The following is a 56,974-nucleotide window of genomic DNA, read 5'->3' on the forward strand; positions in this document are numbered from 1 at the left end:
GCGGCCTGCCGCCCGAACTGCCGCCGGTCTTCTCGGTGAAGCGACCGGGGCGCCGGGCGGCCTGCCCGGAGTGCGGGCAGGAGACCAGCCGCCGGGCCTGCCCGGAGTGCCACAGCAGGCTGGCCGCCGAGTACTGCGCCAACCCCGGCAAGATCGTGGCGCTGGTGGGCGCGAAGGGCTCCGGCAAGAGCACCTACATCGCGGTCCTGCTGCACGAGCTGATGAACCGGGTGGGCGCCGAGCTGGACGCCTCGCTGGCCCCCTGCGACGACCGCACCATCGAGCGCTACCGGCGGGAGTTCGCCCGCCCCCTGTACGGTGAGCGCCGCCTCCTGGGGGTCACCCAGTCCGCCGTGCACGACGTCAACCGCGACCCGCTGGTGTACCTGCTCACCCGGACCGTACGGGGCCGCCTGCGCACCCGGACCGAGTCGCTCACCCTGGTCCTGTTCGACACCGCCGGGGAGGACCTGCGCAGCCGCGACGTCACCGAGCTCCACCTGCGCTACCTGCGCGCCGCCGACGCGATCATCTTCCTGGTGGACCCGCTGGAGCTGCCGGGCGCCCGCGCGGCGCTGAACGGCGCGGACGGCGGCCACCTGGCCGACGACCCCGACAGCGACCCACTCAACGTGATAACCAGGGTGACCGAGCTGCTGCGCACGGGCACGGGCCCGCTGAAAGTGCCGGTCGCGGTGGCGCTGAGCAAGATCGACGCGCTCCGGCTGCCCGGCCAGTCCGCGCTGCACCGGGCGCGCACCCCGCGCGGCGCGCTCGACCTGGACGACCGGGAGGCCGTGCACGAGCAGGTGCTGGCCCTGCTGGAGGGGTGGCAGGCCGGGATGGTCAGCCGCTACCTGCGGCAGAACTTCGCCGACCACGCGCTCTTCGGCCTGTCCGCGCTGGGCGCGCCGCCCGGCGTGGACGCGGTCGGCGCGGGCGGCATCCGCCCCTACCGGGTGGAGGACCCGCTGCTCTGGTTGCTCTACCGGTTCAAGATGCTCGACGGGGTCCGGGGGTAGTCACATGGCCTGGCAGCTCCACTACACCTCGGCGGAGTCCGGGCCCACCGGGCGCGCGGGCTTCCAGTTCGTCGCCGAGACCCCCGGCCTGCCCGCCGCCCTGCGGGACCTGGCCTCCCCGCACCTGACCTACCGGCCGCCGCCGGACGCGCCGCTGGCCCCGGACGCCGAGCAGATCCGGGCCATGCCGGTCTGCCTGTCCTACGAGCCCGGCCTGCTGGCCCGCTGCGTCTACCTCGGGCAGGACTACTCCGGCCGGTACGGCAACTTCCTGGGCCACGCGCTGGTGCTGGCCGAGCAGGACCTGGTCGGCCTGCGCCCGATCGAGTTCTGGGACGCCCCCTGCTGGGCCGACCGGCCGGAGCCCCCCGGTACGGCCCTGCCCGAGCTGACCGAGCTCGTCCCGGGAAACGCGGTGGACCCGGTGGACCCTGAGTCCCTCGGCGGCTGGCTGGCGGCCGGCGGCCCGGAGGCGTACACGCGGCTGGGCTGGCTGCTGGAGAGCGTGCGGCGGGCGCTGGCCCGGGGGCACGGCAGGCTGGTGCTGGTGGCCGAGGACGTCACCGACGTGGTGCGCTGGATCGCGGTCATCTCGTTCTCGCTGCCCTGGGCGACCGCGGCCCGGCTGTCCTTCGCCACCTACAGCGCCGACCCCGCCTCGGCCCGGCAGAGCATCGTGGGCACCACGCCGGACGTCTGGCTGCCGGCCGACATCGACGCCACCGTGGTCCGGCTGAACGAACCGCCGCCGCCCGTGCGTACCGGGCGGTTCGCCGGGACGGCGGTGGGGTTCTGGCGGCGGGTGGACCTGGACGGCCTGGACGCGCTGGGCGAGCTGGACGGCGCCGACCCGGAGACGGCGGCGGCGCTGATCGCGCTCTGCCGGGGGGACACCACGGTGGGCGAGGAGGAGCAGGCCGGTCTGGTGCCGCTGGTGGCGGCGGGCCTGCCGGAGTGGGCCTGGCGGCTGCTCGGCCAGCGGGCGGGGCTGCTCGGGCACACCCTGGCCGCCGCGATCGCCGAGCACGGCCCCCCGGTGGCGGCCGACCCGTGCGCGGCCAGGTGCGCCGCGATGGCGATGCGCGATCCCGCGCTGCCGGTGCCGGAGCGCCGGATGCGGGCGCCGTACCTGGCCGCGCTGACCACGGCCGCGGGCGACGCGCTGGCGACGGCGCAGGCGCCCCTCGGGGTGGTGGCGGTGCTGCGCGTGGCCGCCGAGTACGGGCTGCGGCTGGACTCCGGCGAAGTGGAGCAGGCGGCGGCGGACGTGGTCCGGCCGGGCGCCGGAGACCTGGCCGAGGCGATCAGGCGCACACCGGTGGAGTGGCGGGAGAGCTTCCTTACGGGGGTGGTCACCGGTCTTGAGCAGGCCCCGCCGGAACTGCGCGGGCGGCTGCTCACCCCCGACGTGAGCGCGCTCCTGGCCGACCGCGACTGGCAGGCCGCGCCCAGGACCGGCGCGCTGGTGCTGCGGCTGGAGGTCGGCGCCGGGCGGCGCAACCGGACCGAGGCCACCATCGAGCTGCTCGCGGTGACCCCCGAGGAGTTCAGCCGGGAGCGCGAGGAGACGCTCCACGCGCTCTGGCGGGCCCAGCCCACGGCGGCGGAGTGCACCAGGCTGATCGAGGCACTGGGCCCGGAGATGGACACCTCGCCGCAGCTCAGCGACCTGCCGGCGAGGGCGTTCATGACCGGCGGGCTGACCGGGGCCGAGGTGGTGGACCTGGCGGAGAAGGTCAGGGACGGGCTGTCCGGCTATCCGGCCGACGACGCCGAGGCGACGCTGATCGTGGCCCGGCTGCCGGAGGCGCCGACCCCGGTGGAGGCGGCCAGGGCGGTGGACGCGCTCACCGAGCTGACCCGCGAGGGCCACCCCGACCTGATGCCGATGACCAGGGACGCCGCCGCCAAGGCGCTGGCCGGGAAGGATCCGCGGTTCCGCACCACGGTGGTCAAGTCGGTCTCGGAGGAGGCCCGCCGGTGGCTGGTCACCGCCTGGCTGGCCGCGCGGCGCAACCGGGACCAGCAGATCGCGCTGCTGGAGATCGCGATCCGGCTCCGGATGGCCGGGGTGGTGCTGCCCCGGCTGGACGAGTGGGCCCGCTCCCAGGTGAAGAACTGGTCGATGTTCGGCTCGGTGGAGGCGCACTTCAAGCGGGACGCCGAGCTGGCCGCCGGGCTCCGCGAGCTGGCCGGCCGCTCGCGGCGGCGCATCTTCGGCCGGGGCGGCGGCTGATGTGGGTCTTCGCGCTGGTGGCCTGGATCGTCGCGATGTGGGTCGGCTTCGTGCTGGTCTTCCCGGTGGCGTTCACGCTCACCCTCGCGGCCACCACGCTCGGCGCGGTGGGCCTGTACTTCCGGGAGGCCGGGCGGGTGCTGCTGCCGGACCTGGCCTCTGGCGGGTCCCCTGTCCCGCCGCCGGAGGACGGCCACGATCCGGCGTACCGGCACTACCTGGTGCGGCAGGTCTGGCGGGACTGGCGGGCGGTCGGGCGGGCCGCCCTGCCCAGGATCGTGTCCACCGCGTACGCGGCGATGTCGGCCAGCACCCGCAGGCTGGTCGGCGACGTGCAGGGCTTCTTCCTGTTCCCGCTCTGGCTGGCCGTCTGCGCGGGGGTGACGCTGGCCGCGCTCCCGCTGGCCGCGCTGCTGCTGCTGATCACCTTGGTGTACGCGCTGACCGTGCTGACCGGCATGCTCGCCTGGCTGACCTGCGTCGCCGTGCTGCGCGGGGTGGAGCAGTCGATCATGCTGGTCCGGCGGATCCTGCAGGCCTGCCCCTACCCGGGCTGCTACGCCCGGATCACCCTCCCGGTGTACGCCTGCCCGGCCTGCGACCGGCGTCACCGCGCCCTCACCCCCAACCTGTACGGCGCCATCCGCCACACCTGCCGGTGCGGAGCCAGGCTGCCCACCACGATCGTGCTCGGCCGCCACCGGCTCCAGGCGCACTGCCCCCGGTGTGACCGGCTGCTCCCGGCCCGGATCGGCAAGGTCAGGGTGGAGCCGGTGCCCTTCGTGGGCGGTCCTGACGCCGGGAAGACCACCTTCATGGCGCTGGCGGTGGACGCGCTGCACGACTCGGTGACCGGGGCCGGGGGGCAGGCCCAGTTCGTGGACCAGGGCGACGAGCAGACCTTCCACCGGCTCAGGCGCCAGCTGGCCGAGGGGCGCATGCTCAAGACCGGCACCCAGCTGCCGAAGGCGGTCATGCTGGACGTGACCGTGCCCGGCGCGCGGCCCAGGGACGGGAGCCGCATCCTCTACCTGTTCGACCCCTCGGGGGAGCACTACACGGGGGCCGGTCAGGTGGAGGCGATGAGCTACCTGGCGCACGGGGAGGCGTTGCTGATCCTGGTCGATCCGTTCGCGTTGCCCGCCGTACAGGACAGCCTGCTGTCCGGTGAGCGGGACCTGCTGGCGGCGGGTGGGCTGGCGCTGTCCAGGGAGGATCCGGCGGACACGGTGCACCGGGTCAGGAACGAGCTCTCCGGCCGTCCCGACGGGGGGCGGCAGCGGCGGATCGCGGTGGTGGTGACCAAGGCCGACCTGCTCCGGCAGACCGCCTCGGGCCGGGACGCCGACGGGGATCCCAGTTCCTGGCTGTCGGCGATGGGCATGGGCAACCTGATCCGGGGCCTGGAGTCCTCCGGGTCACGGGTGCGCTACCTGCTCTCCGGGCTGCCGCCCAAGCCAGGGGAGATCGCGGGCCTGCTCGGCTGGCTGGTGGGCCTGCGCCTGCCCGAGGCCGCCACCGCCCCGTTGAAGGAACCACGCCCCCCGGCCACCTGGACCCCCCGATCGCGCGGGCAGGGCCGCCCGCCGATCAGTTACACGGTCGCCAGGCGGCTGATCTACGCCACCACGATCGTGCTCTCCACCGCCGCGGTGGTGGCACTCGGCTTCCTGCTCTGGCGGGCCTGGCCGGACGGCTCCGTGCTGACCTGATCCGTGGCGGCCGCCCTGGGACACACCACGACGCGGCTGCCGCGTCGGCGGGTCAGAGCGGAAGCCGCGCCGTGACCGTGGTGCCGGCGGTGTCGGAGGCGATGGCGCAGGTGCCGCCCAGCTCTGAGGCGCGTTCGCGCATGGAGCCGAGGCCGACGCCGGACTTAACGCCGGGCGGCAGGCCGACGCCGTCGTCGCAGACCTCGATCAGCAGGGCGTCCGGGGTGCGCCGGAGCAGCACCTTCGCCCAGGTGGCCTGGGCGTGCTTGCGGATGTTGTGCAGGGCCTCCTGGACGATGCGGTAGGCGGCCACCTCGACGGCGGCGGGCAGGCCGTCCAGGTCGCCGTCCACCTCCACGACCGGGCCGTCGGGTTCCAGCGCGCGCACGGCCCCGGCCAGGCCCAGGTCGTCCAGGGCGGGGGGACGCAGGCCGTACACCAGCTCGCGGATGTCGCCGGAGACCGCGTCCATGCCGGTGCGCAGCTCCTTGAGCAGGTTGTCGGCCAGGTCGGGGGAGCTCTGCAGGCTGACCCTGGCCATGTTGATGGTCATCGCCATCAGGGTCAGCGTCTGGCCCAGGCCGTCGTGCAGGTCACGGCGGAGGCGGCGGCGCTCCTCCTCGCGGGCGGTGAGGATGCGCTCCCTGGAGCTGCGCAGGGCGGTGGTCAGGCGCATGGTGTGCACCGCGTCCGCCACGTACGGGGCGAGCACCGCGATCACCCGCTCGTCGTGCGCGGCCGGGAAGCTGCGGCGGCCGGGCGGCCCGATGAGCAGGGTGCCGACCGGCCGGCCGTGCCAGACCAGCGGCACCGTCCGGGAGATCGCGGCCAGTTCCCCGGCGGCGGTGGTGGCCCCGTCGATCTCGACGGCGGTCCCGGTCACGGCCAGGCCGTCCCGGAGGGTCTCCAGCGCGGCGAGCAGGCCGTGCCCGGGGTCGGCCTGCTGGAGCCGGTGCTTGAGGCCGTCGGCGAGGGCGATCGGGTCGCCGTGCCTGCCGTACAGGGCGCGGTCGGCCAGGCGTTGCAGCCAGTTCCTGGTGGGCTGGAAGAACGCCCCCGCCACCAGCGCGGCGGCCAGGCCGAACAGCTGGTCCACCCCGGCCAGGAAGAAGCTGGAGGCGGCCCCGGCCAGCACGTACGCCCCGGCGATCACGCCGACCAGACCGGCGGCCACCAGGGTCCTGGAGACTACGGTGTCGATGCCGAAGAGCCGGTAGCGGAGCACCGCGACGGTGATCGCGGCCGGAATGAGCGGGATGGTCAGCGAGGCCGTCCACCAGATCGGGTCGCCGATCGCCCACGGCACCACCAGCGCCGAGATGGCCAGCAGCGGCCAGAGGATCTGCCGCCGCTCCGCCGGGTCGGCCTGCCGGAAGCGCACCACCAGCGAGGAGAAGGCCAGCACCAGGGAGAGCGTGATGGCCGCGGCCAGCACGCTCCTGGTGGCGTGGTGGTACGGCGCGAACCACGCCACCGCGAGCGGGTTGTGCCCGGTGGTCTCGGTGGACGGTTTGATCAGCACCCGCACCCAGTCGGCGGCCAGCGCCACCGCCGCGAAGCCGCCCGGCACGCACCAGCGCTTGGACAGGATGCGCCCGGTCGGGTAGAGCATCGGCAGCAGGATGCCCAGCGCGTAGGTGGTCAGCCCCCAGGCGGCGGAGGCCAGCAGCCAGAGCAGGAAGACCGCCGGATGGCCGCCCTCCAGGACGATCAGCCGGGCCAGGTTGGAGACCACGATGTTGGTCGCCGCCCCCAGGCCGCCCAGGCAGAGCAGCCAGCCGATCACCAGCCGCGGCAGCCGCAGCACCAGCAGCGCCCCGAACAGCGGGAACGCGGTGCCGGCCATGTCCTCCGGCGCGAACGGCAGCGGCGTGTAGGCGGGCCGGGGCAGCTGGGCGGTGATCCAGATGTTGGTCAGCTCCAGCGCCACCGACACCACGGCGATCCCCACGGCCGCGGCCCTGGCCAGGGACGCCGGCACGCCGAGCCAGCGCGACCGGCGGATCGTGCCTGCGGTCGCCGTCATAGTGCCCCATCCCCCGATGCGGTCGTCTTTCCGGCGTGAACGTATCGCCACCGGGTCGACGCCGGATCAAAGAGGAATTGTCACGCTTTTGGTCACTCCGTATGACGCGTCCACGGGGTGTCTGGTTCAGCAGATGGCCGGGGTGCTGCGGGGGCTGGGCAGGGCGCGGTGGGTGAGCGGGGTGACGGAGACCTCGTCGTACAGGCGGTGGGTGGTGCGCTGGAGGCGGCCGGGGGCGAGCGCGAGGTCGGTGGCGGTGACCTGGTTGCCGTACACGTCGGTGACCCGGACGGTGAACGGGTCCGGGGCGGGGCCTTCGCCGAGGACCCAGTAGTTGTCGGCGCCGCGCCGCAGGTCCCGCCACTGGGCGCCGTCCCTGATCCGTACGGCCCTGAGCGGGTTGCCGTGGTCGACCACCTGCACGGCCAGCCAGTCCGCCGAGGACCCCGCCTTGACCCGGAACGCCAGCGGCGCGGGCACCCAGGGGTTGCGCACCCGGCCGTAGGCGACCGGGACCACCCCCGCCCGCAGGTCGCCGATCCGGGCGAAGGCGGCCCGGCTCAGGTCCAGCTCGCCCCGGCGGCAGCCCGGGCAGCGGTCCACCACCTGGACCCGGACCGAGCCGCGCGGCCCGGTGATGTCCAGGTAACCGCCGCAGGCGGCCGAGCCGGCGTACTCGTCGGTGGAGACGGAGGCGAAGAGCGGGCCGGGGTCGGGCAGCGAGCAGTTGCCGAGCGGCGAGGCGGGCTCATAGAAGAAGGCCCGGCCGATCTCGTCGGCACAGGCCACCGTGCGACCCACCTGGACGGCCAGCGCGACCACCAGCACGGTCACCGAGGCGACGAGGAGCCTGCGGTGCCTCGGCCGTTTCGCGTGCCTCATGTCATGTACATAGCGAAACCGAGTGACTACGTTACGTAGATCTATATCGGTCCGACTCCAGCAGCCATTCCAGATGGGCCCGCGGCCCGGACAGCAGGCACTGCGCCACCAGCGCCACCTCCCCGCCGACGCCGAGTTCCACGCAGGCCCGGGGCAGCGCCAGCGCCGCGTCGCGCAGGTCCTCGGCCCGCTCGGCGATACGGTCGGCCACCCACTCGGCCGGGTCGGGCACCCCGATCCGCACCGCCGCGATCCGCACGTAGTTGTGCGGGTCGCCCTGCTCGCGCGGGAGCGAGGCGATGTCGTTGCACCAGGCGATCACATCGGAGGCGGCGTCCACCAGGGTGCGCCAGGGCGGGGTGGCGTGCAGCCGCGCGGGCACCTCCACCCGCAGGCAGGGCTCCAGCAGGTCCATCATGAAGCCGCAGAAGGCGTGCCGGCGCAGGGCGGGGTACTCCCCCGGGGTCGGGATGCGCCCCGCGGCCCGGTTGAGCGCCTGCACCCGGCAGGCGTCGGCCTGGAGTTCCAGGCGGTTGGCGAAGCGCCGGGCCCAGGCCGGGCTCATCCCCGGCCGGGTCGCCCGCCACAGGTCGGCGAAGGCGGCCACCAGCGGCTCGTCGGTGCCGTACCCGGTGCGCATGGCCTGCCTGAGCCGCCCGACCAGGGCGTCGAGCACCCGCCAGTCCCGGCTGCCGGTGCCCTCGTCGCACCAGTCGTCGAAGGCGAAGGCCCAGGTGAGCCAGCGGGCGAACAGCCGTCCTTCGGGCATCAGGCGGCAGGCCAGCCGGTGGCAGCCGGCCTCGGTGGGCAGGCCGTACGGGGCCGCCCAGGCACGGAGCGCGGAGCCATCACACGTCCACACCGAAGCCGCCAACGGTGGCAACCGGTCGGCAAGCGGGACAAGAATGGCCGCAGCCGACGGTATCCGCAGCTCAGCGCTCATGTGATAACACGTTAGGACAATGTTCACCGATTGTGCGCGAGGCACGACGGAGCGTCCTCACGGTCAGCGCGTAACGCATGTGAAACACAGAAAGGGCACACTGGTATGTGCCCAGAGATGTCCATTCCGTGAGGTAGCGCCTTGGACCGCCAGCAGGAATTCGTCCTCCGCACGCTCGAAGAGCGCGACATCCGGTTCATCCGGCTCTGGTTTACGGACGTGCTCGGCTTCCTCAAGTCGGTGGCCATCGCCCCGGCCGAACTGGAAGGCGCCTTCGCCGAGGGCATCGGCTTCGACGGCTCCGCGATCGAGGGCTTCTCCCGCGTCTACGAGTCGGACATGCTCGCCAAGCCGGACCCCTCCACCTTCCAGGTGCTGCCCTGGCGGAGCGAGACCCCGGGCGCGGCCCGCATGTTCTGCGACATCCTGATGCCGGACGGCTCGCCCTCGCACGCCGACCCGCGCTGGGTGCTCAAGCGCACCCTGGCCAAGGCCGCCGACATGGGCTTCACCTTCTACACCCACCCCGAGATCGAGTTCTTCCTGCTCCGCGAGAAGCCGGAGAAGGGCGTGCGCCCCGAGCCGATCGACGAGGGCGGCTACTTCGACCACACCCCGCACAGCGCGGGCCACGACTTCCGGCGCAACGCGATCATGATGCTGGAGTCGATGGGCATCTCGGTGGAGTTCAGCCACCACGAGGGCGCCCCCGGCCAGCAGGAGATCGACCTGCGCTACGCGGACGCGCTCAGCACCGCCGACAACATCATGACCTTCCGCCTGGTCATGAAGGAGGTGGCGCTGGAGCAGGGCGTCTGGGCCTCGTTCATGCCCAAGCCGTTCACCGAGTACCCCGGCTCCGGCATGCACACCCACATGTCGCTGTTCGAGGGCGACCGCAACGCCTTCTACGAGCCCGGCTCCGACTACCAGCTGTCCAAGATCGGGCGCTCCTTCATCGGCGGCCTGCTCAAGCACGCGGCCGAGATCACCGCCGTCTGCAACCAGTGGGTCAACTCCTACAAGCGCCTGTGGGGCGGCGCCGAGGCCATCGCGGGCGCGGGCGGCGAGGCGCCGTCCTACATCTGCTGGGGCCACAACAACCGGTCGGCGCTGGTCCGGGTGCCGATGTACAAGCCGCACAAGGGCGGCTCCACCCGCATCGAGTTCCGCTCGGTGGACTCGGCCTGCAACCCGTACCTGGCCTTCGCGCTGATCCTGGCCGCCGGCCTGCGCGGCATCGAGCAGGGGTACGAGATGCCCCCCGGCGCCGAGGACGACGTCTGGGCGCTGACCAGCGGCGAGCGCCGCGCCCTCGGCATCCAGCCGCTCCCCCAGTCGCTGGACGAGGCCATCGCGGTGATGGAGCACAGCGAGCTGGCCGCCGAGACCCTGGGCGAGCACGTCTTCGACTACTTCCTGCGCAACAAGCGCGCCGAGTGGCGCGAGTACCGCCGCCAGGTCACCGAGTACGAGCTGGGCCGCTACCTGCCGGTCCTGTAGGCCCCGGCCCACGGTGGCGGGCTCGCCGAGCCCGCCACCGCCGGTCAGCGGGTGAGTTCGCGGATGGGGTCGACGTGCGGGTCCCCGGTGTCCGCGTGGTAGTCGGCGGGTGAGGTGCGGTCGCGGCCGGGCGGGTGTCCGATGGCGCGCGACAGCAGGGTGACGCCCACGCTGACCGCGATGTTCAGGGCGCAGGCGGTCAGCGCGATGTATCCGCCCTCGCCCAGCAACGGGATCTCCGCGACGGATCCGCTGAAGTGCTTCCCCGTCACCGGGTTGACGATGTTGTACGCGACGACGGTCCCGTACACCATGCCCGTGAGCCAGCCGGCCAGCAGGGCGACCGGCTGGAACCAGCGGGTGTAGAGCCCGAACACGATCGCGGGGAAGGTCTGCAAGATCCAGATCCCGCCGAGCAGCTGGAACCCGAGCGCGAACTTCTTGTCCAGGAAGAGCACGAAGGCGAGCGCCCCGACCTTGACCAGCAGCGAGGTGGCCTTGGACACCCGCAGCTCCTGGCGGGCCGTCGCGTACGGCCGGAGGAACTCCCGGTAGATGTTCCTGCTGACCAGGTTGGCCGCGGCGATCGACATGATCGCGGCCGGTACCAGCGCGCTGATCGCGATGGCGGCCAGCGCGACACCGGAGAACCAGCTGGGGAACAGGTCGGCGAACAGCTGCGGGATCACCAGCTGCGGATTGGGCGTGCCGTCGTGGCCGACCGGTTCGATCTTGGCCGCCACCGCGAAGAACCCGAGCAGCGCGAACAGCGCGAGCACGGCCGTGAAGACCGGCAGCGTGCGCGCGTTGCGACGCACGATGTCCCGGTTCTTGGCGGCCAGCACCGCGGTGACCGTGTGCGGATAGACCACCAGCGCCATCGCCGAGCCGAGCGCGAGCGTCGCGTACGCCCAGAAGCCGGACTCGTCAGGCACGAAGACGCCGGTCGGCCGCCCCGTGCCGGGAACCGGCGCGGCCAGCTTCTCCCGCGCGGCCGAGAAGATCGCGTCGAAGCCGCCGAGCCGGTACGGCAGGTAGACGAACGCGACGGACACCACCAGCAACAGCAGCCCGCCCTTCAGCACCGAGATCAGCGCGGGCGCGCGCAGCCCGTTGACGTAGGTGAACGCGGCCAGCACGGTGAACGCGACGGCGAGCGGCAGGTCGTTGAGTATCGCGTTGCCGCTGCCGAGACCGAGGACCTCGAACACCGCCTGGATGCCGACCAGCTGCAGGGCGATGTAGGGCAGCGTGGCCAGCAGGCCGGTCAGGGCCACGGCCAGCGCGAGCGTCCTGCTCTGGTACCGGTCGCGGACGAAGTCGGCCGGGGTGAGGTGGCCCCGCCGGTGGGACACCGACCAGAGCCTGGGCATCACGACGAAGATCAGTGGATAGACCAGGATGGTGTACGGCACGGCGAAGAATCCGCTCACCGCGCCGGTCGAGAACATCGCCGCGGGGATCGCGATGAACGTGTAGGCGGTGTAGATCGTGCCGCCGAGCAGGAACCAGGACGACAGCGCGCCGAACCCGCGGTCGGCCAGCCCCCAGTCGTCCAGCGTGCGCGGCGGACCCGAGATGTGCCGTCCCCGCCTGCCCTGGATCGCGGCGAACCCGACGACGGTGACGATCAGGAAGAAGATCACGAGGATGGTCAGCGCCGTGACGTCGACGCCCTCGTCGTTCACCACAGGTCCCTGGGCGTGCGCCGCCGGGGGGTCAGCAGGCGGTAGGCGCACCCGGTCACGCAGGCGGAGATGAACACCCACAGCAGCTGGTACCAGTAGAAGAACGGGATTCCGAACAGCGACGGGCCGGTTCGCGCGTAGCCGCCGACCCACAGCAGCAGGAGGAACGGCGTCCCGAGCAGGATCGTGGCGAGCAGCCTGGCCCCCTGGCCGGGGCGGGGTCCCGACCCGGCTTCTGGCTCGCCCGGCAGGGCGTTACGCGAGAGCGGGACCGGCCGGATCGGCTGGGTCTGCGGCGGTTGAGTCTGTGGCGGCCGGGTCTGCGGCGGCTGGATCCGGGTCGGCCGGATCGGCTCGGCCCCGGAGTGCAGGGGAAGGGACGGATACGGTGGGCCTGCCACGTCGGCTCCTCGAAGAAATCATTGGGTATGGGTGACGCCCCCGGGTCGCCTCCCCCGCGTCTGGCCCCGCGTCAGGCAGCGGGGAGCGGGAGGCGTCCCGGGGGCCGCTTGTCGGTCCCCGATCCCCCGAAGGATGCGAGCGCGCTGTCAGCAGCAGCGGGCGCCGGGCGTGGAGTCCTGCCGGTCCATCCGCAGCCGCTCGTACTCCTGGCGGGAGAGCGCCGGCAGGTGCGGGTGGGTGCGCTGCCAGGCGGAGTACCGCTCGTACTCGCCCTCGCCGTTGAGTTCGCGGAGGTACCAGCGGGCCAGGCTCAGCAGGGATCGCACGGTCATGGCTTGCCCGCCTCCTCCGCCAAGCCGCCGGAGGCGCCGGACGGGCCGGTCAGGGCCAGTTCGCGCCGCTCGGCCGGGGTGGCGAACAGCCCGGAGGGAGCCACGATGGTGGACACCGCGTACGGCCCCTCCGCCAGAGGCAGCGGCTCCGCGGCCCGGATGGCCCGGTAGCAGACCACCGCGGCATTGGCGATGATGACGATCACGAGCAGCGCGAACATCGAGCAGAGCACGGCGTCGACGGTGGAGTTGACGACGACCACGTGCATCTGGTCCAGGTTCTTCGCCGGGGCGAGCACCTTCCCGTCGGCCAGCGCGTCGGCGTAGCGTTCCCGCTGGGCGAGGAAACCGATCTTGGGATTGTCGCTGAACATCTTCTGCCAGCTCGCGGTCATCGTGAGCGCGACGATCCAGGCCAGCGGCAGGCCGGTGACCCAGGCCCACCTGAGCTTCCCCGACTTGATCAGCAGGGTGGTGGCCAGCGTCAGCGCGATGGCGGCCAGCAGCTGGTTGGAGATGCCGAACAGCGGGTAGAGCTGGTTGATGCCGCCGAGCGGGTCGCTGACGCCGACGTAGAGGAAGTAACCCCAGGCGAGCACGACCGCCGCGCTGGTGCCCCAGAGGCCGGGCTTCCAGCTGACCCGGGCCATCGGCTTCCAGACGTTGCCGATGGTGTCCTGCAGCATGAACCGCCCGACCCGGGTGCCCGCGTCGACGGTGGTCAGGATGAACAGCGCCTCGAACATGATCGCGAAGTGGTACCAGAACGCCTTGAGCGCGCCGCCGCCGAAGATCCCGGCAAGGATCTCGGAGATCCCGACGGCCAGGGTGGGGGCCCCACCCGTACGCGCGATGATGGTGTTCTCCTGCACGGCCGCGGCCGCGGCCTGCAGGTCGGCGGGGCTGATGGTGAAGCCGAGGTTGGCGACGGCGGTGGCCGCGCTCTCCGCGGTGGTGCCGAGCAGCCCGGCCGGGGAGTTCATCGCGAAGTAGAGACCGGGGTCGAGCACGTTGGCGGCGACCAGCGCCATGATGGCGACGAACGACTCCATCAGCATCGCGCCGTAGCCGATCAGGCGGACCTGCGACTCCTTCTGGATCAGCTTCGGGGTGGTGCCCGACGCGATGAGCGAGTGGAAGCCGGACAGCGCGCCGCAGGTGATGGTGATGAACACGAACGGGAACAGCGACCCGGAGAAGACCGGCCCGGTGCCGTCGAGGGCGAACTTGGTGATCGCCTCGTTCTGCAGCTGCGGCGCCGCCACGACCACGCCGACCGCGAGCAGCACGATCGTGCCCACCTTCATGAACGTCGACAGGTAGTCACGCGGGGCCAGCAACATCCAGACCGGCAGCACGGAGGCGAAGAACCCGTAGACCACCAGGCAGATGACCAGGGTCTGCGGGCTGAGGGTGAACACCTCCGCCCAGGCCGACCCCTCGACGTACCCGCCGCCCGCGATGGCGAGCAGCAGCAGGGCGATCCCGATCACCGAGGTCTCCGTCACCCGGCCGGGCCGGAGCACCCGCAGGTAGACCCCCATGAAGAGGGCGATCGGGATGGTCATCGCGATGGAGAAGGTGCCCCACGGGGAGGCCGCGAGCGCGTTGACCACGACGAGCGCGAGCACCGCCAGCAGGATGATCATGATGGCGAACACGGCGATCAGCGCCGCCGCGCCGCCGACCGGACCGATCTCTTCCCGGACCATCTGGCCGAGGCTCTTGCCGTCCCGGCGCATCGAGAAGAACAGCGTGACCATGTCCTGGACCGCGCCGGCGAAGATGACGCCGACGATGATCCAGATGGTTCCCGGCAGGTAGCCCATCTGCGCGGCGAGCACCGGCCCGACCAGCGGTCCTGCCCCGGCGACGGCGGCGAAGTGGTGACCGAACAGGACGCGCCGATCGGTCGGCTGGAAGTCGACGCCGTTGTCGAGCCGTTCCGCGGGGGTGGCCCGCCGGTCGTCGACCCGCAGCACCTTCCGTGCGATGAAGCGCGAGTAGAAGCGGTAGGCGATCGCGTACGAGCCGAGCGCGGCGACCACCAGCCAGATGGCCGAGATCTCCTCACCGCGGGAGAGCGCGAGGACACCCCAGGCGACGGCGCCGACGACGGCGACCGTCGTCCAGATGGCTACGGACCTGAGAGAGATCTTCGACTCGGTTGAGCCGATTATGGACATGACGGATCCTCCTGGATTCAGGGCAGGACAGAACATCCGGGGGGTTGTTCGGAGAAAACCGGCTCGCCGTGCGTGGCAGGGCATCGAGCCGTACTGGTCGCCGGTTAGGCGCGGGGACCTATCCTTGGCGCTCGTCGCGCTGGGACCGGTCGCGTGGTCGTTCCCGGCGCAGCGCGTACGCGGCGGCCATGAACGCCACACATCCCGGTATCCAGGCGATCTGGTACCAGAAGAAGAACCGCATTCCGGCGAACTGCGGCACGTCATGCGGGTACCAGGGCACCCACAGGAGCGCGAGCACGGGCACGGCCAGGCAGATCCCGGCGCCCACGCGCCGCGCCGTCCATGTCCGCTTCGCCATGACGTCCTCCGGAATTCTTCTGCGGTCTGCTGGAGGGTTGCCGACACGGCCGATCCGGTTTACGCGTATTTCGGGGATGTTTCACGTAAACCGATCGGGACGCCTTCGCAACATGAAAGGTAGTTCCTGGGGCCTTGGACGGTGGCGATGATCGAGCCGATGAGCGTGGCGGCCTTCCTTGCCGTCCTCGGGGGGACCTCGCTGCTGTCGATCGCCGCGCGCCGGTTCTGGCCCCGGCCCGAGTTGCCCACCCTGCACAGCTGGGCGCTGGCGGACCGCCGGTTCGGCACGGTGACGACCTGGTTCCTGCTCGGTGGCACGATCTACACCGCCTACACCTTCGCCGCCGTGCCCGGCCTGGTGTACGGCACGGGCGCGATCGGTTTCTTCGCCGTGCCGTACACGGTGATCGTGTGCCCGCTCGCGTTCGTGCTGCTGCCCCGGCTGTGGGCGGAGTCACGGGAGCACGGGTACCTCACGGCCGCCGACCTGGTCCGCGGCCGGTTCGGCTCCCCGGCGCTGGCGCTGGTCGTGGCGGTGACCGGGGTGCTGGCCACGATGCCGTACATCGCGTTGCAGCTGGTCGGCATCCGGGCGGTGCTGTCGGCGGGCGGACTGTATCCGCGGGGGGTGCTGGGCGACCTCGCGCTCATCGCGGTGTTCGCGGTGCTGGCGGTGGCGACCTACCGGCACGGCCTGCGCGCCCCGGCGGTCATCTCGCTGATGAAAGGGGTCGCCATCTTCTGCGCCGCGCTCGCGGTGACGTTCGTCGTGCTCGACCGGCTCGGCGGCACCGGGCCGATGTTCGACGCCGCCGAGCGCGCCCTCGGCGCGGGCGCGGAGCGGCAGGCCTCGCTGACCCTGGATCCCCGCCTGTTCCCGGTGTACGCGACGCTCGCGGTGGGCTCCGCGCTGGCCCTGCTGCTCTACCCGCACGTGCTGACCGCGACGTTCGCCGCCTCCGGCGCGGACACGCTGCGCCGGGCGTCGATCGCGCTGCCCGCCTGGACGGCGGTGCTCGCGATCTTCACGACCCTGGGGGTCGCCGCGCTGGCGGCGGGGATCCAGGCGCCGCCCGGCAGCGCGGAGGCGGCCGTGCCGCTGCTGGTGAAGGAGCTGATGCCGGCCGCCCTGACCGGACTGGTCTTCGGCGCTCTCACGGTCGGCGCGCTGGTGCCGGCGGCAGTCATGTCCATCGCGGTGGCCACCCTGTTCGTCCGCAACATCTACGTCGAGTGCTTCCACCCGACGGCCACCCCGAAGCGGCAGACCCGGGTCGCGCAGATGGTCTCGGTGAGCGCGAAGCTCGGCGCGGTCGTCTTCGTGTTCGGGCTGCGCGACCAGGACGCGATCAACCTGCAGTTGCTCGGGGGAGTCTGGATCCTGCAGACCTTCCCGGCGGTCGCCATCGGCGCATTCATCCGCCGGCTGCACCCTCGGGCGCTGCTGGCCGGCTGGGGCGCCGGGATGACCGCCGGCACGCTCATGGTGGTCTACGGCGGCTTCTCCTCGCTGGTTCCGGTGGGAGTCGGCGGGCAGGGCGTGCAGGCGTACGCCGCGTTCGTGGCCTTCATCATCAATCTGGTCGTCGTGGTGCTGCTCACACCGATCTTCGGTCGCACCGGCGGGACGAATCCGCCGCAACAGAACGGACGCCCCCATATGCCACCAGAAGTGGGAACGGTTCGATGAGTATTCTGCGGCCGACGGGCCGGCCCCGCACACTCACCGATCCGGCTTCTCCCGCGGTCGAGACCCAGGTTCCCGAGCCACCGCCCCCGGTGCCGCCGATCACGCTTCCGGGGGCTCCGGCGGCCGACCGCGAGGCGGAGCTGACCCGGCTGTTCGGCCTGCACTTCACCGGTCTGCTGCGGCTGGCCGTGCTGCTGGGCGCCGACGACGCGGAGGACATCGTCTCCGAGGCGTTCTGCGAGCTCCACCGCCGCTGGAACAAGCTGCGCACGGCCGACGCCGCGCTGCCCTACCTGCGCTCGGTGGTCTGCAACCTCACCCGGATGCGCCTGCGCCACCTTCAGGTCGTGCGCAAACACACGAGCTTCTCCACCGACCTGGAACATTCGGCGGAGAGCGTGGCCCTGCTACGCGACGACCAGAAGGCCCTGATCGAGGCGCTGCGGCAGCTGTCGGCGCGGCAGCGCGAGGCACTGGTCCTGCGCTACTGGCTCGGGCTGCGCGAGAGCGACATCGCCGCGGCCATGGGAATCTCCTGTGGCGCGGTCAAGGCGCACACCAACCGTGGCATGGCCACGCTGACGGAGATCATGAAGGAGCGACGATGACCACGGGTCCGGCCAGCACCGAGGACCAGCTGCGCGAGGTGCTCGTGACGCTGGCCAGCGGCGTTCAGGCGGCTCCCCACGCCTACCAGCGGGTTCAGAAGGAGTGGCGACGCCGGGAACGCAGACGCAGACTGTTCCTGGCGATCCTCGTGGTCCTGGTCTTCACGGCCGCGGACGTCGCCGGGCTGTGGGCGCTCAACCAGGCGCGCAACCAGCCGCACACCGTGTTCAACGACCACGTCCCGGCCCCGCCCCCCGGCGAGTGACCCGGCCCGCGGACCGCCCGGCCCGGATTACGGCTGCACCATAAACAGACCGGCGCCGACACGATAGTCTGCCGCACAGCGGGCTGTTGGGGAGAAAATGGGCATGGATCGCGCGCGGCCGGCGGCCGGAGCGGTGGCCGCCGCCGGACTGGTCATCATCCCGGCCGCGCTGGTCATCCAGCTCCAGCTGCCCCCGGCCTGGCAGCCCACCTTTCCGCTCACCCCCGACCACTCGGCCGGTCTGACCTTTCCCTTGGTCGGCGCGTTCCTGGCGGCGCTGCGGCCGAGGCTGACGGTGGCCTGGCTGATGTGCCTGGGCGGCCTGCTGGCCGCACTGAGCGTGTTACTGGGCGCGTTGACCTTCCGGCACGCCGCCGACGGGGCGCTGGAGACCGCGGGCGTGCTCCGCCTGTTCTCGTTCTTCTGCTGGGCGTCCGGCGGCGGCGTCCTGGCCATCCTGGTCCCCCTGTACTCACCGGACGGGCGGCTGCCGTCCCCGCGCTGGCGTCTGCTGGTACCGGTCAGCGTGGTCGCGTTCACCGGGATGGGCCTGATCACCATGCTCCGGGTGGTGCCGCCCCCCGGCAGCCGGGTACGCCCCGTGCTGATCCCCAACCCGCTGGGAGTGCTCGGGCTCGACCCGATCTACGATCAGCTGTACGTCGTGATCTACACGCTGATGCAGATCTGCGTGCTGGCCGCACTGACCTCGCTGGCGGTGCGGTGGCGCCGGGGCGACCCGGAGACCCGGCGGCAGATCGCCTGGCCGCTGCTCGCCTTCGCGATCTACGTGATCTTCCTCCTGCTGGGCGACGACTACTGGCTCTTCGGCACCATCTGGGTCGGCCTGATCCCTGTGGCGATCATGGTCGGGGTGCTCAGGTACCGGCTGTTCGGCATCGACACCGTGGTCAGCCGGACCTTCGTGGCCGCCGGCCTGGTGCTCACGGTGAGCACGGTCTACTTCGGCGTGGGCGCGCTGTCCAGCCTGCTGGTCTCCGGCTACGACCAGGTGGCGGGGCTGGCCGCGGCGCTCTTCTCCGGCGCCTTCTTCCAGCCGATGCGCCGCCTCCTCCAGCGCACCTCCGACCGCATGCTCTACGGCCGGGCGGGCGACCCGCGCCTGCTGGCCCTGCGCCTGACCCAGGAGGTGCGGCAGGCCGACCCCACCGAGGCGCTCAGCGCGGTGGTGGCCGTGGTCAGGGACGGCCTGGCGGTGGACGGCGCCGCCGTGGAGGTGCGCGACGGCAGCCGGGTGGAAAGCGGCACGGTGGGCGGGCAGCCACGGGAGATCGCCCTGGTCTGGCACGGCGAGTCGGTCGGGCGGCTGCTCATCGGCAGGCCCGGCACCCGCAGGTTCGCCGCCGCCCACGACGAGCGGGTGATCGCCACGCTGCTGCCGTACGTGGCGGACGTGGCGCACGCCGCCCGGATGGCCGCCGACCTGCAACGTTCCAGGGAGCGCATCCTGGCGGCCAGGGAGGAGGAGCGCCGCAGGCTCCGCCGCGACCTGCACGACGGCCTCGGCCAGACGCTGGGCGCGATGGCGATGACCCTCAACATGGCCAGGCTCAACATCGCGCACGCCCCCGGCACGGCGGACGGCCTGCTCCGGGACCTGCGCACCGGCATGGACGCGGTGGCCCTGGACATCCGCCAGCTGGTCTACGGGCTGCGCCCGCCGGCCCTGGACGACCTGGGCCTGACCGGGGCGGTGACGGCGCTGGCCGCCGAGACGGCGCCCGGCGCCGAGGTACGCGGGGAGGACCTGGGCGAACTGCCCGCCGCGGTGGAGGTGGCCGCGTACCGGATCGTCCAGGAGGCGCTGACCAACGTACGGCGGCACGCGAACGCCGAGCGGGTGCGGGTCAGCCTGGAGCTGGCGGGCGGGCAGCTGGTGGTCCGGGTGGCCGACGACGGGGTGGGCCTGCCCGAGCAGCGGCGGGCCGGGGTGGGCACCGCCTCGATGCGGGAGCGCGCGGCCGAACTCGGCGGCACCTGCGCGATCGTGTCCTCCCCCGGCGGCGGCACGCTGGTGGAGGCCCGGCTGCCGGTCGCCACCGACCGGCCCGCTCCCGCCGGCGCCCTGACCGAGCAGGGCGAGTGAGTTTCCGGCCGCAGGCTTTACGCTTACCTCTGCGATGGTGATATTCCGTGCGCTTGGTCCTTTCCAGGCGATTTCCAATGAGCGGATGCTCGACCTCGGGGGGCAGCGGCAGCAGGCCGTGCTCGCCCGGCTGCTCGTGGCGGGCGGCCGGGCCATCCCGGTCAGCACGCTCATCGACGAGCTCTGGCCCGGCGATCCCCCGGCGCAGGCGCTGTCCACGATCCAGGGTTACGTGTCCCGGCTGCGCCGCGCCCTGGAGCCGCACCGCGCCCCCCGCGAGGAGGCCGGCATCCTGGTCTCCGCGCCCCCCGGTTACGCGCTCCGCGCCGACCTGGAGCGGGTGGACGCCTGGCACTTCGAGAGCCTGGTCAAGCAGGACGGCGACGGCGACCCCGAGCAGGTCTCCCGGCGGCTGGACACCGCGCTGGCGCTCTGGCGGGGCCCGGCGCTGGCCGAGTTCGCCGAGCTGGGCTGGGCGCAGGCCGAGTCGCTGCGGCTGGACGAGCTGCGCCTGATCGCGGTGGAGCGGCGGGCCGACGCCGCGCTCCGGCTGGGCCGCGCGGCCACCCTGATCCCCGACCTGGAGGCGCACGCCTCCGGCTACCCGCTCCGCGAGGAGGCCTGGCGGCTGCTGGCGACGGCGCTGTACCGGGCCGGGCGGCAGGCGGACGCGCTGGGCGCGCTGCGCCGGGCCCGCGACGTGCTCCGCGATGAACTCGGCCTGGACCTGGGGCCCACCCTGCAACGGCTGGAAGGGGACATCCTCGCCCAGGCCGCGCACCTGGACGGCACGCCGGCCGCGCCGGTCACGGGCCGGGCCGCGGCCCCGGGCGACGTGCTGCGGGTGGTGGTCGTCGACGACCAGGCGCTGGTGCGGACCGGGCTGAAGGTGGTGCTGGACAGCGAGCCGGGCCTGGAACTGGTGGCCGAGGCGGAGAACGGCGAGCAGGCCATCACGGCGGTGAGCGCCGCCCGGCCGGACGTGGTGCTGATGGACATCCAGATGCCCCGGCTGGACGGCCTGGCCGCGGCCCGGCGCATCCTGGCCGGGCAGGACCCGCCGAAGGTGATCATGATGACCACCTTCGGCACCGACGACAACCTGTACGCGGCGCTGCGGGCCGGGGTGAGCGGTTTCGTGCTGAAGACCTCCCCGCCGGAGCAGCTGATCGCGGCGATCCGGGCGGCGGTGGCCGGAGACGCGCTGATCGACCCGGCGGTGACCACCCACCTGATCGCCGCCTTCGCCGGGCGGCAGGACCCGGGGGCGCCCGCGGGGCTCTCCGACCCGGAGATCGACCTGGTCCGGCTGGTGGCCAGGGGCTTCACCAACCGGCAGATCGCGGTCACCCTGGCGGTGCCGGAGCAGGCGGTGGCCGACGAGGTGAACGGGCTGCTCAAGCGGCTGGAGCTGCTGGATCGGGCGCAGCTGGTGGTGCTGGCGTACGAGTCGGGTCTGGTCAGTCCGGGCGGCTAACTTATCGTCAAATTGACGACAATAATCCGGGGGCCGTACTGTGGTGGCGTGGCCCAACTGCGCATCGCCCTCGCTCAGACCAACCCCGTCGTCGGCGACCTGGACGGCAACGCCGCCAAACTGGTGGACTGGACCCGGCGCGCCGCCGAGTCCGGCGCCCACCTGGTGGTGTTCACCGAGATGTTCCTGACCGGGTATCCGGTGGAGGACCTGGTGCTCCGCGCCTCGTTCGTGGAGGCCTCCCTGGCCGCCCTGGAGGACGTCGCCGCCCGGCTGGCCGCCGAGGGGCTCGGCGAGATCCCGGTCGTCACCGGCTACGTCGACCGCGCCCAGCGGGCCTTCCGGGTCGGCCAGCCCAAGGGCGCCCCGCTGGACGCCGCCGCCCTGCTGTACCAGGGCCGGGTGGTGGTCCGCACGGCCAAGCACCACCTGCCCAACTACGGCGTCTTCGACGAGTACCGCTACTTCGTGCGCGGCGACCGGCTGCCGGTCTTCCGGCTGCACGGGGTGGACGTGGCCGTCGCCATCTGCGAGGACCTCTGGCAGGAGGGCGGTCCGGTCTCGGTGGCCGGGCAGGCAGGGGCCGGGCTGCTGGTGGTGCCGAACGCCTCGCCGTACGAGAAGGAGAAGGACGACGTGCGGCTGGCGCTGTGCGCGCGGCGGGCCAGGGAGGCGGGGTGCGCGCTGGCCTACGCCAACCAGGTGGGCGGGCAGGACGAGCTGGTCTTCGACGGCGACTCGCTGGTGGTCTCCGCCGACGGCGAGCTGATCGCCCGGGCCGGGCAGTTCACCGAGGAGCTGCTGATCACCGACCTGGATCTGCCGGTGGGCACCGGCGAGCCCGGCGAGTTCCCGATGGACGCCGGGGACGGCACCACGATCACCGTCGAGCGGCTGGTGCTCTCCACCGAGCCGCTCGCCTACCCCGCCCTGCCGCCGGTGGTGGCCGAGCGGCTGGACGACCTGGCCGAGGTCTACCAGGCGCTGGTGCTCGGGGTGCGGGACTACGTGACCAAGAACGGCTTCCGTTCGGTGATCCTGGGCCTGTCCGGCGGCATCGACTCGGCGCTCACCGCCACCATCGCGGCCGACGCGATCGGGGCCGGCCGGGTGCACGTGGTGCTGATGCCGTCCCGCTACTCCTCCGACCACTCCGTCCTGGACGCCGAGGAGCTGGTCCGCCGCCAGGGCCTCAACGCCCAGGTGGTGCCCATCGCCGACCTGGTCAGCGCGTTCGAGAAGGAGATCGAGCTGACCGGTCTGGCGGCGGAGAACCTCCAGGCGCGGGTGCGCGGGCTGACCCTGATGGCGCTGTCCAACCAGCACGGGCACCTGGTGCTCACCACCGGCAACAAGAGCGAGCTGGCCACCGGGTACTCCACCCTGTACGGCGACTCGGCCGGCGGGTTCGCCCCGATCAAGGATGTGCCGAAGAGCATGGTCTGGGCGCTGTCCCGGTGGCGGAACACCCAGTCCACGCCGCCGCCCATCCCGGAGAACTCGATCACCAAGGAGCCCAGCGCCGAGCTGCGGCCCGACCAGCGGGACACCGACTCGCTCCCGCCGTACGAGGTGCTGGACCGCATTCTCGACGACTACGTGGAGCGGGACCTGGGGCGGGCTGGGCTGATCGCGGCCGGGCACGACCCGGAACTGGTCACCCGGGTGATCCGGCTGGTGGACCTGGCCGAGTACAAGCGCCGTCAGTACCCGCCGGGCCCGAAGATCACGCCGAAGAACTTCGGGCGGGACCGGCGGCTGCCGATCACCAACCGCTGGCGGGAGGGCTGACCGGCGCGAACGGGGGTTACCTCGCCCGGAAGCCGAGCAACGCCTCGTCCACGATCCGGGCGGCCAGGTCGTCCGGGAGCGGGTCGAGGTCGGAGGCCCACTTGGTGTGCCACATCATGGTGCCGCTGAGCATGGCCATGGCGAGCTCCACGTCCAGGTCCTCGCGGAGTTCGCCGGAGGCGCGGCCGCGCTCCAGCACGGCCTGCAGGGCGCAGCGGCGCGGCTCGATGACGCTCTGCCGGAACCGCTCGTAGAGGCGGGGGTGGCGCTCCGGCTCGCTCATCGCGATGTTCATGATGCACCGGGTGCGCAGGGTCCGGGAGTCCTGGCGCATCACGTCCAGGTACACGATGAGGTCCTCCCGGACCGAGCGGCCGGCGAGGGCCGGCAGCGGTGCCTTGAGGGTGGCCAGCGCGTCGCCGACCAGGTCCTCCTTGTTGGTCCAGCGCCGATAGATGGTGGTCTTGCCGACCCCCGCCCGGGCGGCGACCGCCTCGATGGACAGCTCCGACACCGAGGTGCCCTCGCCGATCAGGTCCAGGGCGGCGCCGATGATCGCCTTCTCCGCCTTCTCGCTCCGGGGACGCCCCCGGACCGCGGCCTGCCGCGTCATCCTGACCTCACCTACCGTCATCTCGTCAAACTACCGCTGTTTCCTTCGCTTCAATGCCACCCACGGGGGCGGAAATCACCGGCGGACGGCCCGGCATCCAGCGTGCCACCACCAGCGCGCCGATCAGCGCGACGACGGCGGCCCCGGCGGCGGCCCAGTGCATGCCGGTCATGAAGGCGTCGTCGGCCGCCGCCAGCAGCGCCGCGCCACGCGGGCCGAGCTCGGCGGCCACGCCCGCCGCGCCCGCGATGGACTCGGTGACCAGGTGGCCGACCTCGGCGGGCAGACCCGCGGCCTGACCCTCCATACCGTTCCGGTAGCTGGCCGAGAGCACGGCGCCCAGGATGGCGATGCCGAGGGTGCCGCCGATCTGGCGGACCACGTTGCTCATCGAGGAGCCCACCCCGGCCTTCTCCCTGGGCAGCGCGTTCATGATCGCGGTGGTCGTGGTGGGCAGGATGCAGGCCATCGCGGCGCCCTGCACGAAGGACAGGACCAGCAGGATCCAGACCGGTGTGGTCACGCTGACCAGCGCGTACGCGGCGAGGACACCGGCGATCACGAGCATCGACAGGGTGCCGACCAGGCGGCTGCCGTACCGCTGCACGATCTTGGCGCTCTGCGGGGCGAACAGCAGCTGGGCCGCCGCGAAGGGCAGGACCAGCGCGCCGGACTGGAGCGGGGAGTAGCCGCGCACGATCTGCCAGTAGAAGGCCATGAAGAACATCATGCCCATGGCCGAGAAGAAGACCAGGCCGGTGCTGGCGATCGCGGTGGAGAAGCCCGCATTGCGGAAGTTGCGCACGTCGAAGGCCGGGTGGTCGGTGCGGGACTCGTGCCAGACGAAGACCGCCAGGATGAGCAGGCCGGCGAGGGACGGGACGATCACGGTGGCGTCGGCCATCGTGCCCAGTTCGGTGATGCGGACCAGGCCGTACACCAGGGCGACCAGGCCCACGATGGACAGCAGCACGCCGATCGGGTCCAGGCTGGTCTTGTTCGGATCCTTGGAGTCGGGCACCAGCGTGCCGATCAGGGCCACCGCGAGCAGCACGATCGGGACGTTGATCAGGAAGACCGAGCCCCACCAGAAGTGTTCGAGCAGCAGGCCGCCGGTGATCGGGCCGATGGCCACCGCGATGCCGACGCCGCCGGCCCAGATGCCGATGGCCCTGCCGCGCTCGCGCACCGGGAAGACGTTGGAGATGATCGCCAGGGTGGCCGGCATGATCGCGGCGCCGCCGAGGCCCATCGCCGCCCTGGCGAAGATGAGCTGGGCCGGGTCCTGGGCGTACGCGCTGGCGAGCGAGGAAAGGCCAAAAAGGATCATGCCGATCAGGAGCATGCGCTTGCGGCCGAACCGGTCACCAAGCACGCCGAAGGTGAAGAGCAGTCCGGCGAAGACGAGCGTGTAGGAGTTCATCGCCCACTCCAGCTCGCCCTGGGTGGCGCCAAGCCCGTGCACCGGATCGGCGATCGTCTTGATCGCCACGTTCAGGATGGTGTTGTCGAGCACCACCGCCAGCAGGCTGAACACCATCACGCCGAGGATCTGCCAGCGGCGTGGATGACCCGTTTCTAGGTCCACAAAGTCCCCCAAGATTTTCGAAACGGACGAGTTTCGCTACGGGAGCGTATCGCAAGATCTATACGATACGCAACGGTTCCGTTTCGTTAAGATTTGCCCCACTTTCGGCACGGCCCAGCTGATGGGCCAGCGCTGCCAGGCCCGTAAGAACCAATCCGACCAGGCCTGCCCCGGCGAACGCCCAGCCGGGGCCGGCGTGGTCGATGATGAAGCCGGTGACCGGGCCGGCGGCGGAGACGCCGATGGTGAGGAAGGTGCCGTGCAGGCCCAGGGCCTCACCGCGGACGGTGGTGGGGACCGACTGGTTGACCACGTCCACGGTGGCCGACAGGGCGGGGGCGCAGAGCAGGCCGCAGGGGACCAGGGCCAGGCTGAGCCACCACCAGCCGCCGCCGACCAGGCCGACCGGGACGGTCAGCGCGCAGAGCGCGACGATCAGCATGAACGGGGAGAGACCCCGCGACAGCCCGCCGTACACGAAACCGCCGATCAGCGAGGCGAAGCACCACAGCGCGATGACCAGGCCGACCCAGCCGGTGGCGCCCCGATGCTCCAGGGTGGAGACGATGGCCAGGTCGGTGGCGGTGAGAGTGAAGGTCAGCGTGCCGGCGGCCAGCAGCACGGTGACCAGCCGGGCGGTGAGCCACCGGCGGCGGGGCACCCGCTCGCCGGTGTCGGCGGCCTCCTCCTCCGCCGACCGGGTGGGCGGGTTCAGCACGTACAGCGCCGTGCCGGCCAGCACGAACCCGGCGGCGATGATCCACATGGCGGTGGCGCTGGACAGCGCGGTCACCCCGGCGGCGGCCAGCGCCGGCCCCACCATGAAGGACGCCTCGGTGGCCATCGAGTCCAGCGCGAACCCGGTGCGGTGGTCCTCCTTCGGCACCATGGCCGCCACGCACTGCCGGATCAGCCCGAACGACGGCAGCACGAGCAGCCCGCCCACCCCGGCCAGCACCACCAGCGCCGGGTACGGCAACGCCGGGGCGACCACCCAGAACGCCAGTTGGACCAGGGTGGTGAGCGCGATCACCGGCCGCGCCCCGCGCCGGTCGATCCACCGGCCGAGCAGCGGCGCGCCCACCGCCATGCCCACCGTCGCCGCGGCCCCGGCCACGCCCGCGTGCGTCCAGCTCAGCCCCAGCGTCTTCACCACGTGCAGGGTCAGCACCAGTCCGGTCGCGGTCTGCGGCAGCCGGCTGAACAGCGCCAGGATCATCAGGTTCCGCACGCCCGGCAGCCCGAGGACCCGCCGGTAAGGTTCTATTGCCATTGTTGTGACTTACCTCCCGACGCATTGTGCCGGGTGCCACCGACAAGTTCGCTACTGGATTAACCCAGGGGTGCGGGCTGTTCGTGATGGTGGTGACATGCAATGATCTGAGCAGTCCGGGGACGCCGCTGGGGCGCCACGAGACCATGGAGGTAGCCATGTCCTCTGCACATTCCGCTGCCCACGCGCTCTATGGCGGTACCGCCGGGCGCCGGGTCACCGTCCGCGACATCGCCGCCGCCAAGGGGCGGCACGAGCGCTGGCCGATGGTCACCGCGTACGACGCGATGACCGCGAAGGTCTTCGACGAGGCCGGGATCCCGGTGATGCTCGTCGGCGACTCGGCCGCGATGGTGGTCTACGGGTACGACTCGACCCTGCCGGTGACGGTCGACGACCTGATCCCGCTCACCGCGGCCGTGGTCCGCGGCTCCTCCCGGGCGCTGGTCGTGGCCGACCTGCCGTTCGGGTCCTACCAGGGCTCACCCCAGCAGGCGCTGGAGACCGCGGCCCGGTTCATGAAGGAGGCCGGGGCGCACGCGGTGAAGCTGGAGGGCGGGAGCCGGGTGCTCCCGCAGGTCGAGACGCTGGTCGCGGCCGGCGTGCCGGTGATGGGCCACCTGGGCCTGACTCCGCAGTCGGTGAACGCCTTCGGCGGCTACCGGGTGCAGGGCCGGGGGCAGTCCGGCGACGAGCTGATGGCCGACGCCAAGGCGCTGGAGCACGCCGGGGCCTTCGCGGTCGTGCTGGAGTGCGTGCCGGCCGAGCTCGCCGCCCGGGTCACGGCGGCGCTGTCCATCCCCACCATCGGCATCGGCGCCGGTCCCGGCACCGACGCCCAGGTGCTGGTCTGGCAGGACCTGATGGGCCTGACCGAGCGGCCGGCCAAGTTCGTGAAGAAGTACTTCGACCTGGCCGGCGCGATGGACCGGGCGGTCAGGGAGTTCGCCGACGAGGTGACCAGCGGGGCCTTCCCCACCGCCGAGCACAGCTACAGCTGATCCCCTGAGAGGGTGGCGGGGTCGGTGTTGGAACCGCAGACGATCACGGCCACCCTCTCCCCGGGCTCCGGCCGGTAGGCCCCGCTCCGCAGCGCCGCCAGCGCGGCGGCTCCGGCGTGCTCGGCCGCCACCCGGTACTCCGCCCACAGGGCCAGCCGGGCCTCGATGATCGCCTCGTCGGAGACCAGCACGCTGCTCACCCGCCCGGCCACCGTGTCGAAGGCGATCCGCCCGACCCGGCTGGCGCCCAGCGCGTCCGCGCCCACCCCGCTGACCGCGACCTGGGTCGGCTCGCCCGCCTGGAGCGCCCGGTGCAGGGTGGGGATGAGCTCGGGCTCCACGGCCACCACCGCGGCCCGCCCGTCCAGCGCGGCCACCACCCCGGCCACCAGGCCGCCCCCGCCCACCGCCACCAGCACGGTGTCCACCTCGGGCAGCTCCAGGGCCAGGGTCCCCTGACCGGCCACCACCTCCGGCTGGTCGTAGGCGTGGATCTCCAGCGCCCCGGTGTCGGCGGCCCGTTTCCTGGACGCCTCCAGGGCCTCCTGGTAGATCGCGCCGCCGACCACCACCTCGGCGCCGAGCGCGCGCAACCCGGCGATCTTGACCGGCGCGCACACCTCCGGCACGAAGATCTCCGCCCGCACCCCGAGCCGCCGGGCCGCATACGCCACCGCCAGGCCGTGGTTGCCGCCGCTGGCCGCGATCACCCCGGCGGCGGGCAATTCGGCCGCGAGCATGCGGTTGAACGCGCCCCTGACCTTGAAGGAGCCGGCGTGCTGGAGGCACTCCAGCTTGAGCCAGCGGTCCGGCTCGGCCTGGTAGGCAGGGGTGTGGCGGACATACCCGTCGATGCGGCGCGCCGCCTGCGCCACGTCCTGGCTGGTGACCCTCATCCGGCGAACTCTAGAGGGCGTCGAGCGCCCGCGCGATGTCGGCCCAGAGGTCCTCGGGGTGCTCGATGCCGATGGCCAGCCGTACGGTGCCGGGGCCGATCCCGGCCGCGGCCAGCCCGTCCTCGTCGAGGAACCGGTGCGAGGTGGTGGCCGGGTGCAGGACCAGCGTCTCCACCCCGCCAAGCGAGGGCGCCAGCAGGGCCACCTCGATGGTGCTCATGAACTTGGCCCCCGCTTCCCTGCCCCCGGCCAGGTCGAAGGAGAGCACGCCGCCGAAGTCGGGCATCAGCTTGGCGGCCAGTTCGTAGGAGGGGTGGTCCGGCAGGCCCGGCCAGTGCACGGCGGCCACCGCCGGGTGGCCGGTCAGGCGGGTGGCCACGGTCCTGGCGTTGGCGCAGTGGCGTTCCATGCGCAGGGCCAGGGTCTGCATGCCGCGCAGGGTCAGCCAGGCGGCGAACGGGTCGCAGCTGGCGCCCAGGGCGCAGGAGTAGGACCAGACCTTGCGGTAGAGGGCGTCGTCGGCGAAGACGGTGATGCCGCCCACCAGGTCGGCGTGGCCGGACAGGTACTTGGTGGTGGAGTGCACGACGATGTCGGCGCCGTGCTCCAGCGGGCGGCAGAGCAGCGGGGAGGCGAAAGTGTTGTCCACCACGGTCAGGATCCCGGCCTCCCTGGCCGCCGCGCACATGCCCGGCAGGTCGGCGACCTGGGTCATCGGGTTGGCGATCGTCTCCAGGTAGAGGAGCTTGGTCTCGGGGCGCACGGCGTCGCGGACGGCCTGGGGGTCGTTCTCCGGCACGTGGGTGACCTGGAGGCCGTACCGCTCGGACAGGTCGTGGAGCATGTGGGCGGTGCCGCCGTACAGGGCCCGCTGGGCGATGACGTGGTCGCCGGGCTGGAGCAGGCCGAGCAGCACGGTGTTGATGGCGCCCATGCCGGATCCGGCGGCGACCGCGGCGACCCCGCCCTCCAGGTCGCTGACGGCCTCCTCCAAGGCGCGCACGGTGGGGTTGCTGTAGCGGGCGTAGACGTAGGCGCCGTCGGGGCGGCCCATGCCGTCGGCGAAGACGGCCGGGTCGTCGAACACGAACCCCGAGGTCTGGTACAGCGGCACGGTGATGGGGGTGCTTCCGTGCACGGACGGCTTGGGCAGGTGCACAACTCGCGTTTCCGGGCGCAAATCAGTCATAGCGCCAAGGATGACCCGAAGATGTGGTCATTGTCAGATCCAATGGCGGATAATTGGCTCGCTTTCCGGACCAATGCCGCTGGAGGTGGCCATGACGGAGGTCGACCGCATCGTGGGCTGGCTGGGGCGCTGGGCGTCCGGGCGGGGGCCGCTCTACCTGCTGCTCGCCGTACGGCTGCGGGCGCTGATCGACGACGGGCTGCTGGCGCCGGGGTCCGCGCTGCCGCCGGATCGGGTGCTGGCCCAGCGGCTGGCGGTCGGGCGGGGGACCGTGGTCGCCGCCTACGACCTGCTCCAGCAGGAGGGGCGGCTGGTCCGGCGGCAGGGCAGCGGGACCAGGGTGGCCGAGGCCGAGCTGCCGACCACCCGGGCCGCCGAGGGGGTGTCCAACCCGCTGCTGCTGCACGTGCTCGACCCGCCGGACGGAGTGCTGCTGCTGACCTGCGCGGCGCCGGTGGAACCGCCGCCGGTGCTGGTGGCCGCCTACCAGGAGGCGGCGGCCCGGCTGGGGCGGGTACGGCACGACATCGGGTACTACCCGGCCGGGCATCCGGAGCTGCGGCAGGCCGTCGCCGCGTACTACACCGCGCGCGGGCTGCCCACCGAGCCGGGCGAGATCCTGATCACCAACGGCGGGCAGCAGGCCATCGCGCTGATCACCGCGCTGCTGGTCGCCCCCGGGGACACGGTGCGGCTGGAGACGCCCACCTATCCGAGCGCGATCGAGATCTTCCGGAACGCGGGGGCGCTGGTGTCGCCGTGCGAGCTCGACGAGACGCACGAGCGGGGCGTGCTGCTGCCGCGCGAGCCGGAGGTGGGCAAGCCCGCCCTGGCGTACCTGGTCCCGACCGCGCACAACCCGACCGGGCGGGTGATGCCGGCCCTGGCCCGGCGGCGGCTGGCCGCCTGGGCGGCCGAGGCGGACGTGCCGCTGATCGACGACGAGGTGCCGGCCGAGCTCTGCTTCGACGGGGTGACCCCGCCCCCGCTGGCCCGCTTCGCCCGGGGCGAGCAGATCCTGACCGTGGCCTCGCTGAGCAAGCTGGTCTGGGGCGGACTGCGGGTGGGCTGGATCCGGGCCTCGGCCGCGCTGATCTCCCGGCTGGCCCGGCTGCGGGCCATCCACGACCTGGGCGGCGACGTGCTCGCCCAGCTGGCGGCCACCGCGCTGCTTGGCCGCCTGGACGAGGTGCGCGCCGCCCGGGTCACCACGCTGCGCGCCCGCCACGACCACCTGCGCGCCGAACTGGCCGCCCACCTGCCGAGCTGGTCCTGCCCGCCCGCGCTCGGCGGCCAGACCCTGTGGGTACGGCTCCCGCGCGGCGACGCCGGGGCCTTCGCCCAGCTGACCGCCCGGCACGGGGTGGCCGTGCCGCCCGGCAGCGCCTTCGACGTCGCCGGGGACCACGCCGCCTGCCTCCGGCTGCCGTTCGTGCACCCCGAGCCCGAGCTCAGCGACGGGGTCCGCCGGTTGGCCGCCGCCTGGGCCGCCTACGACGGCACCCGGCGCCGTGCGGCGCTCCAGCCGCTGGTGGTGTGAGTTTTCCCGTTCGCGCTTAGAGGACGGGCGATGCTGGGAGATGAATCCGATGGATGCTGGAGAAATGGACGCGACCTTCGTGCTGGTGCACAGCCCCTCCGTCGGCCCGGCCACCTGGCGGGCGGTGGCGGAGGAGCTGCGGGCGCGCGGGCGGAGGGTCGTGGTGCCGTCGCTGGTCGACATCGGAGCGGGGGCGCCGCCGTACTGGCCGCGGGTGGTGGACGAGGTGGTGGCCGCCGCGCCCGCCGGGCCGATCGCGCTGGTGGCGCACAGCAACGCGGGGCTGTTCATGCCGCTGATGGTGGAGGCGCTGCGCGGGCAGATCGCGGTCTGCCTGTTCGTGGACGCGGCGCTGCCGCCCCGGACCGGGTCGGTGGCCGCCGCGGAGCCCGAGCATCTGGCCTTCCTGGGCGCGCTGGCCGACTCCGACGGGATCCTGCCCCGATGGACCGACTGGTGGCCGGATGAGGCGATCGCCCAGCTGGTGCCGGACGACGTGCTCCGGCGGGAGGTCATCGCGGAGCAGCCCCGGCTGCCGCTCGCCTACTACACACAGAACATCCCGGTGCCCGCGAAGTGGGATCACGTGCGCGGGGCCTACCTCTGGTTCAGCGAGCCCTACGCCCGTGCCGCCAAGGAGGCGGACGAGCGCGGCTGGCCGGTCGCCCGGATCCCGGGCGACCACCTGCACCAGCTGGTGGCCCCCGCCGACATCGCCGCCTGGCTGGTCAACGCCGCGCTCTAGACGTCGGTGACCCGCACTCCCGCGTGCGCCTTGTACCGCCGGTTGATCGAGATCAGGTTGGCGGTCAGCGCCTCCACCTGGTGCGCGTTCCGCAACCGTCCCCCGTAGATCCCCCGGACCCCGCCGATCCGCCCGGCCAGCGCCTGCACCAGGTCGGTGGCCTCCCGGTCGTCCCCCAGCACGAGCACGTCCAGATCCACGCTGGCCACGTCCGGGTCGAGCAGCAGCATCGCCGACACGTGATGGAACGCCGCCGCCACCCGGCTCTCCGGCAGCACGGCCGCCGCCTGCTGGGCCGCGCTCCCCTCCTCCACCGCCAGCGCGTACGCCCCCTGCTTGTCGAACCCCAGCGGGTTCACGCAGTCCACGACGATCTTCCCGGCCAGCTCCGCCCGCAGGCCCTCCAGCGTCGCCCGATGCCCCTCCCAGGGCACCGCCACGATCACCACATCGGCCTCGCGCGCGACGGCCGCGTTCTCCCCGCCCTCGACCCCGCCGCCCCCCGGCATGTCGTTCAGCTCCTCAGCGGCCCGCTGAGCCCGACCCGCGTCCCTGGACCCCACCAAGACCCGATGCCCCGCCAGCGCGAACCGGTACGCCAGCCCTTTCCCCTGGTCCCCGGTCCCACCGAGGATCGCGACGACAACACCCGAAACATCAGTCAGCTCAGCCATGACCACGATGATGCCAGGCGCCTTTCCGTACGCCTCCGGCAGCCCGGGTTCTCAGCAGTTGCCGATGGCGGGGAGGCCGAGAAGGCGGGAGGCGAGCCAGGCGATGGCCAGGGGGGCACCTTCGGCGGCGCCGAGGACGTGGGACGGGGCGGGGAGGGAGGTCCAGAGCAGGGTGGTGTTCTGGGCGCAGTAGGCGCGGCGGAGGGTGCGGCTGACGGAGATGGGGATGATCTCGTCGTCTTTGGCGTGGTAGATGAACAGGGGGACGGAGGGTTTGGTGGCGCCCAGGCGGTTCTCCTGGAGGCGGGTCCGCCAGACGGGGAGGTTGAGCAGGTCGGTGGTGGTCAGGGACTTGAGGGTGCGGTTGCGGAGTTTGGCGCGGATGTCGCCGATGCAGTGGCCGCGGGCGGCGGTGAAGATCGCGTTGCCCTCCGGGGTGAGGTAGCTCGCGAGGGCGAGCTCGGGGTAGGCGGCGTCCAGGCCGAGGCCGGCCGCGGCGGCCAGGCCGAAGTCGGGGCCGCCGTCCAGGTGGTCGGCGACCGCCTTCAGGTCGGCCGGCACGCCGCCGGCCGCGACCCCCTTGAGCTTCAGTTCCGGCGCGTACGAGGCGTGCAGCTCGCCCGCCCATCCGGCGGCGGAACCGCCCTGGGAGTAGCCCATGACCAGCACCGGGCCGCCGGAGGCGACTTTGGCGGCCGGGAGGCGGGTGGCCGCGCGGACGGAGTCCAGCACCGCCTGGCCCTGGGAGCGGCCCGCCATGTAGGTGTGGTCGCCCGGCGTGCCGAGCCCCTCGTAGTCGGTGACCGCCACCGCCCAGCCCTTGAGCAGCATCAGGCTCATGACCGTCAGCTCCAGCTCCGCCCCGCGGGCCATCGCGCGGGAGGGCGCGCACTGGTCGCCCAGGCCGTGGGTGCCCACCGCGTACCCGACGACGGGCCGTTTGCCGAGCGGGTAGCGGACCTTGGGCACCAGCAGGGTGCCGGAGACGACGGTGGGGGCGCCGGTCGCGGTGGTGGAGCGGTAGCGCAGCTGCCAGGCGTTGACCGGGACCTCCAGGCGCTTGCCGGGCGCGAGGTAGACGGTCGTGGGGGTGGCCGACACCACGTCACCGGGGGCGGCGGCCTGGGCCGGCAGCGGGTTGAGGAGGAGCAGGGAGCCGACGACAAGCATGGTGAGACCAGTACGGACGCGCACGGAGAGCCGCCTTTCGAAGCCGCCCTTGCCTTGACGGCGTCCGTACCGGGTCGACGGCGCCGAGCTCGATGGTTACCTGCCGGTAGATCCCGGTCAAGGAACCGGACCCGAAAACTATGGCCCGCCGTCCCGAAGTTCGACCGATCTTGACATCCGGTGGGGCACCATGGGCGCCATGGACGCGGCGGCGGTCAGGTTCTTACGGGAGGCGCTGGACGCCACCGGATGGGTGGCACGGACCCGCGAGTTCGGGCGGGCGCTGCGCGGCACCCGCTCGCCGGGCGGACTGCTGCTGGTCGGGACGCCGGAGGAGGAGCCCTGGCACCTCACCGCCCACCTGGCGGACGAGGCGCGGTTCACGGGGCTGGCCCAGCTGACGCCGACGCTGGTGCGCTGGGCGCCGCCGGTGGACGCCCCGCCGCACCTGCGGGTCGGGGTGGACCGGCTGGCCGGGGCAGGGCGCGGGGAGACGCTGCTGGTGGTGGCCGAGCAGCGGGCGCCGGTGCCGCTGCTGGAGCGGGTGGACGACGCGCGGCGCACCGGCGCCACCATCCTGGCCCTGGACGGCGGGGACCCGGAGCTGGAGGCGCTGGCACACGACGCGCTCGCGGTGCCGGCGCTGGGCGCGCCCCTCTCCTTCGACGGCGCGCAGCACCTGGTCAGCCTGGCCGCCGGGGAGCTCCCCCGCCGCGCGGGGCTACGGGAGCGCCTGGCCCGGCTGGCCGACCGGGTGAGCGGGCCGCGTCTGCGGGACTGAGCTCTCAGTGGCGTTTCAGGGTGTCGCTGAGGGCGGTGGCGGCTTCCCTCAGTGCCTCCAGGACAACCGCCTGCACGGGGTCGGGGGCGCCGGAGCGGGTCTTGCTGATCCGGGTGAGGGCCTCGATGCGGCGGGAGCCGACGCCGTGGATGTCGGTGAGCACCACGTGGTCGGCCGGGGCGTCCAGCAGCGCCAGGTGGGGGACGATGGCCACGCCGTACCCGGCCGAGACCAGGGCCAGCATGGGCGGGAACTCCGAGAGCACATGCATCCGGCGGGGGGTGAAACCGTGCAGCTGGGCGAGGCGGTCCAGGGCCTGGCCGCACGCCCCGGAGGGCAGCCCGGCCACCCACGGCAGGTCGGCCAGCTCGCCCACGTCGGCGGGGACCGGCCCGCCGGGCGGGACCACGATGCGGTACTCGTCGTCGTAGAGCCGGTGCCGGGACATGGACGGCAGCGCGGGGGCGGGCTGGCTCATGTCCCGCTCGGTGACCACCAGGTCCACCCCGCCCAGCCGGAGCTCCTGGATCGCGGGCGCCCCGTAGATCTCGTGGATGACTGGGGTGATGAGCGGGTGCCGCTCGGCCAGCATCCCCAGCGCGGGCACCAGCAGGTGACGGATGACGGTCGGGAAGGCCGCCACGGTGACCGGCCCGGCGATGCGCTCGGTGAAGCGGTTGAGCTCGTTCCTGGCCTCGGCGAGCTGCTCCTCGATGCGCTCGCCGTACGCTGAGAGCACCCGGCCCGCCGGGGTGACCGAGATGCGGCGCTGGGAGCGGTCCACAAGCGCGATGCCGACCTCCCGTTCCAGCTGGGCGAGCTGCTGGGAGACGGCGGACGGGGTGAGATGCAGGGCTTCCGCCGCTTTCATCACGCCACCCCTGCGGGCCACCTCGTGCAGGATGCGCAGCCGCCGCGGGTCGATTTCCATAAAGTAGAGCTTACGCTGACCTTAAGTTTTCTTCACTTGTACTTCAATCGAACATCCAACACCATTAGGTGAAATGTCTACCTTCATCACCATTATTGGCACCATCGGGGCGGTCGTGCTGCTGATCGGGTACGGCCTGGTCTCCGCCGCGAAGCTGACCGCCAACGGGCTCGCCTACCAGGCCATCAACATGACCGGCGCGCTCGCCCTGGCCGTCAACAGCGGTTACCACCAGGCCTGGCCGTCCGCGATCCTGAACGTGGTCTGGACCGGCATCGGCGTGCTGACCATCGGAAAGCTGGTCGCGAGACGCGCCGCGGAGCGGGCCCCGGACCTGACCCGGTGACCAGGGTCAGGCGCGGATGTCGTACGCGTCCCCGATCAGCCGCCAGGCGGCGAGGCGGCGGCTGTGCGCGACGGCCTGGAAGCGGCGCACCCCGTCCTGAGCGGCCGCCGCCGTCAGCCCGCTGCCCCTGGCGTCCACCACGGCCTGGTCGGCGTGGCGGGCGGCGCGGCTGAGGGCCATCGCCACGGCGGCGCTGGTGCCGCCCTGGCCGAGCACCACGAAGTCGGTGGCCACCCCGTCGACCAGCGCGTCCGGCCGGTGCCCGATGCGGCCGCAGGGGGTGGGCACCTGGTCGGCCACCGCCACCACCTGGTGGCCCTCGGCGGCCAGGAACTCGGCCACCCGCCGCTCGCTCTCGGAGAATGCCCGGGCCCGTTCATCGACACCGCTCAGCCGATCCTCCCGCATCGCCCCAGCTTGACCATTCCGGTCAATGGTCAGTCGTCGTCCTCGTCCTGGGCCTGCCAGGCCTTGTTCCTGGCCGCCGCGGTCTGCAGCGCCGCCGCCGCCTCGGCCTCCGTCGGGTAGGGACCCATCCGGTCCTTGTTGGGGCAGCCCTTGTCGGGCTCGACGCGCATGTGCTTCAGGCAGAACCACCATTGCTCGGTCACGCCCCTCATCCTGCCCCGTGCGCGCGCAACTAGACTTGCCACATGACGACGCTGCTGCGCCCCGGGCGACTCTCGCCCACCCGGAAGGTCCCCGCCCACATCGAACGCCCTGAGTACGTGGGCAAAGCGGAGCCCCGGCGCAACAGCGACTCGCACGTGCAGACCCCCGAGACCATCGAGCTGATGCGGGTGGCCGGCCGGCTCGCCGCCCAGGCCCTGGCCGAGGTGGGCCGGCACGTGGCTCCCGGCGTCACCACCGACGAGCTCGACCGCATCGGCCACGAGTTCCTGTGCGACCACGGCGCCTACCCGTCCACCCTGGGCTACCGGGGCTACCCCAAGTCGCTCTGCACCTCCATCAACGAGGTCATCTGCCACGGCATCCCCGACGACACGGTGCTGAACGAGGGCGACATCGTCAACGTGGACATCACCGCCTACCTCGGCGGGGTGCACGGCGACACCGACGCCACCTACCTGGTCGGCGAGGTGGACGAGGAGTCCCGGCTACTGGTGGAGCGCACCAGGGAGGCCACCAACCGGGCGATCAAGGCGGTCGCCCCCGGCCGCCAGCTCAACATCGTCGGCCGCGTCATCGAGGCGTACGCGAAACGCTTCGGCTACGGCGTGGTCCGCGACTTCACCGGGCACGGCATCGGGCGCACGTTCCACTCCGGGCTGATCGTGCCGCACTACGAGGACCCGTCGCTGACGGTGACCATGGTGCCCGGCATGACCTTCACCATCGAGCCGATGCTCACCCTGGGCACCATCGACTACGAGATCTGGCCGGACCGCTGGACCGCCGTCACCAAGGACGGCAAGCGCACCGCCCAGTTCGAACACACCGTGCTGGTCACCGAGACCGGGCACGAGATCCTCACGCTGCCCTAGTCGGCCTTCCCCGCGGCCCGCTTGTTCAGTTTGCTCAGGTAGGTGTTGTAGGAGTCGAGTTCGGCGTCGCCTGTCCCGCCCGTGCGGGCCGCGGCCGCGTCGGCCCGCCGGTCGGCCCGGCGCGCCTTGCGCTCGTCGTCCCGCCACCACTGCACGCTCAGCGCGATCAGCACGATCAGCACCGGGATCTCCCCGAACGCCCAGGCGATCGCGCCGCCGGTCTGCTGGTCGCCCACCGCGGTGTCCCCCCAGGTGCGGCCGAGCTGGTCGTACCAGTCCGAGGCGAGCACCGTGCCCATGCTCATCAGGGCCAGCCCGAAGAACGCGTGGAACGGCATGGTGACGAAGAGCAGCAGCAGGCGTCCCACGTACGGGAGCTTGTGCGGCGCCGGGTCGACGCCGATGATCACCCAGAAGTACAGGCAGCCGCTGAGCAGGAAGTGCACGGTCATCGCGATGTGGCCCAGGTGCTCCTCCATCGCCGAGGCGAACAGCGGCGTGAAGTACAGCGCGTAGGTGGAGACCACGAAGAGCGCGGTGGCGATGGCGGGATGGCCGACGAACCTGAGCACCCGGCTGTGCAGGATCACCGTCAGCCACTCACGCGGCCCCCGGTCACCCCGGCGCGCGGCCGGTTTGAGCGCGCGCAGCGCCAGCGTGACCGGCGCGCCCAGCACCAGGAAGATCGGCACCAGCATGGAGAGCACCATGTGCTCGGCCATGTGCACGCTGAACAGCACCGGCGCGTACCTGGCCACCCCGCTCTGGGTGGCCAGCACCAGGATGGCGACCCCGAGGAACCAGGCGATGCTCCGGCCCACCGGCCACCGGTCGCCGCGGCGGGAGAGCCGGACCAGGCCGGCCGCGTACAGACCGCCGAGCAGGGCGGCGAGCACCGCGAAGAACAGGTCGAACCACCACAGAGTGAGCAGGTTGCCCACCGAGACGGGCGGCGGCATCAGGTAGCCGAGCAGGTCGAAGGCGCGGTCGGTGGGCACGTCCACCGGCGGCGGTGCGGTCTGGGCCAGCGCCACCGCCACCCCGACGGTGGCCGCCATCAGCAGGGTCTCGCCCAGCGCCAGCCGCAGGAACGCCCCGGACCGCCCGGCCGAGAGCGCCGGCAGCGTGCGCCCCCGGTGCCACCAGCCGATCACGCCCAGCACGCCGAAGGCGACCAGCTTGGCCACCAGCAGCAGCCCGTACGCGGAGGTGAACAGCGCCGTCACGGACTCCAGCCGGGCCGCCACGCTGGCCAGGCCGGACAGGCCCACCCCCACGAAGCACCACATCGCCATCCGGGAGAACCGCTCTGCGGCGACCGGCAGCTTCTCCGCCGACCGGATGGCGTGCACGCAGAGCAGCCCCAGGCCGCCCACCCACAGCGCCAGGAAGAGCAGGTGGAAGGCCACCGAGGTGGTGGCCAGGCCGTGGTTGGGCGAGGACGAGGAGTGCCCGGTCAGCGCCGGAGGCAAGAGCGTGACCAGCGCGAGCACCAGCAGTCCGCCGGCCGCGCCGACGGTGATCGCGCCGCGCGCGAAGAGCGCGATGGAGACCGCGAAGAGCACCACCAGGGTGAGCGCGATGCCCTGCGGGGTCTGACTGGCGTAGCTGGTCAGCTCGTTGCCGCCGAGAATCGTCCCGATCGGCTGGCCCATCGACTGGGAGAGCCCGAAGACCAGGGTGGAGGCGGCCGCCACCGCCCAGGCCAGCGCCGCCCAGGAGGCGGCCTTGACGTACTCCAGGCCGGACTTGCCGAGCAGGCCCTTGTCGCTGGGGAGCATGGCCGCGGCCATCAGCAGCAGGCCGATGGTGACCACGCCGGCCGCGTCCATGGAGAGTTTGGAGAGCGGGACCATCCACCGGGTCAGCGTGCCCTCGTCGGGCAGGCCGGGGATCACCCTCGGCGTAGCCGCGCCCCCGGCCACCATTCCGATGACCAATGCCACGGCGGCCGCGCACACGCCCGCCACCGCGAGCCTCACGGTTCTGTTCACACCCGGCCTCCGGAGCGTACGGCTACCGCCCAGACGCCCATATTTTGCGATATTTCAAGATTTGGGGCGAACATCAGGGCTTCTTCCGCAGACTGAACGCCATGCCGATGCCGATGCCGGCGATCCCGAACACCACCACCCAGACCCATGGGGGGACCTGGCCGCCCTCCGACGCCGAAGCCGGTGACGGCCGCGCCTCCGGGACCGAGGGGGCCCCTGGAGCCTCGGGGGCCGCCGATGTGGCGGGCGCCTCGGGTGTCGCCTCGGGTGTCGGATCCGGTGCCGGCTCGGCGGCCACCGGCGAGACCGCGGGTGTGGCCGCCGGCGGCGGGGTCACCCGGAACGGGATCTCCCCCTCCAGCGGGTGCCCGTCCCTGGCCACCACGCGGAACGCGACCGTGTAGGCCCCGGCGGGGAGCTGGGGCCCGAGGTCCTGGAGCACCTTCGGCCCCTCCACGCGGGGCTTGCCGTTCTCGTACCGCAACCCGTCCGGGCCGGTGACGATCACGACGGGGAAGCGCACCGACTCGGTGAACTCCAGGGTGACCTTGCGCAGGCCGTCCACCTCTGCACCGCGTGCGGGATGGCTGCTCCGCAGCGAGGTGTGCGCGAGCGCGGGAGCCGTTCCTGACAGCAGGAAGGCCAGGATGACCAGCGCGACGACGACAGGGGTTCTCTTCATGGCGGTCCCCAGGCTACCGACGCGCGCGGCCGGTCCCTACCGCGCCCGCATGATCACCCGTCCCGTCACAACCCCACGCAGGCCAGGGCCCGCTGGTAGGCGTCCACACTGGCGTCGTGGTCACCCAGCTGGGCCATGGTGTCGGCGGCGTGCTGCCAGCTCTCGGCCACCTTGCGAGTCGCCGACAGGTGCTTGAGCGACTCCCCGGCCACCGACAACTCGGTGCTGCACGCCTCGTCCCTGCGCTGCATGAAGTAGATCTGGCCGAGCAGCAGATGCACCTCGGAATGCAGGTGCGGGTTGTTGTCGCCGATCAGGTCCATCGCCTGTTGCGCGTAACCGAGCGCGGTGTCCAGGTCGCCCAGGGCCAGCTCGGCCTGGGCCAGGTAGATCGAGCAGTAGATGACGTCGACCACGCTGGAAGAGGACTCCTTGAGCTCCCCCAGCGCGCGCAGCGCCAGATCACGAGCCACCGCGGCCTCGTCAGGGCGCACCTGGAGCAGCAGCTTGACATAGGCGCCACGGAGCCGGGCCAGGTTGCGCGGGCCGCCGGTCTCGGACTGGATGGCTAATGCGCGCTCGATCAGCGACATGGCCTCCTCCCCGAATCCGACGTGCTCGGCGGCGATGGCGGCGTTCCAGCAGGCGGCGACGATCGAGCGGGGGGTGCCGAGGGTCTCGGCGGCCGACAGCAGCTCGGCGGCGAACTGCCGGGCCCGCAGCAGATCGCCGCGCATGATGTAGACCGAAAGCAGGGTCGAGCCGAGCTCGATCAGATCGTCGTTCCAGTTCGACCGGGCGGTCTCGCTGAGCAGACTCTCGCCGACCCGCACGCCGTCCTGGTAGTCGCCACGCTCCCGGTAGCACCGGCAGAGCGCGATCGCGATGGCTACCCGGCGGGACGGGGTCTGGGACTCCCCGCCGGATTCCATCAGCGAGTTCAGCACCCGGATCGCCTCGTCGAGGTCACCGCACGCCTCTACCGCACGCGCGTAACCGAACTGGGCGTCCTCCCGGAGCGAGTTGAGCCCGAGGATGCTCTTGTCCTCCATCAACTCGCGGTAGCGACGCCGCGCTTCGGCGACCTCGCCGTTCTCCAGCGCCATTCGCGCGAAACGCAGCCCGAGGTCGAGTTCTTCCATCTGCTCGGCCGTGACGCCGTTGACAAGATAGGTCAACGAACAGTCTAGCTTCTGCGCAAGCAGCTCCAGAACGGCCGGAGTTGGCGTACGCTTACCACTCTCGATGAGTGAGACGTATGAGTCTGACAATTCGGGATGGGCAAGCTGGGCCTGGGAGAGACCGCGTTGGCGGCGGATTGTTTTTATCCGCTGACCGACCAAATCTTGACTGGTCACATGCACCCCTTGAGAAGATGTAGGCCCCACAACCAAACACCGACGGGAGAACCCCCCATGATTCGCCGCATCGCCGTCTCAGTCTTAGCTGTAACGATCACAGCCGTCCTGGCTGCCACATCGAATGCTACGACCGCGAGTGCCGCTCCGTCTCCCTACGCCAAGTACGCGTACATCTTCTGCTGCTGATTCGTTACACGGTCAGACCACGGAGACGGCATGACCTGACCCCTCAAGGGCCGTTCACAAGCCCCTACGAGGGTGGTTGGGAGCTACAAGGGATGTCCGCGGGCCTCCTCCAGGGGGTACGCAACCGTCCAGCATCGGACAGTAGAACCGACGACAGCGTCAGGAACAAGGGACCATACCCGGGGTTGTGGTTGACCGTTGGCCGCCTAGAGCGCGGCGGCCGGTGGCCGACCTGAACCCGGGCTCCGGCAGGGGCCGGGCCGCTACTTCTCTCGCCAAGAGGATTCACTCGGCGGCCACCCCCCTTTCGGACAAGTTTGACAAGGCAGTCGGCTCTATTGTGACGGCGCTCTCTGGAAGATTCCAGAGAGCGCCGTTTGACTGTTGTCAGGAGCCCAGCCCCTCACTGTCAGGAAACATCTTGTCACTGATCGAATACCGAAGGTGACCTTTTCTCGGAATTCGAATTCAGGACGCCCGAAGTGCGAGATAAAGATCCACCCTATCCGGCATCACGGAAAGATCTTTTCCCGTCAATTCCTCAACTCGCCGAATTCGATATCGCACGGTGTTCACATGCACGTGCAAACGCTCCGCGCACGCGTGCCAGGAGCCGGCGCAGTCAAGGAATGTATCCAGGGTCCTGACCAGCTCCGCCTGATGTTTCCTGTCATAGTCGAAGATCGGCGCCAGCAGCCGCCCGGCGAACGACCGCCGCACGTCGTCCGGAACGGTGGCCAGCAACAGCGCGTGCGTATAGATCTCCGCGCTGCTGACCACACCCCCGCCACGCGCCTCGGCCATCCGCCGCGCGTGCCCGGCCTCCTCCACCCCGCCCCGGATCGCGGTGGGCCCGGTCAGCGCGGCGCTGACCCCCACCGCCAGCCGCACGCCGGGCAGCCCGGCGGCCAGCGGGACGACCCGCTCGCCCAGCGCCGCGGCCAGCCCGTCCGCCGTACCGGACCCGAGCGGGACCAGCGCCACCGCGCCGTCCGCGCCGGGGGCGGCCACCACCCGCCGGTCCAGCAGTTCCTCCACCACCTGCCCGCCCAGCGCGGCCGGGTCGGGGCCGTCGGCCGCCCCCGGGCGGGCCACCGTCGCCGAGACCACCGCGTACGGCTCCGCCACGTCGATCCCGCAGGTGCGCAGCCGGGCCGAGAGCTCCGACAGATCGGCCGTCCCGGCACAGGCGAGCGCGATCAATTGTTCCGCCAGCCGACGCTCGACCCGGCGGCCCCCTTCCATCCTGGTCCGCTCCAGCGCCACGCAGGAGGCCAGCTCGAAGCCGATGTCGGGGTCCAGCTCGCCGCCGCAGACCAGCGCCCACCCGGCCGCCCGGTGCGCCCGGTCCACCGCGAAGATCGTGTACGGGCCCTGGGTGGTGACCGGCAGCCGTACCGCGCCGAGGAACTCCGCGGCCAGCCGGGCCGCGTCCGCGGGCGGCACGGCACCGGCGATCACCGTGCCGGCGGCGGAGATGACCGCGCCGGAGACGCCGAGCTCGGCCGACATCAGCGCGCAGAGCTCGGTCAGCCCGGCCCCCTCGGCCACGGCCGCCACGATCCGGCGGTGCCGGCCGAGGGCGCGGCGCAGGTCGCCGGCCTGGAGCCCGGCCAGGCGGCGGGTGACGGCCTCGGTGACCGCGCCGAAGGAGACCTCGATCGGGACCTCGAGCAGCGGCAGGCCGTGGGCCAGGCAGGCGGCCACCACGTCCTGCGGCACGTGCCCGTACACGGCGTCGCCGACGGCCAGCGCGGCCACCCCGGCCCTGGCCAGCACACCCACGAACCGGTCGGAGTCGGCCGGGTCCTGCCGCCACATCAGGCCGGTCAGCACCAGCTCGCCGCCGGACAGGTACCGGCCGGGGTCGGGCAGGTCGGTGACGAGCACGCCGGTGATCTCCACGTCGGTCTCCCCGGCCAGCGGGATGAGCCGCAGATCGCCCATGGCGAGCAGATCACGTATCAGCACAGCACACAGACTATTTGCCCGTTTGGATGAACCTACAAGGGCGCCGCACCGGCCGGTCCCGCCTTTCATGGCGAGCGTCACTAGGCCCGGCCTGAGCAGGGCTGATCTACTCACTCCATGGACACTGTCACCAGGCACAGCCAGGGCGTCGGCGCCAGCGTGCTCCGCCCCGACGGGACGCTGAAGGTGACCGGCGAGTTCGCCTACTCCTCGGACCTGTGGCTGGACGGCATGCTCTGGGGCGCCACCCTGCGCAGCCCGCACCCGTCCGCCTGGATCAGGTCGATCGACGTCGGCCCCGCGCTGGCCATGCCCGGAGTGTTCGCCGTGCTCACCCACGAGGACGTGCCGGGCGAGAAGTTCTACGGCCTGGAGCACAAGGACCAGCCGGTGCTCGCCATCGACCAGGTGCGCTACCAGGGCGAGCCGGTGGCCCTGGTGGCGGCCGACCACCCGGAGACCGCCCGCCGCGCCGCCGACGCCATCGTGGTGGAGTACGAGCCGCGCGAGGCCGTCACCGACCCCCGCCGCGCCGCCTTCGACCCTGACTGCCCGCCGGTCAACCCGCACGGCACGCTCGTGCGCCACCAGCCGGTCCGGGTCGGCTCGGAGTTCACCGCCGACGTCGTGGTGACCGGCGAGTACGAGGTCGGCATGCAGGACCAGGCGTTCCTCGGCCCGGAGTCCGGCCTGGCGGTCCCGGCCGAGGACGGCGGCGTGGACCTGTACATCGCCACCCAGTGGCTGCACGTCGACCAGGACCAGGTGGCGCCCTGCCTGGGCCTGCCCAAGGAGCTGGTCCGGCTCACCCTGGCCGGGGTGGGCGGCGCGTTCGGCGCCCGCGAGGACCTGTCGATGCAGATCCACGCCTCGATGCTGGCGCTGCGCACCGGCCGGCCGGTCAAGATCGTGTACGGCCGGGAGGAGTCCTTCTTCGGCCACGTGCACCGCCACCCCGCCTGGATGCGGTACGAGCACGGCGCCACCGCCGACGGCCGCCTGGTCTACGTCAGGGCGGAGATCGTGCTGGACGGCGGCGCCTACACCTCCTCCTCCCCCGCCGTGGTCGGCAACGCCGCCTCCCTCGGGGTGGGCCCGTACGAGGTGCCGAACATCTGGATCGACGCCTACGGCACCTACACCAACAACCCGCCCTGCGGGGCGATGCGCGGGTTCGGCGCGGTGCAGGCCTGTTTCGCCTACGAGTCGCAGATGGACCGGCTGGCCGAGGCGTGCGGCCTGTCGCCGGTGGAGATCCGGGTGCGGAACGCGGTCTCCCAGGGCTCCCGGCTGGCCACCGGCCAGCTGGTGGACAGCCCGGCGCCGCTGGCCGACATGCTCCGCGAGCTGGCCGCCATGCCGCTGCCCGGACCCGGCGGCGCCGACCTGCGGGAACTGCCGGGCGGGGTGGCGCAGACCACCCACGGCGAAGGGGTGCGGCGGGGCGTCGGCTACGGCGTGGGGATCAAGAACATCTGCTTCTCCGAGGGTTTCGACGACTACTCCACCGCACGGGTGCGGGTGGAACTGCTCGGCGGGGAGCCGCACGTGCTGGTGCACACGGCCGCCGCCGAGGTGGGCCAGGGCCTGATCATGGTGAAGACCCAGATCGCCAGGACCGAGCTGGGCATCGACCGGGTGACCATCGTGCCCGCCGACACCTCGGTCGGTTCGGCCGGGTCGTCGTCGGCGTCACGGCAGTCGTACGTGACCGGGGGCGCGGTGAAGGCGGCCTGCGAGGCGGTGAGGGCGCGGCTGGCGGAGCTCACCGCGGGCGGCGCGACGCTGACCGAGGTGCTGGCGGCGGGGCCGGTGGAGGAGACCAGGGAGTACCGGCACCGCCCCACCTTCCCGATGGACCCGGTGACCGGGCAGGGCGACTCGCACACCCAGCTGGCGCTCTGCGTGCACCGCGCGGTGGTGGACGTGGACGTGGAGCTCGGGCTGGTCAAGGTGGTGGAGCTGGCCGCGGTGCAGGACGTGGGGCGCATCCTCAACCCGCTGGCACTGGAGGGGCAGATCCACGGCGGCAGCGCGCAGGGGCTGGGCCTGGCGCTGATGGAGGAGATCCAGATCAGGGACGGGAAGGTGCTCAACCCGTCGTTCACCGACTACCTGATCCCCACCATCCTCGACATGCCGCCCATGAAGCTGTCCATCCTGGAGAACCCGGACCCGCACGCGCCGTACGGGCTGCGCGGGGCCGGGGAGCCGCCCACGCTCTCCTCGACCCCGGCCATCGCGGCGGCGGTCCGGGCGGCGACGGGGCTGTCGCTATCCCGGGTGCCCATCCGCCCGGACGACATCGCGCTGGCGCCGGTTTAGAGCTCGTCGCGGTCGCAGGCGACGCCGTCGTTGTCGCGGTCGACGTACCAGTTGTACTCCTGGTGGACGCCCTTGAAGTACGGCCCCTGACCGGCGGCGATGGCCTCGGCGCAGCTGGCGTACTTGATCGGGCCGCTTCCACCGGCAGGCTGCGACACGCCCTGGCTCTGCTGCTGGCCGGTCGGCGGGGTCCCGGTGCCGGGCTGCTGCTGTGGTTGCTGGCTGGCCGGATCGGGCACGATCGGCTGACCGCCCGAGGTGTCGGCGGGCGGAGTGTCGGCGGGCGGGGTCACGGCCGGGGGCGCCTGGTCCCCGGTCGTCGCTCCGGTGCCGTTCAGGCGGGCCAGCAGGGCGTCCGCCTCGGGCTTGGTGAACCCGGCGATGAGCAGGCTGTCCTGGGTGATCTCCTGGGCCACCCGGGGCGCGGCCACCACCTTGTCCCCGACCACGATGGCCAACTGCTGGTTGACCACCTCCTGGGTCAGGTCGGCGATCGGCTCCCGGCTGGCCGGAGCGAGCACCACCCGCACCCCGAACGTGCCGTCCGTCTCGGCCACCGACTCGATCTTCTGCACCACGGCCACCGTGACCCCGGCGGCCAGCTGGTAGCACTTGGCGCCGGCGTCGTCCGGCACCGCCTCCGGGCTGGCGCAGGGCGCCGTGCCCACGCCGACCACCGGCGCGAAGTGGATCGGGGTGGCCAGCCGTTTCAGCGACGTGGTGGTGAGCGGCGGCGCGTCCTGATTTCGGGTCATCAACACGGCCACGGTGCCCAGCACCCCGGTCATCACCACCACCAGCACCAGCGCGACGGTCAGCGTGACCGTCGTGCGCTTGGTCGCCTGCGGCGGCCCCGGGGCAGCCTCCGGCTGGACGCCGGGCTCGGTGGCCCCCGGCGTGTTCTGCATTCCGACCTCGATCCCTACCATCGCGCGAAGAGCCTATCGAGCTCTGTCAACGCACGGTAATCAGATGACAGTCTGTCGCCAAGCGACCCCAACCGCTGTCAGACTGCCCGTCAGGTGACGGGTAGAGCATCCTTATGAAAGTTGGAGTTCCACGCGAGATCAAGAACAACGAGTTCCGGGTCGCGCTCACCCCCGCCGGCGCCCATGAGCTGGTGCGCCACGGCCACCAGGTGCTCGTCGAGCGCGACGCGGGCGCCGGCTCCGCCATTCCGGACGCGGACTTCGCCGCCGCCGGCGCCACCGTCGTGGACCGCGCCGAGGACGTCTGGGCCGAGGGCGAGCTGATTCTCAAGGTCAAGGAGCCGGTCCCCGCCGAGTACCGGCGCATGCGGAAGAACCAGGTGCTCTTCACCTACCTGCACCTGGCGGCCTCGGAGGCGTGCACCCGGGCCATGCTGGAGGCCGGGGTGACCGGCATCGCGTACGAGACCGTGCAGACCGCCTCCGGCGCGCTGCCGCTGCTGGCCCCCATGTCGGAGGTGGCCGGGCGGCTGGCCCCGCAGGTGGGGGCCTACCACCTGATGCGGCAGGGGGACGGCAGGGGCGTGCTGATGGGCGGCGTGCCGGGCGTGTACGCGGCCAGGGTGGTGGTGATCGGCGCCGGGGTGTCCGGGATGAACGCCGCCGCCATCGCGCTCGGCATGCAGGCCCAGGTGGTGCTGCTGGACCGGAACATGGACCGGCTCCGCCAGGCCGACGCGGTCTACCGGGGGCACTGCACCACGGTGGCGTCCAACGCGTACGAGGTGGAGAAGGCGGTACTGGAGGCGGACCTGGTGATCGGGGCGGTGCTGGTGGCCGGGGCGAAGGCCCCCAAGCTGGTCAGCGGCGAGCTGGTGAGCCGGATGAAGCGGGGCTCGGTGCTGGTGGACATCTCCATCGACCAGGGCGGCTGCTTCGAGGACTCCCGGCCGACCACCCACGACGACCCCGTCTACCGGGTGCACGACTCGATCTTCTACTGCGTGGCCAACATGCCGGGCGCCGTCCCGCACACCTCCACCTACGCGCTGACCAACGTCACCGTGCCGTACGCGCTGGCCATCGCCGACCGGGGCTGGCGGGCCGCCCTGGGCGCCGACCCGGCGCTGGCGAAGGGCCTGAACACGTATCAGGGGCACCTCACCAACCGTCCCGTGGCCGAGGCGCACGGGATGGAGTGGGTGCCCCTGATGGGACTGCTCAGCTAGCGGCGGGGCTCGGGGACGCCATCGGGATCGGGGCGTCGGTGCCCGCGGTGCTCGTCGGCGCCGCCGACGGGGTGGTGGTCGGGATCACGGCCTGCGAGGCGACCTCGGAGACGCCGCCGCTGCAGGTGGCGCCGCGCTCGGGGGTGTCCGGGCCCTGCTTGAACTTGCGGATGAAGGCCGACAGGTCGGGCGAGTCCGCCGAGTCCACCGTGAGCTGGTGGTTCCAGCTGGAGGCCACGATCTTGGAGGGCAACCCGGGGTAGGGGCTGAGCAACATGTAGTCGGTGGCCGCGAGGTTGCGCAGCTTGTCCACCTCGGCGGTCGGCAGGTCCGGCTGGTAGGTGATCCAGACGGCGCCGTGCTCCATCGAGTGCACGCCGGTCTCATTGTTGATCGGCTCGTCGTAGACGCCGCAGTTCTGCCAGGCCGGGTTGTGCTCACCGCCGACCGGCGGGTTCTCGGTGTAGTTGACCTTGATGCTGGTGTGCTGGGAACCCTTGTACTCGAAGTTCTTGACCTTGGGCAGCATCGCGGCCTCCGCCGCCTCGGCCTTCTTCTCCACCTCCGAGCGGTCCATCTCCTGCTTCACGATGTAGAAGCCCACCGAGCCGACCAGCAGGGCGATGACCAGGCCGCCTATACCCCACATGACGAAGGCCATGCGCCGTTCCTTGCGCTTCTGCTCGGCTCGCATCCTCGCCAGGTGCTCGCGCCGCGCCTGCGCCTTCTCCTTGGTCATCGACCCTCCATCACGCGATCACATATGGCTATGGAGAATAGTGGGTATCTATGGGCGATTGCCGCACCGATCCTCCCGCACAAGTAACCTGAGAGTGATGAACAGCCCTCGTTCCCGCTTGCTTCCCCTCCTCGGGGGCCTCGCCGTGTTGGCCGCGGTGGGCCTGATCGTGGCGACCGTCATGCGCTCGGGCACGCCCGGCGACCTCTCCCCCGAAGCGGGTTTCTCCCGTGACATGGGCGTGCACCACGCCCAGGCGGTGGACATGTCCTTCATCGCCAGGGACGAGAGCACCGACGAGGACGTCCGCAGGCTGGCGTACGACATCATCAACACACAGAGCACCCAGCGTGGAATTTTCATGGGCTGGCTGGACCAGTGGGGTCTGGACCAGTCCTCCACCCAGCCGGTGATGACCTGGATGTCCGGCCACGGGCACAGCGGCACGCCGGGCACGATGCCCGGGATGGCGAGCCAGGAGGAGATGAGCCGGCTGCGCGCGGCCAAGGGCAACGACTCGGCCGTGCTCTTCCTCCAGCTGATGATCCGCCATCACGAGGGCGGCGTGGACATGGCCAAGGGCCTGCTCAAGCTCACCAACCGCGCCGAGGTGCGGACCATGGCCCAGCACATCGTGGACGGCCAGAGCGCCGAGATCAAGCTGATGAAGGACATGCTCGCCGAGCGGGGCGGGCAGCCGCTCCCCTCGATTCTCAAGTGACTCTCGAAAGCCGATCTCGAAGGGATCCGAGTGAACCAGGAGCGGGAGAGCCGCCTTGAGGTGAGCATCTCGGCCGAGGTGGAAGCCGGGCAGTACGCGAACTTCGCTTCCGTCTGGCATACCCAGGATGGGTTCGTCCTGGACTTCGCGGTGATCACCCGGCCGCCGGGGCTGGCCGACGACCCGTCCTCGGGCGAGCAGTACCTGAGCGTGCCCACCCGGATCGTCAGCCGGATCAGGATTCCTCCCACGCAGGTCTTCGAGCTGATGAAGGCGCTGGAACAGCAGCTCACCGCGTACGAGACGGAGACCGGTCACAAACCGTGACCAGCTGCCCCTGGCGGGCGAACTCCACCTCGGGCCACTCCTTGGTCATGGCGTCCAGCTGCTCGTCGGTGCGGGTCGGCGCGTGGTGGGTGAGCAGCAGCCGGCCCACCCCGCAGCGGCGGGCGAAGGCCAGGGCGTCGGTGATCGTGGCGTGCCCGTAGGCGTCGGCCAGGGCCTGCTCCTCGGGGCGGAACTGGCCGTCGTGGACGAGCAGGTCGGCCCCCGCGGCCAGTTCCTCGGCGGCGGCGGAGCCGAGCTGGGGGGCGTGGTCGGGCAGGTAGACCACCGCGACGCCGTCGGCCTCCAGGCGGGTGCCGACGGTGACGCCGCCCTTGTGGACGACCTCCGCCTGCCGTACGGTCAGGCCGGCCAGTTCGCGGACCGGGGCGGTGCCGCAGAAGGTCCAGTCGCCCTGCAGGCCGCCGGGGTCGATGGGGAAGTGCGGCGGGGACATCGCGCGGGTCAGGGTGGCCAGCGGGTCGGGGCCCGGGATGATCAGTTCGACCCGGGACTCCGGGTGGTCCACGGCGCGGCTGAACGGCAGGCCCTGCACGTGGTCCCAGTGCAGGTGGGACAGGAGGATCGGGCCGGTGAACGGCGCGCTGCCCAGGTCGCGGATGCCGGTGCCCGCGTCCAGCAGCAGCACCGGACGGTCCGAGTCGGCGGGCAGCACCGCGATGCAGCTGGTGTGCCCGCCGTAGCGGACGTACTCGGGGCCGGGCGCGGGGGTGGAGCCGCGTACGCCGAGCGGCAGGAGCCTCACTGGTGCTCCTCTCGGCGGTGCCCCTCGGCGAGGTGTTGCAGTGCGGCCCGGTCGATGGCGTCGGCGGTGGCCTCGGCCACCCGGACCGGGGTGAGCGCGGTGAGGGTGGCGGTGCGGTGGCCGGTCTCCAGCACCGCGCGCTCGCCGAGCACCACGCCCGGGCCGAGCTCGCCCAGGGTGCGGCCGTCCACGTCCACGGTGAGCACGCCGTCCAGGAGCAGGAACAGGGAGGAGCCGGGCTCGCCCTGGCGGACCAGGGTCTGGCCGCTGGCCAGCTCGCGCACCAGGGGCTTGCGGCCGCCGCGCATGATCAGCCGGGACAGCTCCCGCTCCAGCGCGGTCTCCGCGGCGGTGACCACCACCGGGGAGTCCTCGGCGCCCCACGGGGTGGCGGTCTGCGCCGCCCACGCCTTGAAGTCGGTGATCCCGGCCTTCAGCGCGAGCACCTCCTCGGCGTCGTAGACCCAGTGCCGGGGGAACGGGCTGGCCCCCGAGAGGGTGCGCTCGGTGCGGCCGTCGGCGTGCAGGGTGATGGCCAGCGTGGTCCACACCAGGGGGGACTGCCAGCGGGCGAAGGGCGCGGTGCCGGAGGTGCGCGGGAAGGGCAGCGCGGTACGGCCGCCGGCCGACTGGGTGAACCTGATCCAGCCGTCCCCGAGCTGGGGCTCCGGGCGCAGGTCGGGCAGGCCGACGGCGGCGAAGGTGGCGCCGAGCGGGCCGACCCGGACCGTGGTGGCGCCCATCACGCCGCCGCCCTCGGCGCCGTACGCGACCGCCTGGCCGTTCTCGAACTCGGCCCAGACGGACAGGCGGTTGGCGAACCGGAACCGGTCGGCCCGGCGGAGCGCCTCCAGGTCCTCGATCTTGTCCGGGGGCGGGTCGTCGTAGTGGGAGATTCCGGCCTCGAACATCGTTCTGGTGTAACCCTTGACCGCCTCGGACGGAATCCAGGACAGGGACGTGGCGTGTGACCGCACAAGCATGGTGGGTGCCTCCTCAGGTCGGATCCGACGCTAGGCGCGGGGGCGGCCCGCGGACAGGGCGGTATCCACCGCGCAAGGGGAGGGGTAACCCTCTGGCCCGGTTCATGGTGGTGGAGGACAGTCAGAGGGTGGATCGCATCACGGTGCTGCTGGCCGACGACAATCTGATCGTCCGGGAGGGCGTCCGCGCGCTGCTCGCCAGGGATCTGGCCCTGGAGGTGGTCGGCGTGGCCGCCGACTATGACGAGCTGGTCGCGCGGGGCCTGGAGCTACGGCCCCAGGTGCTGGTGACCGATATCCGCATGCCGCCGACGTACCAGGACGAGGGCATCGACGCGGCGCGCGAGGTGCGCGGCCGGCTGCCCGGCACCGGTGTGGTGGTGCTCAGCCAGTACGACGACCCGGACTACGCGGTCAAGCTGCTGGCCGAGGGCGCGGACGGCTACGCGTACCTGCTGAAGGACCGGGTGGCGGACGCGCGGCTGCTGGGGCGGGCGATCCGCGAGGTGGCCGCCGGGGGCTCCATGATCGACCCGCAGATCGTGCAGGACCTGTTGTCTCCCGCGCGTTCCTCCGAGCTCACCCCCAGCGAGGAGCGGCTGCTGCGGCAGGTGGCCGAGGGCCGGTCGGTGAAGGCCATCGCGGCCGCCACCGGGGCCGCGCCCGAGTCGGTGAACGCACTGGTGGAGCAGTTGTTCCTGAAGCTGGCCCGGGGCGCCTCCGCCGGGCGGCAGGGCGCGCTGAAGCGGCTGCGCCTGCTGCACACCGCGATCCTGCGCCGGGACGAGCAGGGCGAGCGCCTGTCCCGGCTGCTGCCCGGCGGGCTGGCCGACAAGCTGCTGGCCGACCGCCTGGACCGGACCGAGCGGCTCACCGTGACCGTGCTCATGTCCGACGTGCGCGGCTACTCCTCGATCGCCGAGCACACCGACCCGGCCGTGCTGGCCGGGCAGCTGAACGCGCACCGGCGGGCCATGAACGCGGCCATCCTCAGCGAGGGCGGCACGGTCATGCAGTACGTCGGGGACGCGGTGATGGCCGTGTTCGGCGCCCCCGACCCGCGGGCCGGCCACGCCGGGTCCGGCCTGCTGGCCGCCCGGGAGATGCACCGGCGGCAGCGCGCGCTCAACGAGGAGTGGTCGCAGGCCGGGCACACCCCGTTCCGGCTGGGCGTGGGCCTGTGCACCGGCGAGGTGGCGGCGGCCCTGCTCGGCAGCGAGGAGCGGGTGGAGTACACGCTGGTCGGCGACACGGTCAACCTGGCCCAGCGCATGCAGGACCTGGCGCGGCCGGCCGGCACCGTGGTCTCGGCCAGCACGCACACCGCGGCCGAGCTGCCCGCCTGGCCCTGGCAGCCGCTCGGGCAGCGCGTCGTCAAGGGCCGGTCCACCCCCGTCGTGGCCTTTCATCTCCCGGAGGAATTCTGATGGCGACCGAACTATCCGTTGACACCCCGCCGCCCGGCGACGCCGAGCAGGCCCCCGCGGTACGGATCCGGGGGGCACGGCGTACCTTCGAGGCCGAACTGGCCCCGGTGCGGGCACTGCGCGGGGTGGACTTCGACGTGGCGAGCGGGGAGTTCGTGGCGGTGATGGGGCCCTCCGGCTGCGGCAAGTCCACCCTGCTGAACGTGATCGCCGGTCTGGACGGCGTGGACGACGGCACCGTCGAGGTGGCCGGGGAGCGGGTGGACGGCCGCGACGAGGACTGGCTGGCCCGGTTCCGCCGCCACCACATCGGCTTCGTGTTCCAGTTCTTCAACCTGCTCGACGGGGTCTCGGCGCTGGACAACCTGGTGCTGCCCGGCGTGCTCGGCGGCATGAAGCGGCGGGCCGCCGAGGCCCGCGCCAGGGACCTGCTGGACCTGCTCGGCCTGGGCGACCGGCTGCAGCAGGTGCCGGCCGTGCTCTCCGGCGGGCAGCGGCAGCGGCTGGCCATCGCCAGGGCGCTGGTCAACCAGCCGAGCCTGCTGCTGGCCGACGAGCCCACCGGCGCGCTGGACAGCGAGGGCGGTCTCGAGGTGCTCGAACTGTTCCGGCGGCTGCACGAGGACGGGCAGACGATCATCATGGTGACCCACTCGGCCGAAGTGGCCGCCGGGGCGTCCCGGTCCATCCGGATGCGGGACGGCCGGGTTGAGGCGTGAGCCTCCCACGCAGAGCGGAGTAGAACCCGGATGACCGCACTCTGGTTCCGCCTGGAACTCCACCGCCGGTGGCGATCGCTGGTCGCTCTGGCCCTGCTGGTGGCCTTCGCCGTCGCGACCGTGCTCGCCGCCGTGGCGGGGGCGCGGCGCGGCGCGGGCGCCTATGACCGGCTGCGGGCCGGCACGCTGCCCGCCGACGTGGTGGTGCTGCCCAACCAGCCGGGGTTCGACTGGGACAGGATCCGCGCGCTGCCCGAGGTGGCGGCGGTGGCGACCTTCGTGGTGGGCGACTTCCGGCTGGAGACTCAGGTGGAGGGCGTCTATGCGAATTTCCCGCCGGGCGACGCCGAGGTGTTCCGCACGGTGGAGCGGCCGGTGGTGCTGGCGGGCCGGGTGTTCGACCCCGCCCGGCTGGACGAGGTGGTCGTCTCGCCCGGATACCTGGAGCGGACGGGGCAGCGGCTGGGCGACCGGGTGGCGTTCACCCTGTGGCGGCCCGAGCAGCGCGACCAGGTCTACAACGTGGGCGACCAGCCCCCGGCCGGGCCGAGGATCGAAGCGCGCGTGGTCGGGGTGATCCGCTCGCCGTGGTTCACCGACCCCACGGGCCAGGGCGCCTTCGTCGTCATCTCCCCCGCCGTGTTCGCGAAATATCCGGGCAATCTGCTGGGCAAGCCGGCGGTGGGCTACGTCAACGCCCTGGTCCGCCTCAACGGCGGCGCGGGCGCCATCCGCGCCTTCAAGGAGAGTCTGGTCAAGACCACCGGCCGGACCGACATCGACGTGTGGCGGCGCGAGGACAACGACCGCCAGATCACCCGGGTGCTCGGTTTCGAGGCCGCCTCCCTGCTCGCCTTCGCCCTGGCCGGGTGCGTCGCCGCGATCGTGCTGGTCGGCCAGGCCGTCTCCAGGTACGCCACCGCCACCGTCACCGAACTGGACAGCCTGCGCGCCACGGGCCTGACCCGGCGCCAGACCGTGGCCCTCGCCACGCTCGGGCCGACCTCCGCGGCCGGGGCGGGGGCCGTCCTGGGCGTGGCGGCCGCGGCGGCGGCCTCCCCCGGTTTCCCGATCGGCACCGCCGCGTACTACGAGCCCACGCCCGGGTTCGCCGTCGACCCGGTAGTCCTGCTCCTCGGCGGCTTGGCCGCCGTCGCCCTGGTCGCGGCCGGGGCCGCGGCCACGACCTGGTTCGCCCTGCACCGCAGCCCGTGGCCGCGGCCGTCGCGGTCGGCCGTCACCGCCGCCGCGGCCCGCCTCGGGCTGCCGATACCGGTCGTGGTGGGCACCCGCTTCGCGCTGGAACCCGGGCGGGGGCGGCACGCCGTCCCGATCCGTCCGGCCCTGGCCGGGGCGATCACCGGCGTGCTCGGCGTCCTCGCCGCCTTCACCTTCTCCAACGGCGTCGGCGACGCCGCCACCAACCCGGCCAGGTACGGCCAGACCTATCAGCTCACCGGGTTCTTCGGGCTCAACGGCGAGACCCACGCGCCCGTGGACAAGATCGTGCCCGCCATCGAGGCGGACCAGGACGTGGTCGCGTTCACCGAGACCAAGGTCGCGGTCGCCCAGGCCGGCCGGGACATCTCGGTCAGCCTGTACGGCTTCCGCTCCCGCGCCCGGCCGGTCGAGCAGATCATCATGGCCGGCGGCATGCCCGACGCCCCGGACCAGGTGCTGCTCGGCGTCAGCACCGCCCGGCGGCTGGGCCTCTCCGTCGGCGACACCCTGCCGCTGGACGGGGAACGCGGGCGGTTGCCGTACCGGGTCAGCGGGCTCGGCTTCGTGCCGGCCGGCTCCCACAACAGCTACGACGACGGCGGGATCCTCACCCAGGAGGGCTATGACCGTCTCTTCGGCACCTTCAAGTACCACCTCGGCCTGATCGGCCTCAGGCCCGGCACCGACCCTGAGGCGGCCCTGTCCCGGCTCTCGGCGGCGGTGGCCGCCGTCCCCGGGGGCGAGCAGGCCGCCTTCGAGGTGCCGGCGCCGCCGGAACAGCTGGGCCTGATCCAGCGGGTCCGGGTGCTGCCGCTGCTGCTCGCCGCCTTTCTCGCCCTGCTCGCGGTGGGCGCGGTCGGCCACGCCCTGGCCACCGCCGTCCGCCGCCGCGCCCACGAGGTCGCGATCCTGCGCGCCCTCGGCATGACCCGCCCCCAGGCCAGGCTCATCGTCCTCGTCCAGGCCACCGTCCTCGCCCTGGTCGGCGTGCTCGTCGGCCTCCCCCTGGGGCTCGCCCTCGGCCGCGTGCTGTGGCGGGTGGTGGCCGACACCACCCCCCTCGCCTACCAGCCTCCGCTCGCCCTCTGGGCGCTCCTGCTCACGGCCCCGGTCGCCCTGCTCACCGCCAACCTGCTGGCCACCTGGCCCGGACGCCGTTACGCCCGGCTCCAGGTCACGGCCGTCCTGAGAGCGGAGTAGGCGATGCAGGCGTTGTGGCTGCGGCTGGAGGTCCGGCGGCGGTGGCGGTCGCTGGCGGTGCTCGCCCTGCTGGTGGCGTTCGCGAGCGGGACCGTGCTGGCGGCGGTGGCGGGGGCTCGCCGCGGTGGGTCGGCGGTCGAGCGGCTGGTGGCGGTGACGTTGCCGTTCAGCGCGGTAGTGCTGCCGAACCAGCCGAAGTTCGACTGGGATCGGGTACGGCGGCTGCCCTCGGTGGCAGCGGTCACGACATTTCCACTCATACCCGGATATGTCGTGAAAGATCCGGTGGGGTTCCAGCCGGATCTGCCGATGGTCGTCGACCGGGAGGCCTGGCACACGATCGAGAAGCCGGTGATCCTGGCGGGCCGGCTGCCGTCGCCCGACCGCGCCGACGAGGCGGTGATCGTCCCGAAGTTCACCGAGCGCTACGGGAAGGGGGTCGGGGACACCGTCACCGTCCAGCTGTACACGGCCGCGCAGGTGGACGCCGCGCTGGCGGGCTCCGCGTCCCGGGAGATGGCGCCGGAGGGGCCCGAGGCCACGGCCACCATCGTCGGGGTCATCCGCTCCGCCTGGTTCTCGGACTCGGTCACCAGCTCCGGCGACTTCATCCTCTCTCCCGGCTTCTTCACGAAATATCGTGACGAAATGGTCGGGACGAAGGAGCTGGCCTCATTCAACGCGCTGGTCCGGCTGACGGCCGGGTTCACC

At 72.3% G+C, this 56,974-nt stretch carries 50 protein-coding genes (1 of these 50 cut by a window edge); 24 read left to right on the top strand and 26 right to left on the bottom strand.

The window, feature by feature from the left end:
* The 3 genes from KIP79_RS36035 to KIP79_RS36045 form a co-directional block, all read left to right on the top strand.
* A partial coding sequence (locus KIP79_RS36035; protein WP_214109468.1) for a TRAFAC clade GTPase domain-containing protein occupies positions 1–1,022 on the top strand: 1,022 nt, incomplete at its 5' end.
* 4 nt (positions 1,023–1,026) lie between these two features.
* The gene (locus tag KIP79_RS36040) at positions 1,027–3,258 is read left to right on the top strand and encodes a GAP1-N2 domain-containing protein (RefSeq protein ID WP_214109469.1); all 2,232 of its coding nucleotides are present in this window, start codon (positions 1,027–1,029) and stop codon (positions 3,256–3,258) included.
* A complete protein-coding gene (locus tag KIP79_RS36045; RefSeq protein ID WP_214109470.1) occupies positions 3,258–4,970 on the top strand; it encodes a TRAFAC clade GTPase domain-containing protein in 1,713 nt (570 codons plus the stop codon). The genes KIP79_RS36040 and KIP79_RS36045 overlap by 1 nt, the downstream gene beginning before the upstream one ends.
* Before the next feature lie 52 nt (positions 4,971–5,022).
* Here KIP79_RS36045 and KIP79_RS36050 read toward each other — a convergent pair whose 3' ends face one another.
* From KIP79_RS36050 to KIP79_RS36060, 3 genes are all read right to left on the bottom strand, one after another.
* Positions 5,023–6,996: a sensor histidine kinase gene (locus KIP79_RS36050; RefSeq protein ID WP_214109471.1), complete on the bottom strand. Its 1,974-nt coding sequence runs from the start codon at positions 6,994–6,996 to the stop codon at positions 5,023–5,025.
* Positions 6,997–7,122: 126 nt separating this feature from the next.
* Entirely contained in the window at positions 7,123–7,878 is a 756-nt protein-coding gene (locus KIP79_RS36055) for an expansin EXLX1 family cellulose-binding protein (RefSeq protein WP_214109472.1), read from the bottom strand.
* Positions 7,879–7,909: 31 nt separating this feature from the next.
* On the bottom strand, positions 7,910–8,821 hold the full coding sequence (locus tag KIP79_RS36060) for a terpene synthase family protein (RefSeq protein WP_214109473.1): 912 nt from the start codon (positions 8,819–8,821) through the stop codon (positions 7,910–7,912).
* Positions 8,822–8,962: 141 nt separating this feature from the next.
* Between KIP79_RS36060 and glnA2 the strand changes: the two genes are divergently transcribed.
* Entirely contained in the window at positions 8,963–10,324 is a 1,362-nt protein-coding gene (gene glnA2 / locus KIP79_RS36065; RefSeq protein WP_214109474.1) for a gamma-glutamylpolyamine synthetase GlnA2, read from the top strand.
* A gap of 44 nt (positions 10,325–10,368) precedes the next feature.
* On the opposite strand, the gene mctP is transcribed toward glnA2, so the two are convergent.
* The 5 genes from mctP to KIP79_RS36090 form a co-directional block, all read right to left on the bottom strand.
* Positions 10,369–12,012, bottom strand: a complete 1,644-nt coding sequence (mctP, locus tag KIP79_RS36070; RefSeq protein WP_214109475.1) for a monocarboxylate uptake permease MctP — start codon at positions 12,010–12,012, stop codon at positions 10,369–10,371.
* Positions 12,009–12,413, bottom strand: coding sequence for a DUF3311 domain-containing protein (locus KIP79_RS49810; RefSeq protein WP_214109476.1), 405 nt, complete (start codon positions 12,411–12,413; stop codon positions 12,009–12,011). The genes mctP and KIP79_RS49810 overlap by 4 nt, the downstream gene beginning before the upstream one ends.
* 147 nt (positions 12,414–12,560) lie before the next feature.
* Positions 12,561–12,746 carry a YbdD/YjiX family protein gene (locus KIP79_RS36080; RefSeq protein ID WP_214109477.1) on the bottom strand — a complete coding sequence of 62 codons (186 nt, stop codon included), beginning with the start codon at positions 12,744–12,746 and terminating at the stop codon, positions 12,561–12,563.
* Positions 12,743–14,932, bottom strand: coding sequence for a carbon starvation CstA family protein (locus KIP79_RS36085; RefSeq protein WP_214109478.1), 2,190 nt, complete (start codon positions 14,930–14,932; stop codon positions 12,743–12,745). The genes KIP79_RS36080 and KIP79_RS36085 overlap by 4 nt, the downstream gene beginning before the upstream one ends.
* A 118-nt stretch (positions 14,933–15,050) precedes the next feature.
* Positions 15,051–15,293, bottom strand: a complete 243-nt coding sequence (locus KIP79_RS36090) for a DUF3311 domain-containing protein (protein WP_214109479.1) — start codon at positions 15,291–15,293, stop codon at positions 15,051–15,053.
* A gap of 147 nt (positions 15,294–15,440) precedes the next feature.
* Between KIP79_RS36090 and KIP79_RS36095 the strand changes: the two genes are divergently transcribed.
* The 6 genes from KIP79_RS36095 (at position 15,441) to KIP79_RS36120 (ending at position 23,234) form a co-directional block, all read left to right on the top strand.
* Positions 15,441–16,985 carry a sodium:solute symporter family protein gene (locus tag KIP79_RS36095; protein WP_250214405.1) on the top strand — a complete coding sequence of 515 codons (1,545 nt, stop codon included), beginning with the start codon at positions 15,441–15,443 and terminating at the stop codon, positions 16,983–16,985.
* The gene (locus KIP79_RS36100) at positions 16,982–17,593 is read left to right on the top strand and encodes a sigma-70 family RNA polymerase sigma factor (protein ID WP_214109481.1); all 612 of its coding nucleotides are present in this window, start codon (positions 16,982–16,984) and stop codon (positions 17,591–17,593) included. The genes KIP79_RS36095 and KIP79_RS36100 overlap by 4 nt, the downstream gene beginning before the upstream one ends.
* A complete protein-coding gene (locus tag KIP79_RS36105; protein ID WP_214109482.1) occupies positions 17,590–17,859 on the top strand; it encodes a hypothetical protein in 270 nt (89 codons plus the stop codon). Before KIP79_RS36100 ends, KIP79_RS36105 begins: the two co-directional genes overlap by 4 nt.
* A 103-nt stretch (positions 17,860–17,962) precedes the next feature.
* Positions 17,963–19,966, top strand: coding sequence for a sensor histidine kinase (locus KIP79_RS36110; protein WP_214109483.1), 2,004 nt, complete (start codon positions 17,963–17,965; stop codon positions 19,964–19,966).
* 85 nt (positions 19,967–20,051) lie between these two features.
* A complete protein-coding gene (locus KIP79_RS36115) occupies positions 20,052–21,443 on the top strand; it encodes a BTAD domain-containing putative transcriptional regulator (protein ID WP_250214406.1) in 1,392 nt (463 codons plus the stop codon).
* 48 nt (positions 21,444–21,491) lie between these two features.
* On the top strand, positions 21,492–23,234 hold the full coding sequence (locus KIP79_RS36120) for an NAD+ synthase (protein ID WP_214109485.1): 1,743 nt from the start codon (positions 21,492–21,494) through the stop codon (positions 23,232–23,234).
* Positions 23,235–23,250: 16 nt separating this feature from the next.
* Here the strand turns inward: KIP79_RS36120 and KIP79_RS36125 are convergent, their stop codons facing one another.
* Genes KIP79_RS36125 through KIP79_RS36135 form a run of 3 tightly spaced genes read right to left on the bottom strand, consistent with a single transcriptional unit; the run spans position 23,251 to position 26,708 of the window.
* Positions 23,251–23,868, bottom strand: coding sequence for a TetR/AcrR family transcriptional regulator (locus KIP79_RS36125; protein WP_250214407.1), 618 nt, complete (start codon positions 23,866–23,868; stop codon positions 23,251–23,253).
* Between the two features lie 4 nt (positions 23,869–23,872).
* Complete coding sequence (locus tag KIP79_RS36130; protein WP_308170066.1) at positions 23,873–25,435, bottom strand: MFS transporter; 1,563 nt, start codon at positions 25,433–25,435, stop codon at positions 23,873–23,875.
* A 58-nt stretch (positions 25,436–25,493) separates the two neighbouring features.
* Positions 25,494–26,708 carry an MFS transporter gene (locus KIP79_RS36135; RefSeq protein WP_214109486.1) on the bottom strand — a complete coding sequence of 405 codons (1,215 nt, stop codon included), beginning with the start codon at positions 26,706–26,708 and terminating at the stop codon, positions 25,494–25,496.
* 158 nt (positions 26,709–26,866) lie between these two features.
* Between KIP79_RS36135 and panB the strand changes: the two genes are divergently transcribed.
* Positions 26,867–27,709 (top strand): 3-methyl-2-oxobutanoate hydroxymethyltransferase, encoded by an 843-nt coding sequence (gene panB / locus KIP79_RS36140; protein WP_214109487.1) that lies wholly within the window; start codon positions 26,867–26,869, stop codon positions 27,707–27,709.
* Here the strand turns inward: panB and KIP79_RS36145 are convergent.
* Positions 27,700–28,605: a threonine/serine dehydratase gene (locus tag KIP79_RS36145; protein WP_214109488.1), complete on the bottom strand. Its 906-nt coding sequence runs from the start codon at positions 28,603–28,605 to the stop codon at positions 27,700–27,702. The two genes, panB and KIP79_RS36145, sit on opposite strands and share 10 nt — an antisense overlap.
* A 10-nt stretch (positions 28,606–28,615) precedes the next feature.
* On the bottom strand, positions 28,616–29,794 hold the full coding sequence (locus KIP79_RS36150) for a trans-sulfuration enzyme family protein (protein ID WP_214109489.1): 1,179 nt from the start codon (positions 29,792–29,794) through the stop codon (positions 28,616–28,618).
* Between the two features lie 91 nt (positions 29,795–29,885).
* On the opposite strand from KIP79_RS36150, the gene KIP79_RS36155 reads away from it, so the two are divergent.
* Together KIP79_RS36155 and KIP79_RS36160 are read left to right on the top strand one after the other, a co-directional pair.
* Positions 29,886–31,334, top strand: coding sequence for an aminotransferase-like domain-containing protein (locus KIP79_RS36155; protein WP_214109490.1), 1,449 nt, complete (start codon positions 29,886–29,888; stop codon positions 31,332–31,334).
* A 64-nt stretch (positions 31,335–31,398) separates the two neighbouring features.
* The gene (locus KIP79_RS36160) at positions 31,399–32,079 is read left to right on the top strand and encodes an alpha/beta hydrolase (protein WP_214109491.1); all 681 of its coding nucleotides are present in this window, start codon (positions 31,399–31,401) and stop codon (positions 32,077–32,079) included.
* Here KIP79_RS36160 and npdG read toward each other — a convergent pair.
* Together npdG and KIP79_RS36170 are read right to left on the bottom strand one after the other, a co-directional pair.
* Positions 32,076–32,753: an NADPH-dependent F420 reductase gene (gene npdG, locus KIP79_RS36165; RefSeq protein WP_214109492.1), complete on the bottom strand. Its 678-nt coding sequence runs from the start codon at positions 32,751–32,753 to the stop codon at positions 32,076–32,078. The two genes, KIP79_RS36160 and npdG, sit on opposite strands and share 4 nt — an antisense overlap.
* 51 nt (positions 32,754–32,804) lie before the next feature.
* Positions 32,805–33,947: a lipase family protein gene (locus KIP79_RS36170; protein ID WP_214109493.1), complete on the bottom strand. Its 1,143-nt coding sequence runs from the start codon at positions 33,945–33,947 to the stop codon at positions 32,805–32,807.
* A gap of 175 nt (positions 33,948–34,122) precedes the next feature.
* On the opposite strand from KIP79_RS36170, the gene KIP79_RS36175 reads away from it, so the two are divergent.
* Positions 34,123–34,704 carry a hypothetical protein gene (locus tag KIP79_RS36175; RefSeq protein WP_372453740.1) on the top strand — a complete coding sequence of 194 codons (582 nt, stop codon included), beginning with the start codon at positions 34,123–34,125 and terminating at the stop codon, positions 34,702–34,704.
* Between the two features lie 4 nt (positions 34,705–34,708).
* On the opposite strand, the gene KIP79_RS36180 is transcribed toward KIP79_RS36175, so the two are convergent.
* Positions 34,709–35,635 (bottom strand): LysR family transcriptional regulator, encoded by a 927-nt coding sequence (locus KIP79_RS36180; RefSeq protein ID WP_214109495.1) that lies wholly within the window; start codon positions 35,633–35,635, stop codon positions 34,709–34,711.
* 73 nt (positions 35,636–35,708) lie between these two features.
* On the opposite strand from KIP79_RS36180, the gene KIP79_RS36185 reads away from it, so the two are divergent.
* Positions 35,709–35,981, top strand: a complete 273-nt coding sequence (locus KIP79_RS36185; RefSeq protein WP_214109496.1) for a CBU_0592 family membrane protein — start codon at positions 35,709–35,711, stop codon at positions 35,979–35,981.
* Between the two features lie 6 nt (positions 35,982–35,987).
* Here KIP79_RS36185 and KIP79_RS36190 read toward each other — a convergent pair whose 3' ends face one another.
* Together KIP79_RS36190 and KIP79_RS36195 are read right to left on the bottom strand one after the other, a co-directional pair.
* Positions 35,988–36,389: a CdiA C-terminal domain-containing protein gene (locus KIP79_RS36190; protein WP_214109497.1), complete on the bottom strand. Its 402-nt coding sequence runs from the start codon at positions 36,387–36,389 to the stop codon at positions 35,988–35,990.
* Positions 36,390–36,418: 29 nt separating this feature from the next.
* A complete protein-coding gene (locus tag KIP79_RS36195) occupies positions 36,419–36,592 on the bottom strand; it encodes a hypothetical protein (protein ID WP_308170067.1) in 174 nt (57 codons plus the stop codon).
* Positions 36,593–36,634: 42 nt separating this feature from the next.
* Here KIP79_RS36195 and map point away from each other — a divergent pair, with 42 nt between their 5' ends.
* Entirely contained in the window at positions 36,635–37,486 is an 852-nt protein-coding gene (gene map / locus KIP79_RS36200) for a type I methionyl aminopeptidase (protein ID WP_214109499.1), read from the top strand.
* On the opposite strand, the gene KIP79_RS36205 is transcribed toward map, so the two are convergent.
* The 4 genes from KIP79_RS36205 to KIP79_RS36220 form a co-directional block, all read right to left on the bottom strand.
* Positions 37,483–39,480 (bottom strand): bifunctional copper resistance protein CopD/cytochrome c oxidase assembly protein, encoded by a 1,998-nt coding sequence (locus tag KIP79_RS36205; RefSeq protein ID WP_214109500.1) that lies wholly within the window; start codon positions 39,478–39,480, stop codon positions 37,483–37,485. The genes map and KIP79_RS36205 overlap by 4 nt on opposite strands.
* Before the next feature lie 73 nt (positions 39,481–39,553).
* On the bottom strand, positions 39,554–40,162 hold the full coding sequence (locus KIP79_RS36210) for a copper resistance CopC family protein (protein WP_214109501.1): 609 nt from the start codon (positions 40,160–40,162) through the stop codon (positions 39,554–39,556).
* 65 nt (positions 40,163–40,227) lie between these two features.
* Positions 40,228–41,550 (bottom strand): helix-turn-helix domain-containing protein, encoded by a 1,323-nt coding sequence (locus tag KIP79_RS36215; protein ID WP_308170068.1) that lies wholly within the window; start codon positions 41,548–41,550, stop codon positions 40,228–40,230.
* Positions 41,551–42,177: 627 nt separating this feature from the next.
* On the bottom strand, positions 42,178–43,680 hold the full coding sequence (locus KIP79_RS36220; RefSeq protein WP_214109503.1) for a PucR family transcriptional regulator: 1,503 nt from the start codon (positions 43,678–43,680) through the stop codon (positions 42,178–42,180).
* A 117-nt stretch (positions 43,681–43,797) separates the two neighbouring features.
* Between KIP79_RS36220 and KIP79_RS36225 the strand changes: the two genes are divergently transcribed.
* Entirely contained in the window at positions 43,798–46,005 is a 2,208-nt protein-coding gene (locus KIP79_RS36225; protein ID WP_214109504.1) for a molybdopterin cofactor-binding domain-containing protein, read from the top strand.
* Here KIP79_RS36225 and KIP79_RS36230 read toward each other — a convergent pair.
* On the bottom strand, positions 46,002–46,934 hold the full coding sequence (locus KIP79_RS36230; RefSeq protein WP_214109505.1) for an excalibur calcium-binding domain-containing protein: 933 nt from the start codon (positions 46,932–46,934) through the stop codon (positions 46,002–46,004). The two genes, KIP79_RS36225 and KIP79_RS36230, sit on opposite strands and share 4 nt — an antisense overlap.
* Positions 46,935–47,047: 113 nt before the next feature.
* Here KIP79_RS36230 and ald point away from each other — a divergent pair, with 113 nt between their 5' ends.
* Positions 47,048–48,163, top strand: coding sequence for an alanine dehydrogenase (ald, locus tag KIP79_RS36235; protein ID WP_214109506.1), 1,116 nt, complete (start codon positions 47,048–47,050; stop codon positions 48,161–48,163).
* On the opposite strand, the gene KIP79_RS36240 is transcribed toward ald, so the two are convergent.
* Positions 48,156–48,902 carry a thioredoxin-like domain-containing protein gene (locus tag KIP79_RS36240; RefSeq protein WP_214109507.1) on the bottom strand — a complete coding sequence of 249 codons (747 nt, stop codon included), beginning with the start codon at positions 48,900–48,902 and terminating at the stop codon, positions 48,156–48,158. The genes ald and KIP79_RS36240 overlap by 8 nt on opposite strands.
* Before the next feature lie 97 nt (positions 48,903–48,999).
* Here KIP79_RS36240 and KIP79_RS36245 point away from each other — a divergent pair, with 97 nt between their 5' ends.
* Together KIP79_RS36245 and KIP79_RS36250 are read left to right on the top strand one after the other, a co-directional pair.
* The gene (locus KIP79_RS36245) at positions 49,000–49,623 is read left to right on the top strand and encodes a DUF305 domain-containing protein (RefSeq protein ID WP_214109508.1); all 624 of its coding nucleotides are present in this window, start codon (positions 49,000–49,002) and stop codon (positions 49,621–49,623) included.
* A gap of 30 nt (positions 49,624–49,653) precedes the next feature.
* Positions 49,654–49,950, top strand: a complete 297-nt coding sequence (locus KIP79_RS36250; protein WP_214109509.1) for a DUF3467 domain-containing protein — start codon at positions 49,654–49,656, stop codon at positions 49,948–49,950.
* Here KIP79_RS36250 and KIP79_RS36255 read toward each other — a convergent pair.
* Positions 49,913–50,713: an MBL fold metallo-hydrolase gene (locus KIP79_RS36255; protein ID WP_214109510.1), complete on the bottom strand. Its 801-nt coding sequence runs from the start codon at positions 50,711–50,713 to the stop codon at positions 49,913–49,915. The two genes, KIP79_RS36250 and KIP79_RS36255, sit on opposite strands and share 38 nt — an antisense overlap.
* Entirely contained in the window at positions 50,710–51,696 is a 987-nt protein-coding gene (locus tag KIP79_RS36260; protein WP_214109511.1) for a cyclic nucleotide-binding domain-containing protein, read from the bottom strand. Before KIP79_RS36260 ends, KIP79_RS36255 begins: the two co-directional genes overlap by 4 nt.
* Before the next feature lie 128 nt (positions 51,697–51,824).
* On the opposite strand from KIP79_RS36260, the gene KIP79_RS36265 reads away from it, so the two are divergent.
* The 4 genes in view from KIP79_RS36265 to KIP79_RS36280 are tightly spaced (at most 30 nt apart) and all read left to right on the top strand, a layout consistent with a single transcriptional unit that may run on beyond the window.
* On the top strand, positions 51,825–53,123 hold the full coding sequence (locus KIP79_RS36265) for an adenylate/guanylate cyclase domain-containing protein (RefSeq protein WP_214109512.1): 1,299 nt from the start codon (positions 51,825–51,827) through the stop codon (positions 53,121–53,123).
* Positions 53,123–53,842, top strand: a complete 720-nt coding sequence (locus KIP79_RS36270; RefSeq protein ID WP_214109513.1) for an ABC transporter ATP-binding protein — start codon at positions 53,123–53,125, stop codon at positions 53,840–53,842. The genes KIP79_RS36265 and KIP79_RS36270 overlap by 1 nt, the downstream gene beginning before the upstream one ends.
* 30 nt (positions 53,843–53,872) lie before the next feature.
* Entirely contained in the window at positions 53,873–56,263 is a 2,391-nt protein-coding gene (locus KIP79_RS49045) for an ABC transporter permease (RefSeq protein ID WP_214109514.1), read from the top strand.
* A gap of 3 nt (positions 56,264–56,266) precedes the next feature.
* A protein-coding gene (locus KIP79_RS36280; protein ID WP_214109515.1) for an ABC transporter permease crosses the window boundary here: on the top strand, positions 56,267–56,974 show its 5' end (the start). The gene runs 1,689 nt beyond the window's last position; the window shows 708 of its 2,397 coding nt (coding positions 1–708); it begins with the start codon at positions 56,267–56,269; its stop codon lies beyond the right edge, outside the window.

The organism is Acrocarpospora catenulata (assembly GCF_018476525.1).
GTDB lineage: Bacteria > Actinomycetota > Actinomycetes > Streptosporangiales > Streptosporangiaceae > Acrocarpospora > Acrocarpospora catenulata.

Bases quoted from the DNA above. Each gene is read 5' to 3' on its own strand.
- KIP79_RS36040 (WP_214109469.1), top strand. From the start codon at position 1,027: ATGGCCTGGCAGCTCCACTACACCTCGGCGGAGTCCGGGCCCACCGGG.
- KIP79_RS36045 (WP_214109470.1), top strand. From the start codon at position 3,258: ATGTGGGTCTTCGCGCTGGTGGCCTGGATCGTCGCGATGTGGGTCGGC.
- KIP79_RS36050 (WP_214109471.1), bottom strand. From the start codon at position 6,996: ATGACGGCGACCGCAGGCACGATCCGCCGGTCGCGCTGGCTCGGCGTG.
- KIP79_RS36055 (WP_214109472.1), bottom strand. From the start codon at position 7,878: ATGAGGCACGCGAAACGGCCGAGGCACCGCAGGCTCCTCGTCGCCTCG.
- KIP79_RS36060 (WP_214109473.1), bottom strand. From the start codon at position 8,821: ATGAGCGCTGAGCTGCGGATACCGTCGGCTGCGGCCATTCTTGTCCCG.
- KIP79_RS36080 (WP_214109477.1), bottom strand. From the start codon at position 12,746: ATGACCGTGCGATCCCTGCTGAGCCTGGCCCGCTGGTACCTCCGCGAA.
- KIP79_RS36085 (WP_214109478.1), bottom strand. From the start codon at position 14,932: ATGTCCATAATCGGCTCAACCGAGTCGAAGATCTCTCTCAGGTCCGTA.
- KIP79_RS36090 (WP_214109479.1), bottom strand. From the start codon at position 15,293: ATGGCGAAGCGGACATGGACGGCGCGGCGCGTGGGCGCCGGGATCTGC.
- KIP79_RS36095 (WP_250214405.1), top strand. From the start codon at position 15,441: ATGATCGAGCCGATGAGCGTGGCGGCCTTCCTTGCCGTCCTCGGGGGG.
- KIP79_RS36100 (WP_214109481.1), top strand. From the start codon at position 16,982: ATGAGTATTCTGCGGCCGACGGGCCGGCCCCGCACACTCACCGATCCG.
- KIP79_RS36105 (WP_214109482.1), top strand. From the start codon at position 17,590: ATGACCACGGGTCCGGCCAGCACCGAGGACCAGCTGCGCGAGGTGCTC.
- KIP79_RS36110 (WP_214109483.1), top strand. From the start codon at position 17,963: ATGGATCGCGCGCGGCCGGCGGCCGGAGCGGTGGCCGCCGCCGGACTG.
- KIP79_RS36115 (WP_250214406.1), top strand. From the start codon at position 20,052: ATGCTCGACCTCGGGGGGCAGCGGCAGCAGGCCGTGCTCGCCCGGCTG.
- KIP79_RS36125 (WP_250214407.1), bottom strand. From the start codon at position 23,868: ATGACGGTAGGTGAGGTCAGGATGACGCGGCAGGCCGCGGTCCGGGGG.
- KIP79_RS36135 (WP_214109486.1), bottom strand. From the start codon at position 26,708: ATGGCAATAGAACCTTACCGGCGGGTCCTCGGGCTGCCGGGCGTGCGG.
- panB (WP_214109487.1), top strand. From the start codon at position 26,867: ATGTCCTCTGCACATTCCGCTGCCCACGCGCTCTATGGCGGTACCGCC.
- KIP79_RS36145 (WP_214109488.1), bottom strand. From the start codon at position 28,605: ATGAGGGTCACCAGCCAGGACGTGGCGCAGGCGGCGCGCCGCATCGAC.
- KIP79_RS36150 (WP_214109489.1), bottom strand. From the start codon at position 29,794: ATGACTGATTTGCGCCCGGAAACGCGAGTTGTGCACCTGCCCAAGCCG.
- KIP79_RS36155 (WP_214109490.1), top strand. From the start codon at position 29,886: ATGACGGAGGTCGACCGCATCGTGGGCTGGCTGGGGCGCTGGGCGTCC.
- KIP79_RS36160 (WP_214109491.1), top strand. From the start codon at position 31,399: ATGGACGCGACCTTCGTGCTGGTGCACAGCCCCTCCGTCGGCCCGGCC.
- npdG (WP_214109492.1), bottom strand. From the start codon at position 32,753: ATGGCTGAGCTGACTGATGTTTCGGGTGTTGTCGTCGCGATCCTCGGT.
- KIP79_RS36175 (WP_372453740.1), top strand. From the start codon at position 34,123: ATGGACGCGGCGGCGGTCAGGTTCTTACGGGAGGCGCTGGACGCCACC.
- KIP79_RS36180 (WP_214109495.1), bottom strand. From the start codon at position 35,635: ATGGAAATCGACCCGCGGCGGCTGCGCATCCTGCACGAGGTGGCCCGC.
- KIP79_RS36185 (WP_214109496.1), top strand. From the start codon at position 35,709: ATGTCTACCTTCATCACCATTATTGGCACCATCGGGGCGGTCGTGCTG.
- KIP79_RS36190 (WP_214109497.1), bottom strand. From the start codon at position 36,389: ATGCGGGAGGATCGGCTGAGCGGTGTCGATGAACGGGCCCGGGCATTC.
- map (WP_214109499.1), top strand. From the start codon at position 36,635: ATGACGACGCTGCTGCGCCCCGGGCGACTCTCGCCCACCCGGAAGGTC.
- KIP79_RS36210 (WP_214109501.1), bottom strand. From the start codon at position 40,162: ATGAAGAGAACCCCTGTCGTCGTCGCGCTGGTCATCCTGGCCTTCCTG.
- KIP79_RS36225 (WP_214109504.1), top strand. From the start codon at position 43,798: ATGGACACTGTCACCAGGCACAGCCAGGGCGTCGGCGCCAGCGTGCTC.
- KIP79_RS36230 (WP_214109505.1), bottom strand. From the start codon at position 46,934: ATGGTAGGGATCGAGGTCGGAATGCAGAACACGCCGGGGGCCACCGAG.
- ald (WP_214109506.1), top strand. From the start codon at position 47,048: ATGAAAGTTGGAGTTCCACGCGAGATCAAGAACAACGAGTTCCGGGTC.
- KIP79_RS36240 (WP_214109507.1), bottom strand. From the start codon at position 48,902: ATGACCAAGGAGAAGGCGCAGGCGCGGCGCGAGCACCTGGCGAGGATG.
- KIP79_RS36245 (WP_214109508.1), top strand. From the start codon at position 49,000: ATGAACAGCCCTCGTTCCCGCTTGCTTCCCCTCCTCGGGGGCCTCGCC.
- KIP79_RS36260 (WP_214109511.1), bottom strand. From the start codon at position 51,696: ATGCTTGTGCGGTCACACGCCACGTCCCTGTCCTGGATTCCGTCCGAG.
- KIP79_RS36270 (WP_214109513.1), top strand. From the start codon at position 53,123: ATGGCGACCGAACTATCCGTTGACACCCCGCCGCCCGGCGACGCCGAG.
- KIP79_RS49045 (WP_214109514.1), top strand. From the start codon at position 53,873: ATGACCGCACTCTGGTTCCGCCTGGAACTCCACCGCCGGTGGCGATCG.